51 protein-coding genes (1 of these 51 cut by a window edge) are annotated in these 57,671 nt (G+C 45.5%); 27 read left to right on the forward strand and 24 right to left on the reverse strand.

Translation table 11 applies throughout. The features are described 5' to 3' along the window. Positions 1-85: 85 nt before the first annotated feature. Positions 86-610: an NADPH-dependent FMN reductase gene (locus ITG12_RS15855; RefSeq protein WP_104026971.1), complete on the forward strand. Its 525-nt coding sequence runs from the start codon at positions 86-88 to the stop codon at positions 608-610. Between the two features lie 651 nt (positions 611-1,261). Here ITG12_RS15855 and mnmC read toward each other — a convergent pair. Continuing rightward, positions 1,262-3,280 (reverse strand): bifunctional tRNA (5-methylaminomethyl-2-thiouridine)(34)-methyltransferase MnmD/FAD-dependent 5-carboxymethylaminomethyl-2-thiouridine(34) oxidoreductase MnmC, encoded by a 2,019-nt coding sequence (gene mnmC / locus ITG12_RS15860; protein ID WP_248873225.1) that lies wholly within the window; start codon positions 3,278-3,280, stop codon positions 1,262-1,264. Positions 3,281-3,408: 128 nt separating this feature from the next. Between mnmC and fabB the strand changes: the two genes are divergently transcribed. The 10 genes from fabB to purF all read left to right on the forward strand — a co-directional run bounded on the left by fabB (position 3,409) and on the right by purF (position 17,673). Next, complete coding sequence (gene fabB / locus ITG12_RS15865) at positions 3,409-4,620, forward strand: beta-ketoacyl-ACP synthase I (RefSeq protein WP_104028531.1); 1,212 nt, start codon at positions 3,409-3,411, stop codon at positions 4,618-4,620. A gap of 317 nt (positions 4,621-4,937) precedes the next feature. After that, complete coding sequence (locus tag ITG12_RS15870; RefSeq protein ID WP_038878786.1) at positions 4,938-6,071, forward strand: 4-phosphoerythronate dehydrogenase; 1,134 nt, start codon at positions 4,938-4,940, stop codon at positions 6,069-6,071. After that, a complete protein-coding gene (locus tag ITG12_RS15875; protein WP_038878778.1) occupies positions 6,068-7,081 on the forward strand; it encodes an aspartate-semialdehyde dehydrogenase in 1,014 nt (337 codons plus the stop codon). The genes ITG12_RS15870 and ITG12_RS15875 overlap by 4 nt, the downstream gene beginning before the upstream one ends. Before the next feature lie 199 nt (positions 7,082-7,280). Then, complete coding sequence (locus ITG12_RS15880) at positions 7,281-11,645, forward strand: FimV/HubP family polar landmark protein (protein WP_248873226.1); 4,365 nt, start codon at positions 7,281-7,283, stop codon at positions 11,643-11,645. 90 nt (positions 11,646-11,735) lie between these two features. Further along, the gene (gene truA, locus ITG12_RS15885; protein ID WP_038871331.1) at positions 11,736-12,530 is read left to right on the forward strand and encodes a tRNA pseudouridine(38-40) synthase TruA; all 795 of its coding nucleotides are present in this window, start codon (positions 11,736-11,738) and stop codon (positions 12,528-12,530) included. 195 nt (positions 12,531-12,725) lie between these two features. Further along, positions 12,726-13,652 (forward strand): acetyl-CoA carboxylase, carboxyltransferase subunit beta, encoded by a 927-nt coding sequence (accD, locus tag ITG12_RS15890; RefSeq protein WP_038871328.1) that lies wholly within the window; start codon positions 12,726-12,728, stop codon positions 13,650-13,652. Between the two features lie 46 nt (positions 13,653-13,698). Beyond that, positions 13,699-14,961 carry a bifunctional tetrahydrofolate synthase/dihydrofolate synthase gene (gene folC / locus ITG12_RS15895; protein ID WP_038871327.1) on the forward strand — a complete coding sequence of 421 codons (1,263 nt, stop codon included), beginning with the start codon at positions 13,699-13,701 and terminating at the stop codon, positions 14,959-14,961. A gap of 14 nt (positions 14,962-14,975) precedes the next feature. Next, on the forward strand, positions 14,976-15,569 hold the full coding sequence (locus ITG12_RS15900; RefSeq protein ID WP_038871324.1) for an SPOR domain-containing protein: 594 nt from the start codon (positions 14,976-14,978) through the stop codon (positions 15,567-15,569). A gap of 61 nt (positions 15,570-15,630) precedes the next feature. After that, on the forward strand, positions 15,631-16,122 hold the full coding sequence (locus tag ITG12_RS15905; RefSeq protein WP_005432921.1) for a CvpA family protein: 492 nt from the start codon (positions 15,631-15,633) through the stop codon (positions 16,120-16,122). 36 nt (positions 16,123-16,158) lie between these two features. Beyond that, entirely contained in the window at positions 16,159-17,673 is a 1,515-nt protein-coding gene (purF, locus tag ITG12_RS15910; RefSeq protein WP_038871321.1) for an amidophosphoribosyltransferase, read from the forward strand. Between the two features lie 69 nt (positions 17,674-17,742). Here the strand turns inward: purF and ITG12_RS15915 are convergent, their stop codons facing one another. Further along, positions 17,743-18,618 carry a LysR family transcriptional regulator gene (locus ITG12_RS15915; RefSeq protein ID WP_038871318.1) on the reverse strand — a complete coding sequence of 292 codons (876 nt, stop codon included), beginning with the start codon at positions 18,616-18,618 and terminating at the stop codon, positions 17,743-17,745. Between the two features lie 285 nt (positions 18,619-18,903). Here ITG12_RS15915 and ITG12_RS15920 point away from each other — a divergent pair, with 285 nt between their 5' ends. The 7 genes from ITG12_RS15920 (at position 18,904) to recR (ending at position 24,745) form a co-directional block, all read left to right on the forward strand. Beyond that, entirely contained in the window at positions 18,904-20,010 is a 1,107-nt protein-coding gene (locus ITG12_RS15920) for a response regulator (protein ID WP_038871316.1), read from the forward strand. 249 nt (positions 20,011-20,259) lie between these two features. Then, positions 20,260-20,391 (forward strand): hypothetical protein, encoded by a 132-nt coding sequence (locus ITG12_RS27725; protein WP_005380608.1) that lies wholly within the window; start codon positions 20,260-20,262, stop codon positions 20,389-20,391. 15 nt (positions 20,392-20,406) lie between these two features. After that, positions 20,407-20,811 (forward strand): YbaN family protein, encoded by a 405-nt coding sequence (locus ITG12_RS15925; protein WP_038871313.1) that lies wholly within the window; start codon positions 20,407-20,409, stop codon positions 20,809-20,811. A 166-nt stretch (positions 20,812-20,977) separates the two neighbouring features. Continuing rightward, positions 20,978-21,523, forward strand: coding sequence for an adenine phosphoribosyltransferase (gene apt, locus ITG12_RS15930; protein ID WP_038871311.1), 546 nt, complete (start codon positions 20,978-20,980; stop codon positions 21,521-21,523). 8 nt (positions 21,524-21,531) lie between these two features. After that, on the forward strand, positions 21,532-23,703 hold the full coding sequence (dnaX, locus tag ITG12_RS15935) for a DNA polymerase III subunit gamma/tau (protein ID WP_061035795.1): 2,172 nt from the start codon (positions 21,532-21,534) through the stop codon (positions 23,701-23,703). Between the two features lie 82 nt (positions 23,704-23,785). After that, a complete protein-coding gene (locus ITG12_RS15940) occupies positions 23,786-24,115 on the forward strand; it encodes a YbaB/EbfC family nucleoid-associated protein (RefSeq protein ID WP_005380618.1) in 330 nt (109 codons plus the stop codon). A 30-nt stretch (positions 24,116-24,145) separates the two neighbouring features. After that, the gene (gene recR / locus ITG12_RS15945; RefSeq protein ID WP_038871307.1) at positions 24,146-24,745 is read left to right on the forward strand and encodes a recombination mediator RecR; all 600 of its coding nucleotides are present in this window, start codon (positions 24,146-24,148) and stop codon (positions 24,743-24,745) included. 53 nt (positions 24,746-24,798) lie between these two features. Here the strand turns inward: recR and aqpZ are convergent, their stop codons facing one another. Together aqpZ and ITG12_RS15955 are read right to left on the reverse strand one after the other, a co-directional pair. Continuing rightward, complete coding sequence (gene aqpZ, locus ITG12_RS15950) at positions 24,799-25,497, reverse strand: aquaporin Z (RefSeq protein ID WP_248873227.1); 699 nt, start codon at positions 25,495-25,497, stop codon at positions 24,799-24,801. Positions 25,498-25,712: 215 nt separating this feature from the next. Further along, entirely contained in the window at positions 25,713-26,972 is a 1,260-nt protein-coding gene (locus ITG12_RS15955) for an amino acid permease (RefSeq protein ID WP_038871389.1), read from the reverse strand. Between the two features lie 314 nt (positions 26,973-27,286). Between ITG12_RS15955 and ITG12_RS15960 the strand changes: the two genes are divergently transcribed. Genes ITG12_RS15960 through ITG12_RS15970 form a run of 3 tightly spaced genes read left to right on the forward strand, consistent with a single transcriptional unit; the run spans position 27,287 to position 29,647 of the window. Continuing rightward, entirely contained in the window at positions 27,287-27,667 is a 381-nt protein-coding gene (locus tag ITG12_RS15960; RefSeq protein WP_038881906.1) for a RidA family protein, read from the forward strand. A gap of 14 nt (positions 27,668-27,681) precedes the next feature. Continuing rightward, positions 27,682-28,959 (forward strand): L-serine ammonia-lyase, iron-sulfur-dependent, subunit alpha, encoded by a 1,278-nt coding sequence (locus ITG12_RS15965; protein WP_248873228.1) that lies wholly within the window; start codon positions 27,682-27,684, stop codon positions 28,957-28,959. A 28-nt stretch (positions 28,960-28,987) separates the two neighbouring features. Further along, on the forward strand, positions 28,988-29,647 hold the full coding sequence (locus ITG12_RS15970; protein WP_045405696.1) for a PAS domain-containing protein: 660 nt from the start codon (positions 28,988-28,990) through the stop codon (positions 29,645-29,647). Here ITG12_RS15970 and ITG12_RS15975 read toward each other — a convergent pair. Beyond that, a complete protein-coding gene (locus ITG12_RS15975) occupies positions 29,644-29,892 on the reverse strand; it encodes a YkgJ family cysteine cluster protein (RefSeq protein ID WP_038871300.1) in 249 nt (82 codons plus the stop codon). The two genes, ITG12_RS15970 and ITG12_RS15975, sit on opposite strands and share 4 nt — an antisense overlap. A gap of 96 nt (positions 29,893-29,988) precedes the next feature. Further along, on the reverse strand, positions 29,989-30,246 hold the full coding sequence (locus ITG12_RS15980; protein WP_038881903.1) for a hypothetical protein: 258 nt from the start codon (positions 30,244-30,246) through the stop codon (positions 29,989-29,991). Positions 30,247-30,464: 218 nt separating this feature from the next. On the opposite strand from ITG12_RS15980, the gene ITG12_RS15985 reads away from it, so the two are divergent. Next, a complete protein-coding gene (locus ITG12_RS15985; RefSeq protein ID WP_038871294.1) occupies positions 30,465-30,905 on the forward strand; it encodes a YcgN family cysteine cluster protein in 441 nt (146 codons plus the stop codon). Positions 30,906-30,966: 61 nt separating this feature from the next. On the opposite strand, the gene ITG12_RS15990 is transcribed toward ITG12_RS15985, so the two are convergent. The 3 genes from ITG12_RS15990 to ITG12_RS16000 all read right to left on the reverse strand — a co-directional run bounded on the left by ITG12_RS15990 (position 30,967) and on the right by ITG12_RS16000 (position 34,511). Further along, positions 30,967-31,218: a GlsB/YeaQ/YmgE family stress response membrane protein gene (locus ITG12_RS15990; RefSeq protein WP_005439775.1), complete on the reverse strand. Its 252-nt coding sequence runs from the start codon at positions 31,216-31,218 to the stop codon at positions 30,967-30,969. A 96-nt stretch (positions 31,219-31,314) separates the two neighbouring features. Next, complete coding sequence (locus ITG12_RS15995) at positions 31,315-33,042, reverse strand: transporter (RefSeq protein WP_248873229.1); 1,728 nt, start codon at positions 33,040-33,042, stop codon at positions 31,315-31,317. A 74-nt stretch (positions 33,043-33,116) separates the two neighbouring features. Then, on the reverse strand, positions 33,117-34,511 hold the full coding sequence (locus tag ITG12_RS16000) for a glutamate decarboxylase (RefSeq protein WP_038881900.1): 1,395 nt from the start codon (positions 34,509-34,511) through the stop codon (positions 33,117-33,119). 360 nt (positions 34,512-34,871) lie between these two features. Here ITG12_RS16000 and ITG12_RS16005 point away from each other — a divergent pair, with 360 nt between their 5' ends. Beyond that, positions 34,872-36,563, forward strand: a complete 1,692-nt coding sequence (locus ITG12_RS16005) for a mechanosensitive ion channel domain-containing protein (RefSeq protein ID WP_038871288.1) — start codon at positions 34,872-34,874, stop codon at positions 36,561-36,563. A gap of 77 nt (positions 36,564-36,640) precedes the next feature. Here the strand turns inward: ITG12_RS16005 and ITG12_RS16010 are convergent, their stop codons facing one another. The 9 genes from ITG12_RS16010 to ITG12_RS16050 all read right to left on the reverse strand — a co-directional run bounded on the left by ITG12_RS16010 (position 36,641) and on the right by ITG12_RS16050 (position 46,539). Next, complete coding sequence (locus ITG12_RS16010) at positions 36,641-36,925, reverse strand: putative quinol monooxygenase (RefSeq protein WP_038871285.1); 285 nt, start codon at positions 36,923-36,925, stop codon at positions 36,641-36,643. Positions 36,926-36,993: 68 nt separating this feature from the next. Further along, positions 36,994-37,389: a VOC family protein gene (locus tag ITG12_RS16015; protein ID WP_038871282.1), complete on the reverse strand. Its 396-nt coding sequence runs from the start codon at positions 37,387-37,389 to the stop codon at positions 36,994-36,996. A gap of 82 nt (positions 37,390-37,471) precedes the next feature. Then, the gene (locus ITG12_RS16020; RefSeq protein ID WP_038871280.1) at positions 37,472-37,768 is read right to left on the reverse strand and encodes a ribbon-helix-helix domain-containing protein; all 297 of its coding nucleotides are present in this window, start codon (positions 37,766-37,768) and stop codon (positions 37,472-37,474) included. A 146-nt stretch (positions 37,769-37,914) separates the two neighbouring features. Then, complete coding sequence (locus ITG12_RS16025) at positions 37,915-39,492, reverse strand: alkaline phosphatase (protein ID WP_248873230.1); 1,578 nt, start codon at positions 39,490-39,492, stop codon at positions 37,915-37,917. 172 nt (positions 39,493-39,664) lie between these two features. After that, positions 39,665-41,563, reverse strand: a complete 1,899-nt coding sequence (locus ITG12_RS16030) for a BCCT family transporter (RefSeq protein WP_038871275.1) — start codon at positions 41,561-41,563, stop codon at positions 39,665-39,667. A 120-nt stretch (positions 41,564-41,683) separates the two neighbouring features. Further along, positions 41,684-42,058 (reverse strand): hypothetical protein, encoded by a 375-nt coding sequence (locus ITG12_RS16035; RefSeq protein ID WP_038871272.1) that lies wholly within the window; start codon positions 42,056-42,058, stop codon positions 41,684-41,686. Positions 42,059-42,518: 460 nt separating this feature from the next. Continuing rightward, on the reverse strand, positions 42,519-43,466 hold the full coding sequence (locus ITG12_RS16040) for a ChaN family lipoprotein (RefSeq protein ID WP_248873231.1): 948 nt from the start codon (positions 43,464-43,466) through the stop codon (positions 42,519-42,521). An 84-nt stretch (positions 43,467-43,550) separates the two neighbouring features. Beyond that, complete coding sequence (gene rlmA, locus ITG12_RS16045) at positions 43,551-44,393, reverse strand: 23S rRNA (guanine(745)-N(1))-methyltransferase (RefSeq protein ID WP_248873232.1); 843 nt, start codon at positions 44,391-44,393, stop codon at positions 43,551-43,553. Between the two features lie 109 nt (positions 44,394-44,502). Next, a complete protein-coding gene (locus tag ITG12_RS16050) occupies positions 44,503-46,539 on the reverse strand; it encodes a Cache 3/Cache 2 fusion domain-containing protein (protein ID WP_248873233.1) in 2,037 nt (678 codons plus the stop codon). 364 nt (positions 46,540-46,903) lie between these two features. On the opposite strand from ITG12_RS16050, the gene ITG12_RS16055 reads away from it, so the two are divergent. After that, on the forward strand, positions 46,904-47,872 hold the full coding sequence (locus ITG12_RS16055) for a nucleoside hydrolase (RefSeq protein ID WP_105068638.1): 969 nt from the start codon (positions 46,904-46,906) through the stop codon (positions 47,870-47,872). Between the two features lie 10 nt (positions 47,873-47,882). Here ITG12_RS16055 and ITG12_RS16060 read toward each other — a convergent pair whose 3' ends face one another. From ITG12_RS16060 to gap, 3 genes are all read right to left on the reverse strand, one after another. Beyond that, a complete protein-coding gene (locus tag ITG12_RS16060) occupies positions 47,883-48,230 on the reverse strand; it encodes a hypothetical protein (RefSeq protein ID WP_038871262.1) in 348 nt (115 codons plus the stop codon). 112 nt (positions 48,231-48,342) lie between these two features. Next, positions 48,343-49,227 (reverse strand): D-hexose-6-phosphate mutarotase, encoded by an 885-nt coding sequence (locus ITG12_RS16065; RefSeq protein WP_248873234.1) that lies wholly within the window; start codon positions 49,225-49,227, stop codon positions 48,343-48,345. Positions 49,228-49,407: 180 nt separating this feature from the next. Beyond that, positions 49,408-50,403: a type I glyceraldehyde-3-phosphate dehydrogenase gene (gene gap / locus ITG12_RS16070; protein WP_038871258.1), complete on the reverse strand. Its 996-nt coding sequence runs from the start codon at positions 50,401-50,403 to the stop codon at positions 49,408-49,410. Positions 50,404-50,737: 334 nt separating this feature from the next. Here gap and msrB point away from each other — a divergent pair, with 334 nt between their 5' ends. Next, positions 50,738-51,151, forward strand: a complete 414-nt coding sequence (msrB, locus tag ITG12_RS16075) for a peptide-methionine (R)-S-oxide reductase MsrB (protein WP_181027900.1) — start codon at positions 50,738-50,740, stop codon at positions 51,149-51,151. Positions 51,152-51,268: 117 nt separating this feature from the next. Here msrB and ITG12_RS16080 read toward each other — a convergent pair whose 3' ends face one another. Next, on the reverse strand, positions 51,269-52,090 hold the full coding sequence (locus tag ITG12_RS16080; RefSeq protein WP_248873235.1) for a DUF2989 domain-containing protein: 822 nt from the start codon (positions 52,088-52,090) through the stop codon (positions 51,269-51,271). 101 nt (positions 52,091-52,191) lie between these two features. On the opposite strand from ITG12_RS16080, the gene ITG12_RS16085 reads away from it, so the two are divergent. Further along, entirely contained in the window at positions 52,192-52,476 is a 285-nt protein-coding gene (locus tag ITG12_RS16085; RefSeq protein WP_038871251.1) for a DUF1315 family protein, read from the forward strand. A 107-nt stretch (positions 52,477-52,583) separates the two neighbouring features. Here the strand turns inward: ITG12_RS16085 and ansA are convergent, their stop codons facing one another. Together ansA and sppA are read right to left on the reverse strand one after the other, a co-directional pair. Next, the gene (gene ansA / locus ITG12_RS16090) at positions 52,584-53,597 is read right to left on the reverse strand and encodes an asparaginase (protein ID WP_038881890.1); all 1,014 of its coding nucleotides are present in this window, start codon (positions 53,595-53,597) and stop codon (positions 52,584-52,586) included. Between the two features lie 113 nt (positions 53,598-53,710). After that, the gene (sppA, locus tag ITG12_RS16095; protein ID WP_038871246.1) at positions 53,711-55,561 is read right to left on the reverse strand and encodes a signal peptide peptidase SppA; all 1,851 of its coding nucleotides are present in this window, start codon (positions 55,559-55,561) and stop codon (positions 53,711-53,713) included. Between the two features lie 225 nt (positions 55,562-55,786). Between sppA and ITG12_RS16100 the strand changes: the two genes are divergently transcribed. Next, positions 55,787-57,671, forward strand: the 5' portion of a protein-coding gene (locus tag ITG12_RS16100) for an NADPH-dependent 2,4-dienoyl-CoA reductase (RefSeq protein WP_042601262.1). Its footprint extends 128 nt past the window's final position; 1,885 of the gene's 2,013 nt are visible here — the first part of the coding sequence; the start codon lies at positions 55,787-55,789; its stop codon lies off the right edge, out of view.

A 57,671-nucleotide genomic window follows, 5' to 3' on the forward strand; every position in this document is an offset into this window, starting at 1 on the left:
TCTCTCCTTAAAATTTTTGTGGTTGTAGCACACTCGTTCACCTTTTACTCTTGTTAGTACAAAACGTGAACAAAGGACTACAACCATGAAAATTATCGCATTCGGCGCTTCTACTAGCTCTACCTCTATCAATAAAACCCTTGCGACTTACGCTGCTAACCTTGTCGAAGGTGCAGATGTGCAAGTGTTAGACCTCAATAGCTACGATGTTCCTTTGTTCAGTGAAGACAAAGAGAAAGAAATCGGTCAGGCGGAAGGCGCAAAAGCATTTCTTGCAGATATCGCAACCGCGGACGCTTTGGTGATTTCTTTTGCTGAGCACAACGGCTCTTACCCAGCAGCGTATAAGAATCTATTCGATTGGGCGACACGTATCGATCGCAACGTATTCCAAAATAAACCGGCGGTGTACTTAGCAACTTCACCTGGCCCTGGTGGTGCACAAACGGTACTCGCAGCGGCGACAGGCTCTGCGCCTTACTTTGGTGCTGAAGTGAAAGCATCGCAATCTATTCCAAGCTTCTACGATAACTTTGATTTGGAAACGGGAGAATTCCGTAATGCTGAAATTGCAGAACAGGTGAAAGTGGCCGTGGCGGCATTGAATTAAAAAACTTGTAACCCCCTCTAACTCCTTCTTGGAAAGGTGGATGGACTAAAGCGGGTTAAGAACTTGTTCCTCCCCTTTTTTAAAATGAGGCAAGGAGTGGCTGTTTGTTTTCGGAGCAGCCCCTGACTCCTTCTTGGAAAGATGGATGGACTAAAGCGGGTTAAGAACTTGTTCCTCCCCTTTTTAAGGGGAGGCTAGGAGGGGTTGTTTGTTTTCAGAGCAACCCCCTCTTACTCCTTCTTGGAAAGATAGATGGACTAAAGCGGGTTAAGAACTTGTTCCTCCCCTTTTTAAGGGGAGGCTAGGAGGGGTTCTTTGTTTTCAGAGCAACCCCCTCTTACTCCTTCTTGGAAAGATAGATGGACTAAAGCGGGTTAAGAACTTGTTCCTCCCCTTTTTAAGGGGAGGCTAGGAGGGGTTCTTTGTTTTCAGAGCAACCCCCTCTAACTCCCCCTTAGAAAGGGGGAGGACGAATGCGGAGTTCGCAACTTGCTCCTCACTTTTTTAAAATGAGGCTAGGAGTGGTAGTTTGTTTTCGGAGCAGCCTCTGACTCCTTCTTGGAAAGATGGATGGACTAAAGCGGGTTAAGAACTTGTTCCTCCCCTTTTTAAGGGGAGGCTAGGAGGGGTTCTTTACGCATTCGAAACTGGTTACAACTCAGTAATCGCTTTACCTTTACGTAGCTTTCTTACCCACATACGGCTTGGGTGCAGTTCAGTCAGTACATCAACAGGCAATGGTAATGGGTCGCCACAAATTTGTGATGCCAACACTTCGGCCATTAGAGGCGCAGAACTCAAACCACGAGAACCTAAACCAAGGAAACAGAATAGGTTAGGGAACTGGTGAATCGCTTCAACGTCTTGTTCTTGTTGATTTTGCAGATCCGCATATTGCGCTTTGATGGTTTCAAAGTCGCCTACGTTACCGACAAATGGAAGGTGGTCACGGCTAACACAGCGAATGCCTTGGCGTGATAAATTACCAGAGGTATCCACTTCTTTCGTCCAAGCTTGGTTTGGCAAACACTTCACCAATTTCTCTGCATTGTCTTTTTGTGCTTCCTCGTCAAACTCGTAATCGAGGTGGCTGCGGTCGTAGCTTGCACCGATGCATAAGTGCTGATTATTCGGGTTAACAGGTGTCATGTAACCGTCGTAACACAGTACCGTTTTCAGCTTAGACAAGGTTTCTGTCGCTGGTGCGTGGCTAACTTGACCTTTTACCTGACCCATCGGTAGATCCGCGGTTTGGCTGAGTGTTTGGAATTCACTGCCGTTAGCAACCACTACAGTGGAGTGTTCAAAGCTTTGACCGTTTGCTTTCAATGTCCATAGTTGGCGCGCTTCATCCCAAGTTAGTGACTCGACTTGATGCTCGAACTTCACTTCAAAAAGTTCTGTTTTCTCCAGTTGAGCAATCAAACCACGGGTCAGTTCTGCAGGGCATAACCAACCGCCAAGAGGGTAATGAACCGATGCCATATCGATCGGCAAGCCAATCTTCTCTGCGGTCTCTTCAGCAGATAGTTTATGAATTAACTCTGGCGTGAAATTACCAGCAAGCATTTTTTCCAACTTGTCTGCAGATTTGTCATCCCACATTAACTGAGTGATGCCGCACCAATCGTGATCGAATTGGATATTTTGCGCAGCCTGGTCAACAAACTGACGGGCAAACAAAAAGCCCGGAGCAAACACACGAGAAACGCCTTTGTGGGGGCCATTTAATAATGGGTACACTGCGCCTTGGCGGTTGCCTGATGCGCCTTCTGCGGGTTGAGCGTCTTTGCAGTAAAGCGTGACATTTTGACCGCGACGAATCAGCGTTTTAGCCAAAGCCGCGCTAGCGATGCCGCCACCAATAATCGCAATGGAATCATGATTGGCCGACGCAGTGCGGTTAAACCAAGGTTGGTGGTTTGAATGCGCTTCACGCTGCTCCATCGAACCCGCGATCATTTCGCGTTTGGTACCGAAGCCTTTGACTTTCTTCATTGAAAAGCCTGCTTCGTTTAAGCCGCGACGCACAAAGCCCGCTGCCGTAAAGGTTGCGACCGTACAATCCTGCTTCGCCAATTTTGCCATGCCGTTGAATAGGTTTTGGTTCCACATCTCTGGGTTTTTGCTTGGTGCAAACCCATCCAAGAACCAAGCATCAATCAAGCCTTGCTCTGCATAAGGAACAAGCGGCATGCAGTCTTTGATATCGCCAAACCAAAGGTCGAGCGTGATAGCGCCGTCTTCTAAAACAATGCGATGACACTCAGGCACTGCGGCTGGGTAGTGCTGTTGCAGCTTTTCGGCAAATTCTGCCAACTCTGGCCAAGATTGATGTGCTTTTTCTAGATCAGCTTTGCTGAGTGGGTACTTCTCAAAACTAACGAAATGCAATTCTTTTAACGCTGCCTCTGGATATTCGCGACGAAATTCGGTAAACCATTGCCACACGGCTAAGAAGTTCAACCCCGTGCCAAATCCGGTTTCGCCAATAACAAAGCGTCTTTGGTCAAATTCCTGCCATCTTTCTGGTAGATGATTTTGTTTGAGGAACACGTAACGCGTCTCTTCGAGACCGTTTACGTTGGAGAAATAAACATCATCAAATTGGTCAGAAACCGGTGTACCAGCTTCGTTCCAACCAAGTTCTGCGTTTTTAATCGAAGTCATAATGGTGCAAATATGTGATTTGGCGCGGTTAGAATTCGGCAATTGTACGAATTTCTGGGAAAGCTGACCACTTTTGTTGACTATCTTAGTTATTATCTAGCGGATTTTTGAATTATAGGAATGTCATAATGAAACGAGTCGTAATCACCGGTATGGGTATTGTTTCAAGTATCGGTAACAACGTCGAAGAAGTTCTAGCGTCTCTTAAAGCGGGCAAATCTGGCATCACTGCGTCTGAGCAGTTTAAAGAAAACGGTCTGCGTTCGCAGGTATGGGGTGATCTGAAAATCAACCCAGCAGAATTTATTGACCGTAAGCAGATGCGCTTTATGGGTGATGCGGCTGCTTATGCATACCTATCAATGCAGCAGGCGATTGAAGACGCTGGTCTATCTGAAGAACAAGTTTCAAACGATCGTACAGGTATCGTTGCTGGTTCTGGTGGTGCTTCTGCATTAAACCAAACAGTGGCAACTGATACGATGCGTGCAAAAGGCGTAAAACGCGTAGGTCCATACATGGTGCCGCGTACTATGTCTTCAACAGTATCAGCGTGTCTTGCAACACCATTTAAGATTCGTGGTGTGAACTACTCAATGAGCTCAGCTTGTGCAACATCTGCACACTGTATCGGTCACGCGATGGAGCTTATTCAACTTGGCAAACAAGACATCGTATTTGCAGGTGGTGGTGAAGAGCTAGATTGGTCTCAAACGATGATGTTTGATGCAATGGGCGCACTATCTACCAAGTACAACGAAACACCAGAAAAAGCATCTCGTACTTACGATGCTGATCGTGATGGTTTCGTTATCTCCGGTGGCGGCGGCATGCTAGTTATCGAAGAACTAGAGCACGCACTAGCTCGTGGCGCGAAAATCTACGGTGAGATCGTAGGTTACGGTGCGACTTCTGATGGCTACGACATGGTAGCACCATCAGGCGAAGGCGCAATCCGTTGTATGAAGATGGCAATGCAAGACGTTGATAGCATCGATTACATCAACACGCACGGTACTTCTACTCCAGTCGGTGACGTGAAAGAACTAGGCGCTATCCAAGAGCTATTCGGCAGCAACAGCCCAGCAATCTCTGCGACAAAAGCGATGACTGGCCACGCACTAGGTGCAGCTGGTGTTCACGAAGCAATTTACTCAACGCTAATGCTAGACAATGGCTTCATTGCTCCAAGTGTGAATATCTCTAACTTGGATGAAGCAGCACAAGGTCTAGACATCGTGATGGAAGCTCGTGACGCTGAACTGACGACAGTTATGTCAAACAGCTTTGGTTTTGGTGGTACAAACGCGACATTGGTAATCAAAAAGTACCAAGCATAAGCGACCCAAAGCTAACTGAATTTGTTGGGCTGTGACTCTCTTCGTGGAGTGAACCGACCAACAAACCAGTTTCCAGAGCTTGATCAGGTTAACTGATCGAACAGACGCAGACTTTATCCCAAGGAGAGCGGGATAGGATCCTTTTGTTCTGGAACTTTGCCCGGCTAATTTAGCCGGGCTTTTTCTTTTCTGAAACCTGCTTTTGAAAGTCACTTAGGTATAGTTGTTGAGATTTTTCAAGAAAAGGGCACAATCGCTTTAGCTTCGCATCTTGCGAATAAACGAACTCATACAAATGGATGTTAAACGCTGGCGCTATGAAAATTATTGTTGATGAAAATATGCCGTACGCTGAAGAGCTATTCAGCCAACTCGGTGAAGTGATTCTAAAACCCGGTCGTACACTGACAGCCGATGATTTAGTGGATGTAGATGCGCTAATGATTCGCTCAGTCACCAAAGTAAACGCAGAACTGATCAGCAAAGCAAATAAGCTGAAGTTCGTTGGCACGGCGACGGCGGGCATGGATCATGTTGACCAAGCGCTTCTAAAAGAGAAAGGTATTTTCTTCACCGCAGCACCAGGCTGTAACAAAGTCGGCGTTGCTGAGTATGCGTTCAGCGTCATGATGGTACTTTCCCAACAGCAAGGCTTCTCTGTTTTCGATAAAACTGTTGGCATCATCGGTGCGGGTCAAGTGGGTAGCTACCTTGAGAAATGTTTGAAAGGCATGGGCATTAACGTGCTCATCAACGACCCATTCAAGCAAGAAGAGGGAGATTCTCGCAGTTTTACTCCGCTAGCAGAGTTGATCGAACGTTCTGACGTCATCACGCTGCACACACCTATTACCAAAGATGGCCTACACCCAACGCATCATTTGATTGATGATAAGGTGTTAAATGGTCTTCGTTGCGATCAAATTCTTATCAATGCGGCACGCGGTCCTGTTGTGGACAACCAAGCATTGAAGCAACGTTTAATGAAAAACGATGGCTTCACGGCGGCATTAGATGTATTTGAATTTGAACCAGAGGTTGATATGGAGCTTCTGCCTCTGCTAGCATTCGCAACCCCTCACGTTGCAGGCTATGGTCTGGAGGGGAAAGCTCGCGGTACGACGATGATTTTCAACAGCTACTGTGAGTTCTTAAATAACGAATTACGTGCGCATGCCAGCGATTTACTGCCGACCGCGCCTGTTCCTACAATGGTATTGGACAGAGCATGGGATGAAGCAACGCTGCACAACATCACGCAGTTAATCTATGATGTGCGTAAAGATGACGCTCTTTTCCGCCGCGAAATCAGTAAGCCAGGCTCTTTTGACCTGATGCGTAAAAACTACTGGGATCGCCGCGAATACAGCGCTGTCACGCTAGTGGGTAACGAAACATGCAATCTCGCACCATTAGCAGAACTAGGTTTTCAGGTTGAGGTAAGTCAATGAGCCAGCAATACAATGTTGCCGTATTAGGTGCGACCGGCGCGGTCGGTGAAACAATTTTGGAAGTGCTTCAAGAGCGCAAATTCCCAGTAGGCGAAATCTTCCTGTTGGCAAGTGAACGCAGTGAAGGTAAGACTTACCGCTTCAACGGTAAAACAATCCGCGTTCAAAACGTAGAAGAGTTTGATTGGTCTCAAGCGCATATTGCGTTGTTTTCAGCTGGTGGCGAGTTGTCTGCCAAATGGGCGCCAGTTGCCGCAGACGAAGGCGTTATCGTGATCGACAACACGTCTCATTTCCGCTACGAATACGACATTCCTTTGGTGGTGCCAGAAGTTAACCCAGAAGCAATTGCTGAGTTCCGTAACCGTAACATCATTGCGAACCCGAACTGTTCAACCATCCAGATGCTAGTGGCACTAAAGCCTATTCACGATGCTGTTGGTATTGAGCGTATCAACGTTTCAACTTACCAATCAGTGTCTGGTGCGGGTAAAGCTGGTATTGATGAGCTTGCAGGTCAGACTGCGAAACTACTGAATGGTCTTCCTGCGGACAAGAAAGAATTTTCTCAACAGATCGCGTTTAACTGTATTCCACAAATCGACCAGATGATGGAAAACGGCTACACCAAAGAAGAAATGAAAATGGTGTGGGAGACGCAAAAGATCTTTAACGACCCATCAATCACTGTAAACCCAACGTGTGTACGCGTTCCTGTATTTTACGGTCATGCAGAAGCATTACATGTTGAAACTCGTTCACCAATCGATGCACAAGAAGTGGTTAACCTGCTTGAGCAAACGGATGGCATCGAAGTGTTCCACGGTGAAGATTTCCCAACACAAGTGCGTGATGCAGGCGGCAAAGACCACGTAATGGTTGGTCGTATTCGCAATGATATTAGTCATCACAGTGGTGTAAACCTATGGGTAGTTGCTGATAACGTACGCAAAGGTGCAGCGACAAACGCCGTACAAATTGCTGAAGTTTTGATTCGCGATTACTACTAAGCCACGCTGACGAATGAATCCAAAGCCTCGCACACTGCGAGGCTTTTTTGTTCGAACGGCGTAAATTTGTGTGAGATTAGTACGAATATGGTGAGAGCCACACATTTTTTGCCCTCAAAGCTATAGTTTTGCGTGTGTTATCCGATATATTTAACCGATCACCATTTCAAATTGTTTCTAGCACCAAACTGAGCCTTCTATGCGTCAAAATTATAAGCGTTTGTTAGCAGCCCTTGTGTTGATGAGCGCGACTCAGACATCGTCAGTGGTTCAAGCCGAAGGAATTCGACTTGTAGGACCCTCTGGTGAAGTGCAAACGTCTCCTAGCTACGCTGAGGAGATTGAGCGAGCGTTACCTGCTCCGCCTGAAAATAACCAACCGTCGCGCTTTTATGGTCCGACGAATAAAAACGAGACTTTGTGGTCGATTGCTTCTCAATTGCGACCTTCTCGTAATGTTTCTGTTCAACAGACGCTTCTCGCCATTTACCGAATCAACCCTCAAGCGTTTGATAACCAGAATATTCATGAATTGATCCCAGGCAGCCGACTTCGCGTGCCTTCATTAGAGCAAGTTCAGAGTGCTACCACGCCTCAGGCGATTGCCGTGATGAATGCTCATGAAGTTCGATTAGCTCAACAAAAACCAGCAAAAACATCGCCTGTTAAGCCAAAACCGGAAACACCAAAGCCTACGGCTGAAGTTACGAAACCTCAACCTAAGCCAGAAGTTGCTCAAATTGAGCCGTCTAAACCGGAATTGGCAAAGCCAGAACCAATCAAGCCGGTTGAGTCTACGACCCCCGTACCTGAAGTCGTGACTTCACCGGAAGGTGAGAAACAAGTAACAGCACTTAAAGATAAACTGCAAGGCTCACAAAGTGAGTTGGACTCTCTCGAAGAGAAGAACCATCGTTTACGTTTGATGCTGTCTGAAGTGCAGAGCGAGGTCGCAACGCTTAAAACTTCGCTCAACGATGAAGAACGAATTCGCTCTGAAGTTGAAAAACTGCTAGCGGAAGAACGTCAGCGTCTTGCAGAGCAGCAACGAATGCAGCCAAGTACGATGGACAAGGTTCTGTCGAACGGTTGGCTAGTAGGCCTTGCAGCACTTATTCCAGGTGCATTGATTGCCATGTTAATTGTCATGTTGCTTGGTCGTCGCTCTAAAGAGAAAGAGGAAGAAGCTGCTGCGCAAGAACAGCAAAGTGTTGATCCACTTGCTGCGCCAATCGGATTGGCAGCGGCAGATGAGTTGGATGAAGAATTAAGTCTAGACGACGATTTGTTTGGTGACGATGACGACACGGAGCAACTATTCGGCCAAGAAGAAGCGCAGCCAGAAGAAGAGGATGTCTTTGCTAATCTGGATGACGACGATCTCGATTTCAACCTCGAAGGGGATGATGGCGAAGACCCATTCGCGGGGATTGGGGATGATGGCGATCTTGACGTTGGCTTCGATGAATTTGACTCTTCAAGCAATGGCATAAAAGTAAACGGCGAAGAAAAAGCGCTCGGTCTTGAAGAGATGGAGCGTGCACTTGATGAAGTCTCTCCAGAGCTTGAAGTTTTGGATGATGAGGATGAAGTCGGTTTCGATCTTTCAGATGAAGATAACGCTGATGTGATGTCGGATGATGCATTTGCCGAGTTACTCTCTGCTGACGACCCATCTGAAGAGTTACAAAGTGACGCGGTTGATCAAGCCATGCTTGATGACTTATTTGCTGACCTTGATGGTGACGACCTCAATCTTGATGTTGAGGACGAGAAGCCATCTCAAGTGTCAGAGAGTGCTTTCTCTGCTGGTGAAGCAACCGACGATGACATAGATAAACTGCTTGCTCAGTATGAACAGCCAGTAAGTGCGGATGCCGATGACCCACTACTTGATGAACTAGAATCATTGTCTGGTCTGTCTGATTCAGACTTAGAGCAGGATGATGCATCAGCACTCCTCGATGAGTTGATGGGTGACGACGAAGGTGAATCAATCAATGAGCGAGATCCTCTTGACGATCTAGAAGACATTGCAGGCTTGAGTGAAGAACCTTCGATTGATGAAGACAGCACAGATTTGCTTGACGAGTTGATTGGTTTTGATGATGAGGATGCATCTGACGATGATTTTGATCCACTTGATGAACTAGAGAAACTGTCTGGTTTTGAGGGCGATGACGCATTAGAAGATCTTGATGAAAACAGCGTCGATTTGTTGGATGAGCTACTTGATGACAGCGGCGATGAAACAATAGACGAACAAGAGCCTACGGACGTTGACCCATTCGATGATTTGATTCGTGAAGATGATGAGCCAGAAATCGCGAGTGCGCAGCAGAGTGACGATGACTTATTGGCCTCGTTAGGTTTTGATGATCTTGAGCCAGAAGCGACTCAACCTGCTGAAACTCAACAACAGGTTAAATCTGCTTCTGAATTGGAAGACGAAAAGGCGCTTGGTCTGGATTCAGGCTTAGATATCGATGCATTACTGAACGAGAACCAACCAGAGGTTGAGCCGAAAGTAGACGCGTTGAGCCGCGAATCAGAGGCTGAATCAGCACTAGAACAAACCGTTGAAGATTTTGACAAAGAGGATTTCTTTGGTGATTTAGAAGATTCAATCCCAGAGCACGATCCTTTGATGTCGGAATTGGATGAGTTGTTTGAATCTAATGAAGACGATCTAAAACAAGCAGAGCAAGAGCGCGCCGATTTCGCTGCGGAACTGGATGCGCTTATTAGTGAGCAAGCGACAGAAGAAGATGAGTTAGATTTTGAACCTGAGTTGATTCAAGAACCTTCTATCGAATCAGAACCGCAAGATGCGATCTTAGAAAAAGCGGACTCAGACGTTGAAACATCACTCAGCAAAACAGAAGAAGAGCCCGCGTTCACTCCGACGCCAAACACCGTCGAAAATGAATTTGGTATTCCGCAAGAAGAAGACTGGCTTGTTGATGACATAGAGCCCGAGACGAAGACGGAACAAGAACCCGTAGCGGCAAGTTCAACTGAGACAGCTGCCGAAGACGAAGAGTTCAACTTCGATGAACTGGATCTTCCGGAGTTCAACGAAGAAGATGCACTAACATCAATGGCACAAGAGCCAGAGTTAGCTGAATCTGAAACCGCTGATCCAGAAACTGCGGCGAATGAGTCAACGGCTGAAGAAGAATTCAACTTTGATGATTTAGAGCTTCCGGAGTTCAGTGAAGAAGATGCACTAACGTCAATGGCGCAAGAGCCAGAGTTAGCTGAACCTGAAACCGCTGAACCAGAAACTGCGGCGATTGAGCCGACGGCCGAAGACGAAGAATTCAACTTCGATGAGCTAGACCTTCCGGAGTTCAACGAAGAAGATGCTCTAGCGTCAATGGCGCAAGAGCCAGAGTTAGCTGAGTCTGAAATTGCTGAACCAGAAACTGCGGCGATTGAGCCGACGGCCGAAGACGAAGAATTCAACTTCGATGAGCTAGACCTTCCGGAGTTCAACGAAGAAGATGCACTAACGTCAATGGTGCAAGAGCTAGAGTTAGCTGAATCTGAAACCGCTGAACCAGAAACTGCGGCGATTGAACCAACGGCTAAAGAGGAAGAGTTCAATTTTGATGATCTAGAGCTTCCTGAGTTCAGCGAAGAAGATGCTCTTGCATCAATGGCTGACGAGCCAAGATTGTCAGAAGCAGAAACTTCACAGCCAGCCGCCGGCATGGCGAGCGATGAGGAGTTCAACTTTGATGATCTGGACTTGCCAGAGTTCAATGAAGAAGATGCATTGGCTTCAATGGGCGATGCAGAACTAGAAACGCCGGTAAAGCACCCTGAAGCGTCTCAAACTGTTATTCAATCAGACAATGACCATGATGCTTTGTTTGATGTATTCGCGCAGCCAGAGGCTTTCAGTGTCGAGCCTGATCCCGTTCCCGAAGCACAAGCAGACTTAGAGTCTGAACTCAATGATTTTGAAGAATCTGCAATGGCGAACCTGTTGTCAGAAAACGCAGACTCAGAAGTGTTTGATGGAAAATTGGACAATGACACCATCGCAAGTGCGGGTATGGATTTCGAAACCATGCTGGATGTGGGCGATGACTGGGATGGTTTTAAACTGTCATCAGACAGCGCGGCGTCAACAACGGAAGTCCCAGAAGATCAAAGAGACGTTTGGAGCTCGACAGAAGCACTTGCGCAACCAGAAATCGCTCAGGAAAACTGGGGTGAGCAGGATGATCTTACCGACTTCGACCCGAAGAAAAATCAATTCATGACGATTGATGAGTTGATGGCTCAAGTGGATAAAAATGGCGGTGACTTCGAAGAGCAAGAATTAAAGCTCGATGTTGGTTTGAATGAGTTCCCTGATGTGATTGGTGACATCGGTGATGTGGATGTAGACACCAACGCAGAAGCCGCAGGTAAGCTTGATTTAGCAAAAATCTATCTAGAAATGAACGATCCTCAAGGGGCGATCAAATTGCTAGAAGAGGCCATCGTCTACGGTGAAGATGATATTCGCCGTGAAGCGAAAGGGCTTATCGACGCCATTAACGGTCGATAAAGAAAAATGGGTAGCAAATGCTGCCCATTTTTGTATCTGGAAGGACTTACGTATATACTTCCCGCCCCATTTTAGAGTTCGAAGGTTAAAATGAGAATCGCATTAGGTATCGAGTATAACGGTACAAATTACTTTGGTTGGCAACGCCAAAGAGAAGTAAAAAGTGTCCAAGAAGCGCTGGAAAAAGCACTTTCTGTAGTAGCAAATCACCCTGTAGAAGTTCAGTGCGCTGGTCGTACCGATGCAGGTGTACACGGCACAGGACAAGTTGTTCACTTCGACACCAACGTAAATCGAAAAATGGTTGCTTGGACAATGGGCGCAAATGCGAACATGCCAAGTGATATCGCTGTCCGCTGGGCGGTAGAAGTACCTGATGACTTCCATGCACGATTCTCAGCGACGGCGCGTCGTTACCGCTACATCATCTTCAATCACGCATTGCGTCCTGGCATCTTAAATTCTGGAGTGAGCCATTATCACGGTGACTTGGATGAAAAGAAAATGCACGAAGCAGGACAATACTTGCTTGGTGAGAATGACTTCAGTTCATTTCGTGCAGCACACTGCCAATCGTTAAGCCCTTGTCGAAATATGATGCACTTGAACGTGACTCGACATGGTGACTACGTCATTATCGATATTAAAGCGAACGCTTTTGTTCACCACATGGTGCGTAACATTACAGGCAGTTTGATTAAAGTGGGTCGTGGCGAAGAAAAGCCTGAATGGATCAAGTCACTTTTAGAAGCAAAAGACCGCAAATTAGCGGGTGCAACGGCCAAGGCTGAAGGTTTGTATTTGGTTGATGTGGACTACCCAGAAGCGTTTGGATTACCACAAGTGCCGATCGGTCCGCTATTTTTACCGGATAATTTGAACTAAATTTGCGAATTTGTTTCAAATTATCGGTAGTTTAGACTGGAAATGCGCAGAAACTATGCGTTATTAATGATATCAAAAATAGGTACAACCAGTTTTTTATCTACAGTCGCGGCAAGATATGTTTTAATCCATCCGCAATATTCCGAATTTATATCTTTCGCAATGAAGCGGAAGAATTGAGAGAAAAGGTCTTCCATGAGTTGGCTTGAAAAGATTTTAGAAAAAAGCAACCTAGTAAGTTCACGCAAAGCTTCTATCCCTGAAGGCGTGTGGACGAAATGTACCTCTTGTGAGCAGGTTCTTTACCATGCTGAACTTGAGCGTAACCTAGAAGTTTGTCCTAAGTGTAATCACCACATGCGCATGAAAGCGCGTCGTCGTCTAGAAACATTCTTAGATGAAGGTGAGCGTGTAGAGCTAGGCACAGAGCTTGAGCCACAGGACAAACTGAAATTTAAAGATTCTAAGCGCTACAAAGAGCGTATCTCTGCTGCTCAAAAGAACAGTGGCGAGAAAGACGCATTGGTGGTTATGCAGGGTGAACTGCTTGGTATGCCATTGGTAGCGTGTGCGTTTGAATTCTCTTTCATGGGTGGTTCAATGGGTTCCGTTGTTGGTGCTCGTTTCGTGAAAGCAGTTGACGCCGCAATTGAAAACAATTGTGCACTGGTGTGTTTCTCTGCAAGTGGTGGTGCGCGTATGCAAGAGGCGTTAATGTCTCTAATGCAAATGGCGAAAACCAGTGCAGCGCTTGAGCGTTTGTCAGAAAAAGGCCTACCATTCATTTCGGTACTGACTGACCCAACAATGGGTGGTGTATCGGCAAGTTTGGCGATGCTAGGTGACATCAACATTGGTGAACCTAAAGCATTGATCGGTTTCGCTGGCCGTCGTGTAATCGAGCAAACAGTACGCGAAGATCTTCCTGAAGGCTTCCAGCGTAGTGAGTTCCTGCTAGAGCACGGTGCGATTGACATGATCGTTGACCGTCGTGAAATGCGTCAACGTGTGGGTGGTCTGATCGCTAAGATGACTAACCACAAGTCTCCGATGGTGGTTTCCGTTAACGAATCTCCAAATGAAGAGCCATATTCTGTACCAGAAGCGGACGAAAAAGGGTAAAGTATCAACTAACATAAAAACCAAAGAAATTAATGGTTAAAGTTAGATGACACAAAACGCAATTCCTCAAGCCACATCCACTCTAACGATGTGGCTTGATTATTTAACAAATCTCCACACATCAGCTATCGACCTCGGCTTAGACCGCGTTCAAGCGGTAGCGAAAAAAGCCAACCTCACCAAACCAGCCCCTACTGTGATTACTGTTGCCGGCACCAATGGCAAGGGTTCGACGTGCGCGTTGATGGAAGCGATTCTATTAGATGCCGGCTACTCAGTCGGAGTTTACAGTTCACCTCACCTTATTCGCTACAACGAGCGTGTTCGTATTAACGGTGTAGATGCAGAAGATCGTACACACTGCGAAGCATTCGATTATATCGAGCAACAACGTGGTGATATTAGCCTAAGCTTGTTTGAATTCGGTACGTTGGCTGCACTTCGTATTTTCCAAGTTGAAAAAGTGGACGTGGTGTTGTTAGAAGTTGGCCTTGGTGGTCGATTAGATGCAACAAATGTCGTAGATCATGATGTCTCTGTTATTACCAGCTTGGCTATCGACCATGTGGATTGGCTAGGTGATGACATCAATGTAATTGGCTTTGAGAAAGCGGGTATCTACCGTACTGGTAAACCTGCGATTTGTGGCCAACCGACGCCGCCAGCAACCGTTGCTGCGCACGCTGATGACATTCAAGCTGAGTTCTTCCAAGTTGGCATCCAGTTCGATTACCAATTGACTGAGAAAGGTTGGAAGTGGACCAGTGGAGCGTTTGGCTTAGACGACCTTCCATTGCCTTCTCTGCCCTTACCGAATGCAGCAACTGCTCTGATGGCACTTGGCGCTTCAGAATTGCAAATCACTGACATTAATATCGTTAATGGCTTGAATAATGCTCGCCTAGCTGGCCGAATGCAGGTTTTGCAAACGGAACCAGACATTGTGCTTGATGTGGCGCACAATCCTCACTCTGCAGAATACTTGGTAGAGAAGGTGAAGCACCAATACGTGAATAAAAACATCCATGTCGTGGTGGCAATGCTGCACGATAAAGACATCAAGGCAACAATTGAAGTATTAGCGCCAATTGCAACCCAATGGTACCCAGCATCACTGACTGGCCCTCGCGCGGCAACTGCCGACGAGTTATGTCAATATTTACCCGAAGGGCAGATTCAGTTCCAAACTCCAGTAGAGGCATTTGAGAGCGCGAAAACTCATGCGGCTCATGATGATGTCATTTTGGTGGTGGGTTCATTCCACACAGTGGGTGAAGTGTTGGAGTATTGGCAATCAAATAATGAGTAATCAAAGGTAATTTGATGGCAAGTAAATTTCAAAGTCGTTTAGTCGGCACCATCATTCTAGTGGCGGTGGGGGTCATCGTACTTCCAGACGTACTGGATGGTAAGAAACTGCACTATAAAGAAGAGTTTGCCAGTATTCCTATCAAACCTGAACTTGATAGCGATGTGGAGAACTTCGAAATACTAGAGCCTGTTGAAGACGACGTTTCATTACCGGAATCTCCAGTAACTGCAACAGTGAATGAATCTCAAGAGCCTCAAGTCGCGGTTTCTCAGCCAGAACCAGAGTCAGTTTCTCAGCCAGAAGAAGTCAAACAACCTGAACAGGTTGAAGTTGCCGTTCGTCCGGTTGAAGAAAAAAATCAATATGAAGATTCAGCCTGGATCATTCAGTTGATGGCACTAAAAAATCATGAAAATGCGGTTGCACTTGTAGAGGATCTTCAGAAGCGTGGCTACCAAGCTCATGTAAAAAAAGAGACAGCCTTTACTCGAGTGATTGTTGGTCCTGATGTGTCAAAAAGTAAACTTGAACGACAGGTCAAGGAATTACAAAAAATTACAGGCTCAAAAGGTCAATTGCTTAAATTTAAGCCATTAAATCCATAAGAAAACGTTTGCGTCAGCATTTTTTCTGTTAAAATGCGCGCCAACTTAAGATGAAGAAAACATGAATTGGTTAGATTTTGTCATTTTAGGTGTGATCGGATTTTCAGCTCTGATCAGTTTAGTTCGCGGTTTTGCTAAAGAAGCTTTGTCTTTGGTGATTTGGTTTGGAGCATTTTTTATCTCCAGTAATTACTACGCCAAATTGGCGGTGTATTTCACCAACATCGAAGATGAAATGTTTCGTAACGGAGCCGCAATAGCGGCGTTATTCGTCGCTACCTTAGTGGTTGGTGCAGTGGTGAATTACGTCATTGGTCAACTGGTACAAAAAACAGGGCTATCAGGAACCGACCGAATTCTCGGTGTGGTGTTTGGTGGTTTACGCGGAGTACTGATTGTTTCTGCGGTGCTGTTTTTTATGGATGCGTTTACTGCATTCCCAAGCTCGGATTGGTGGAAAGAGTCACAGTTGGTCCCAGAGTTCAGCCGTATCATCGCCCCATTCTTCGAGCACTTAAAAGCAACATCAAGTTTTCTGTCTGGCACTATCTAGTAGTGCCAGCTACTGTCGCAAATCGAGGATTAGGACATGTGTGGTATTGTTGGAATCGTGGGCACAACGCCTGTAAACCAGTCTATTTATGACGCGTTAACGGTGTTACAGCATCGTGGCCAAGATGCCGCTGGTATTTGTACCATAGAAAGCAATCGTTTTCGTCTGCGTAAGGCGAACGGTTTAGTGAAGGATGTGTTCGAAGCAAGACACATGCAACGCTTACAAGGTGAGGTTGGTATCGGTCATGTTCGTTACCCAACCGCAGGCAGTTCAAGTGCCTCTGAAGCTCAACCTTTCTACGTAAACTCTCCTTTCGGTATTACACTTGCCCACAATGGTAATTTGACTAACGCTCATGAAGTTCGTCAAAAACTGTTTGAAAAAGACCGCCGTCATATCAATACGACTTCAGATTCTGAAGTGCTTCTGAATGTACTCGCTCACGAAATCGATACAGTAAAAGGCAATGTGACAGCTGACGATGTCTTCCGTGCGGTTACGAATGTTCACCGTACAATCCGTGGTGCTTATGCTGTTGCTGCGATGATTATTGGCCACGGTATGATTGCGTTTCGCGACCCACATGGTATCCGCCCTTTATGCTTAGGTAAGCGTGAAGTGAACGGAAGAACAGAATACATGGTGGCGTCAGAGTCAGTGGCGTTAGATGCTGTTGGTTTTGATTTTGTTCGCGATGTCGCTCCTGGTGAAGCGATTTACGCAACGTTTGATGGTGAACTATTTACGAAACAATGTGGCGACAATCCAAAACTGAATCCGTGTATCTTTGAATTCGTTTACTTTGCACGTCCGGACTCTTTCATCGACAAGATTTCTGTTTACAGTGCTCGTGTTGAGATGGGTAAAAAGCTTGGTGAGCGTATTCGTGAAGATTACGCAGAATTGGATATCGACGTGGTTATTCCTATTCCTGAAACGTCTTGCGATATTGCTCTACAAATTGCCCAAGCTATTGATAAACCTTACCGTCAAGGCTTTGTGAAAAACCGTTACGTAGGTCGTACTTTCATTATGCCGGGTCAACAACAGCGTAAGAAATCGGTGCGCCGCAAACTAAACGCGATTCGTTCTGAATTTAAAGGTAAGAATGTCCTGCTTGTGGATGACTCTATTGTTCGCGGTACAACATCAGAGCAGATCATTGAGATGGCTCGTGACTCTGGCGCAAACAAGGTGTTTATGGTCTCGGCGGCACCAGAAGTACGTTTCCCGAATGTTTACGGTATCGATATGCCAAGTGCAACAGAGTTGATTGCTCATGGCCGCGATAACGAAACCATTTGTAAGCAAATTGGTGCTGACGCGCTTATTTACCAACGCTTGGATGATTTGGTTGAAGCAGTTGGTTTAGGCAATCAAGACATCACTCAGTTCGATACATCAGTATTTAACGGTGAATATGTGACGGGTGATATTGACCAACAATACCTCGACTTCCTTGATGGTTTGCGCAACGATGATGCAAAGACACAAGCAGAAATTCAGCAAGATCTTGCTAATCTAGAACTGCATAACGAAGGCGCTTAATCTGCCCGGAAATCCAAGACATAAAAAAACCAGAGCTCGCGCTCTGGTTTTTTGTATCTGCTATCGAGTTTAGTGAATGTTGTAAGCGATCACGAAGTCGATAAAAAGACGCACTTTCTCAGGAAGATGGTCTTTGTGATTGTACAGCATGTAGATGTCGCGCGGGTTAGCGCTCCAATCTGGTAATACACGCAGTAGATCGCCACTTTCAATATACTCTTTGATCATCACGTCAGGCATTAATGTAATCCCCAACCCTTCAGAGCAAGAGCTACGCACGACATTCAGTGCATTGGCTTGAAAACGACCACGTTCTGCATTCACCACAGACTCTCCCTTGCTGTTGATTAGTGTCCACTTGATCAGTGGGTAGCCTTTCAGCAAAGAATGGTTAGAGAGCTCTTCAGCGTGGTTTGGTGCCGGATTTGCGGCGAGATAGTCAGGACTTGCGACCAGAATATCCTTCACTTCACCAATTTTACGGGCGATCAAGCTTGAGTCACGCTGTGGTCCAACGCGGAAAATCACGTCCCACTCAGTAGGATCAAGTTGATCGGCGTTGTTTTCTGTCGTCAGCTCGATGTTGATGTCAGGATACTGCTTCATGAACCCATTAAACATAGGCATCATCATGCGCTTAGTCAGGTTGTACGGTGCAGAAATCTTAATCTTGCCCGATGCGCCACGACAGTCATCCGTAATCTCCTCAGCTGTCGATGTTAGGCGTTGTAGCAGAGGTGAGCATTCATGGTAAAAGCGTTCTCCGGCCTCGGTCAGAGAAAGCTTACGCGCATGACGGTTCAGCAATCGAAGATTGACAGAGTCTTCTAGCGCTTGAATGCGTCGGGTGATGGTTGCCACCGGAATCATGGTTTTTCGCGAAGTTGCGGTATAGCTCCCATTTTCGACAACCAATCGAAACAGGTTTAGATCATCTAATTTCATATTTCCAGACACATTAAACTACCGTTTATGGCTAATTTATAATTAACTTTGTGATCAAAGTTTGCTTTAAGTCAACATGTTGCGTCATTTGAACACAGCAAGGCTCCCTGAGTAAATACTGATAGACCATGGAATATTTGTATAAACGTCAATTTCAGGCTACGGTTTATAACAAGGTGAAAGGGCCTGATGTCTTGCTGCATAACGTTTTGTAAGATGTGAATACAACAAAAATAACGACATATAAATTTGTTTTTTTGACTGAGCTTTGTGAGGTGCAAAGGTATGTTTAAGACTCACAGTCAAACGGCAATGGTCTCGGCGCAGGAAGTGGTCAATCATAAACTCATCATGTTAGTGGACGATGATCCGATATTTCGTAGCGTGACTAATGCCTATTTGGAAAGTCAGGGTTTTAAGGTGGTCGAAGCAGAAAACGGCCTAGAGGCGCTTCAACAGCTAAGGGAATGCCAACCTGATTTGGTCTTATGTGATTTATCCATGCCCGTGTTGGACGGGATAGAATTTGTCGAGGAAGTTAGCTTAGAGTATCCGTCTATGCCACTGATTGTTGTGTCTGGAACGGATGAGATGTCTGACGTCGCGAAAGCGCTTCGTTTTGGTATTAAAGATTTCTTACCTAAACCAATAGGAAACTATCAACATCTATCTCAGGCGATCGACAACACGCTTGAGGAATCAGACTGTCACTACTCTGACCATCGAGATTTTTCGAGCCAATGGTTTAGGGTTGATGACGGTGGGGAAATGCCAGACGATCAAGAATTGCACTGGCACCTAGAATATCTACAACAACACCCAAATGCAGCAAGAGACTTGCTACACGCTTTATTGCCAGAAAAAGACGCATCACAAGGCGATTGGAAATGCTCTTATCGTTTATTGCAATCAACCGACGTTATGCCTTTAGTGTTTGATTACCGTTGGCTGATGAACGGGCAATTTGCCTTTTATCTCGTTGATTCAGCGTCATCAGCGCACGATGGTGTGGCAACAACGCTGCTGGTGCGTGCTTTGTTTGATGACTACTTACGTAACTTAAAGAGTTTTAGTGCAGACCTGAAAGACATGGTCGACATTATTGAAAAAGGTATTCAGTGCTCTGATAGTACCGGTGCCGTAAATGCCGTTTTCGGTGTCGCAGATCTTGCTTCGTCTTCTGTCTCTATACTACCAGCGGGTTTGGATAGTCAGTGGTCAGACGGCCATTCAAATCAGCACATAGCCGCTGGTAATCAATTAGGTGACGGCAGTATGAAAAACTTCATCACCCGAGATTTACCAATCAGCACTAACGGGCAGCTTTCAATTGGTTGTCTTGGGACATCCAGCTTTAGCCTCAATATGGTTCGTCTGAATCGATTGATATAACGAGCAGCAGGTAAAAACATAGATACATCAATAAAAGCAGCGTCCATTACGCTGCTTTTTTATTTCTAGCTGCTTGGCTTCGAACTAATGATACTTCGCTTTATAACCCTACTTTTTGTTGGTGTTTAGCGTTAATTGTTTAAGGTATAGTCATCGCTTAAAACAATAATGACCCATTTATGCAACGATAATTTAACGATGTAAGGTGGGGGAAGCGAAGTCAACTCAACTCTAGTGAGAAGAAACATCATGGCAGACAAAGATTTTAAAGAGCCTTATAATATTTTTTACTTTTTAGGTTTCATTGCAGTCCTTTTGATCCCAACTTTACCTGCAACGTTAACCTGGCTTCGTGTAATGAATGGTTACGCGGGCTTTTAATTTAGCGTTAGTTTATTGGAGTCCACCATTCGTATTAAGCGTTACCTTTTCAATATAGCTGGTGGACTCTGCATGCTGCTTGGCATTGCCGGCATCGTTCTTCCTCTTCTTCCTACCACACCCTTTATTCTTTTAGCGAGTGCCTGTTTCATGCGAGGCAGCCCTGCGTTTCATCGTTGGCTGCATGAACATAAAACGTTTGGACCTTTACTCGAAAACTGGCATAAACACCGAGCAGTCACACGCAAAGTGAAACAACGTGGCGCGGTCTTCATCGTACTCAGTTTTACTTTCTCCATCATTGTCGCTCCAATGGTTTGGGTAAAAATTGCGCTTTTAGTGATGCTAATCGTTTTACTGAGTTGGTTTATGCGTCTCCCTGTGACTGAGTTGGTTGCTGACCGAGAAGAAAATCACTAAGATTGTAGAGAATAGTGTGCCCGCTCTTCGAGTGGGCGTTTGTATTTTCAGCGCTTGTGACTTTTACGAAAGTAAGCACATAGTGATGAAAACCTATTGTTTGTTGCCCTCATATATACTGCGATTAGAACAGAGGGTGATGAGCCAATCTAAGTAAATCGGTATTATGACTACAGAAACAATCTCACTGATCAAATCTAGCATCAAAAGCATCGAAGATTACCCGAAACCAGGCATTCTTTTCCGCGACGTAACCAGCCTTCTTGAGGACGCGAAAGCGTATCAAGCGACAATCAATCTTTTGGTTGAGCGCTACAAAGATATGGGTTTCACGAAAGTTGTGGGTACAGAAGCTCGTGGTTTCTTGTTTGGTGCACCACTAGCACTAGAACTGGGTGTTGGTTTTGTCCCTGTGCGTAAGCCAGGCAAACTACCTCGTCCTACTGTGGCTCAATCCTACGAGCTTGAATATGGTGTTGATACGCTAGAAATCCATACTGATGCGATCGTAGAAGGCGATAAAGTATTGGTTGTAGATGATCTACTTGCTACGGGCGGTACGATCGAAGCAACAACAAAGCTTATCCGTCAACTAGGCGGTGAAGTAGAGCACGCTGCATTCGTTATCAACCTGCCAGAAATTGGTGGTGATAAGCGCCTAGAAGGTCTAGGTCTGAACGTATACAGCATTTGCGAGTTTGAAGGACACTAATACATTCAATGAGTTATTTAGCTTTAGCGCGAAAATGGCGTCCGAATAAGTTTGACCAAGTCGTAGGGCAAAGCCATGTCCTTACGGCTCTGGAAAACGCGTTGGCGCAAAATCGCTTACACCATGCGTATCTCTTCAGCGGTACGCGAGGCGTTGGTAAAACATCGATTGGCCGACTGTTTGCTAAGGGCCTGAACTGTGAAACAGGTATTACCGCTAACCCTTGTGGTGAGTGTGATACTTGTCGTGAGATTGATGAAGGTCGCTTTGTTGACCTACTAGAGATCGACGCGGCTTCTCGTACTAAAGTTGAAGACACTCGTGAACTATTAGATAACGTTCAATACAAGCCCGCTCGCGGACGTTTTAAAGTGTACCTCATTGATGAGGTACACATGCTTTCGCGTCACTCTTTCAATGCGCTGTTAAAAACGTTGGAAGAGCCGCCAGAGTATGTGAAGTTCTTGTTGGCTACGACGGATCCACAAAAACTGCCGGTAACGATTCTGTCGCGCTGTTTACAGTTCCACCTTAAGCCAATCAGTGTTGATGACATTCATCAGCAACTTGACCATATTTTGGAAAAAGAACAAGTCTCTGCAGAAGCAAGAGCACTTGGCATGATCTCGCATGCTGCAGATGGCAGTATGCGTGATGCACTGAGCTTAACTGACCAAGCTATCGCCCTAGGTAACGGCACGATTCAGACCGATATCGTTAGCCACATGCTTGGTACGATTGATACTGACCAAGCGATTCATTTGCTGGAATCGGTCAGCAGTAAGCAGCCGCAACAGGCGATGGACAAAATCCAACAACTTGCATCAAACGGTGTCGAGTGGGATGGATTGCTACAACAATTGGCATCCCAGCTTCACCGCGTCGCGATGTACCAAGCTCTGCCATCGACCTTAGATCAGACTCAACCTGATGCTGAAAAAATCGAATTATTGAGTAAAGCGTTAACACCACAAGATGTTCAGCTTTACTACCAAATTGCTTTAAAAGGCCGTGAAGACCTAACGTTGTCACCGAATGGTCGCGTTGGGATGGAAATGATCGTTTTGCGCATGATGGCATTCCGTCCATCTGCAAGTAACAGCGCCACCGTCATCTCAACCTCATCGCAGACACAAGGCTTGCCTGCGCAAAGTGCAGTGCAAACACAAGCAGTATCGGTGGCAAAACCGCAAGCGCCAGTTCAGCAAGTACCTTTACAGCAAACGCAAAGTCAGCCTAGACCAAGCCAGTTAGCGCCGAATATGGCGTCACAACCGCTGTCTCAGGCAGCACAGCAGCCGACGAATGAAGCACCATCATACCAACCTGAATATCAAGGTGGTTATGATATGGCTCCGCCACAGTATGACATGGCACCACCAATGAGTGAGAATCCTGTGCCTACACAGCAGGTTCCTCAACAAGCTCAACCTATGCCAGAGAACGCGCCAGCGCCTGCTCGAGGTAATTTGAGTGGTCTTCGTCATCAATTGCGCTCGCAACGCCAGGGTCAGCAACAGGCGACGACGCAAAATGGTGGCCCAAAAAAGCCTAACGCGACATCTGCTCAAAAAGAGTCGGTCATTGACCGTCTAGCGCAATTGCATGGCAATTCCGCGCAGGTGTCGCTACCATCCTCTTCTCAAGCGGAACAACCTGTCATTGAGGATGAAGCATATCGTTGGCGTCCAACCAAGCAACCGGTTGAAACAAAAACGAATACGCAACTGACACCTACGCAGCTCAAGAAAGCTCTTGAGCACGAAAAGACGCCAGAAATGGCGCAAAAGCTTGTCGATGAATCATTGGAAAGCAGTGAGTGGGCAAAGCTGATCAGCTTAATGAATACACCCAAGCTGGTGGAGCAACTTGCACTAAACTCGCATTACAGCAAAGAAGGCTCGACAGTTTCGCTACAATTAAGAGACAGTCAGGCACACTTGAATACTGACAGAGCGCAAAGCGAGCTGTTGAACGCGTTAAATGGCGTGTTAGAACAAGAGTGCCATCTTAGTATTGATGTGGGCGAAAACGGTGAGACACCCCTTGAGCTTAGAGACAGGCTGTATCAAGAAAAATTGCAACAAGCTCTGAACAGTTTAGAAAACGATCCACATGTTCAGTTCATCGAACGTCGTTTCGCTGCAGAGCTCGATAAAGATAGTGTAAGACCTATCTAAATTTTGAACGGAATGGGGTTGAAAACGTTCAGTGAAAACCCCATTAACAGATGCAACACCTAATTAAACCAGAGAGATAAACATGTTTGGTAAAGGCGGTATGGGCAACCTAATGAAGCAAGCCCAGCAAATGCAAGATCGCATGCAAAAGCTTCAAGAAGAAATCGCGAATATGGAAGTAACTGGCGAGTCTGGTGCTGGTCTAGTTAAAGTTACAATCACTGGTAGTCACAGTGTGCGTCGTGTTGATATTGACGAGAGTCTAATGGAAGACGACAAAGAGATGCTAGAAGATCTTATCGCTGCGGCATTCAACGATGCAGCACGTCGTGTTGAAGAAACTCAAAAAGAGAAAATGGCTTCAGTAACTGGCGGTATGCAATTACCACCAGGTATGAAAATGCCATTCTAATCTGCTGAATTCTAACTAAGCGGATTTTTAATGCGTACCAGCCATATGCTGGAACAATTGATGGAGGCCTTACGTTGTCTACCTGGGGTTGGCCCCAAGTCGGCGCAGCGTATGGCCTTTCATTTGTTACAGCGTGATAGAAAAGGCGGTCTGCAACTGGCAGATGCGCTGAGTCAGTCAATGACAGAAATTGGTCATTGCACCGAGTGCCGTACCTTCACTGAAGAAGACGTTTGTCATATTTGTACGAACCCAAAGCGCCAAGAAAATGGCCAAATTTGTGTAGTAGAAAGTCCAGCAGACATCGCGGCAGTAGAAGCGACAGGTCAATACTCGGGTCGATACTTTGTACTAATGGGGCACTTATCACCACTGGACGGAATTGGTCCAAGTGATATTGGTCTTGATGTACTGGATTACCGTCTGCGTCGCGGTGATGTTTCTGAAGTGATTCTTGCAACCAATCCAACGGTTGAAGGGGAAGCAACAGCGCATTACATCGCGGAGCTGTGTAAAGAACACCAAGTGGATGCAAGCCGTATCGCGCACGGTGTACCAGTGGGGGGCGAGCTTGAGCTCGTGGACGGGACAACCTTGTCTCACTCTCTTTTAGGTCGACACAAGATTTAATAAAAAAGCCGCTGAATTCAGCGGCTTTTTTGATCTTGAGGTTCGAGAATCGATTAATCGTTTGATTCTGTACCAAGAAGGTTCTTGTAGATAAGTGCACCTAGAATACCACCAACGATTGGTGCTACCCAGAATAGCCAAAGCTGAGAAACCGCCCAGTCGCCAACGAATACGGCAACACCAGTACTACGTGCTGGGTTAACCGATGTGTTAGTCACTGGAATACTGATTAGGTGGATAAGAGTCAAACATAAACCGATCGCGATAGGTGCAAAACCTTGTGGTGCGCGTTTGTCTGTAGCACCCATGATCACGATTAGGAACATCATTGTCATCACAACTTCAGTCACTAAAGCAGCAACCATAGAGTATTGGCCTGGAGAATGCGCGCCGTAACCGTTCGCGGCAAAGCCAGAACTAACAACGTCAAACCCTGCTTGACCTGTTGCGATTACGTAAAGTACACCACCCGCAATCACACCACCAATCACTTGCGCGATGATGTAAGGCACAACGTCTTTAGTCTCGAAACGACCACCGGCCCATAGACCGATAGTTACTGCTGGGTTTAGGTGACAACCTGAGATATGGCCAATAGCAAATGCCATTGTGAGTACGGTAAGACCGAACGCCAAAGAAACGCCCAACAAGCCAATGCCGACATCAGGGAAGCCAGCCGCTAACACTGCACTACCACAGCCACCAAGCACTAACCAAAAAGTACCAAAAACCTCTGCCATGTATTTATTCATATTGTTTCCTATTGCGGATTTAGATTACCCGCTGAACATAGTAGAGAATTGTCAGAAAAGTGTGAGTTGAAGCACGGAAATTAACCAAAATGCCAGATATGCGCGTTTCTGTCTCATATATGAAACGGAATGGGTAGAAAGAGGGTAGGTGGATGAGTTCAAAGGAAAACCTCGGCTATCGTTATAGAGCTTGATAACCGAGGCGAGAGGAAGCGTTAGCTAAAAGCAATAAATGGTGAGATACACAACAAGATGCCCGTCGCGATGATTAGGTATAGTGAAGCACCTTTGTATTTATGTAGAGAAGGCACTTGATACACCAAGTAAGCAGGAATCAAACAGCCAATCAAACCAAAGATAGGGCTACAAACCGAAGTGAAGCTCAAAACCGGTAGGTTGAGTACGATAGCGCCCCATGCCATCAAAATCGCGAATAGAATGATGCCTTTCGTCACGAGATCTTTGTTGATTTGCTCTTCAGGCATCACTTTTTTCAATGCCAACATCGCAAGGCCTTGGCAGGAATCACGGAAGCCAAGGTAAACACCAAAGAAGGCTGTCATTACAGAAAAGATGTTCAACATCAGGCTAAGTAGTTTAAGCGTCGTGCCGTCCATGCCTTGTGCTACCATCGCAAGCGCAGAGATGTTCTCGTTTGCTGCGCGGACTGCTTGTTCATGAGACATCGCCAACGTGAAAGAAATCGCGTAGAAAAACACGGTCACAAACAAAATGCCAAAAGCGATATTCATGGCACGCATCGCTTTAAAACGGGCAACTTCAATAGACTTCTCTTTCGAACGGTAAGAGATCACCATCGGACTCAAGCTTTGAATAAACAAAATAGAAGTGAGGGTGAACGGCAGCAGCTCAATCGCATCTTTTAGGCCAGCACCCGCTGTTGGGACGCTACCTACATTCGCCAGATCCCATTTTTCAATCATCATGAAGCCTAGCAGTGCTACGGTACAAAGTTTTACCAATACTAATCCGGTGCTGACCTTAAATAGGACCTTCTCACCACGCGAAGCGATTGCCACCAAAGCGCAAACCAATGCTAGACCATACAGCGGGTTTTCCGACAACAGCCCCTCAGTGATACCAAAGCTGTGTAGGAAAGAGGCTGAGTCATTATTGATTGCTGTCGAGTATACGAATACCCAGATCACCAACATGATGAAGTAGAGCACGCCTAACAAGGCGCCCCATTTATTGCCAAGGTAGCCTGAGATAACCCCCGCATAGTCTTGACACTTCGGAGAGGTGGAAAGCGTGTTAATAAATAGACGTTGGAACAAGTACATCGCTGGATAACCAATCACCGCGGAGGCAAGAAATACCCATATGCCAAGTACGCCCACCTTTACTGGAAGAAAAACAATACCAGCACCGATTGCCATGCCGATGCTCATGATTACCCAGCCCCAGTCAGTGCTATCAAATTTAGTCGCCGCTTTCCATTCTGTGGCTGTCATTCCGGCTTTAACGTGAGGTGGTTCTTTAGTTATTGGAAGAGTTTGTGTAGGTACAGTAACGCTCATTGTCGTTTTCTCTTTGTTAGTATGAATTTTTCTCAAATCTATTTGAGAAAAAGATTAACAACAATTTTTTTGTGGAAAATTCAGATAAATTTGAGATCTCGACAAAATTACTCAATAAAATCTGAATTTAGATCGATTTGTGTGATCTATAGTGGTTGTTTTGCTCACATATAGTTGAAAGAATAGCTTTGAAACGAATGCTAAAGCTGAGTTTTACGACTAAAACTAAAAACTATGTGAGGATTAACATGAAAGAATTGATCACTTCAGAGCACGCTCCTGCCGCAATTGGCCCATATTCACACGGAACCACTTACGGGGATTTGATTTTTACGTCTGGCCAACTCCCAGTTGATAGCGCGACAGGTAAAGTAGTAGAGGGAGGGATTACTGCTCAAAGTCATCAATCTCTAACGAACTTAAAACATGTGCTTGAAGCGGGTAACGGCAGTTTAGATACGGTTCTAAAAACGACGTGTTACTTGGCAAACATCAGTGATTTTGCGGAATTCAACAAAGTGTATGCAGAGTTTTTCCAAAAAGATTGCCCAGCACGAAGCTGCTTTGCGGTGAAAGATCTTCCGCTAGGTGTTTTGATTGAAGTTGAAGCGATTGCTAGTAAAAAGTAATACGGAGAAGAAGCATGAATCAGCAATGGAACCAATATATCCAAATCATTAAGCAAGTTGTGAAACCTGCCCTCGGATGTACCGAACCCATTGCTGCTGCATATGCGGCAGCAGTTGCAAAGCGTGAGCTTGGATGCCAAACCCCGGACATGATTGAAGTACGTGTCTCAGATAACTTGTTTAAAAACTCCATGGGGGTTTACGTTCCCGGCACTGGGAAAATTGGCCTCAAGATTGCCGCGTCTGTTGGCGCATTAGCGGGAGACCCAAACGCAGAACTGGAAGTACTCGCTAAAATTAATCAAGACGATGTGACTGCAGCCCAGCAACTTATTGATGAAGAGCGAGTCAGTGTTGCTCGCATTGATACACAAGAATTTATCTTTTGCAGTGTCACCATGAGCGTTGGAGAAGACACCGTCTCGGTGACCATCAGCGGTGGACACACTAATATTATCCAGATCACTCGCAATGGAGCGGTGACGTTCGATGCCCCTTTGCAGCAGCGAGTCGCGACAGGATCAGTATGTGAAGGGGTTGAGATCTCTATTAAGCAGATTTATGACTTTTCCCTTCAAGCGCCATTTGATGACATCAAATTCATTCTGCAAGCGGCGGAACTCAACTCTTCCTTAGCGCAAGAGGGTATCGACCGAGGTTACGGCTTAGAAATTGGCCGAACATTAAAAGGCAATATCGAACAGGGGTTGCTTGGTAATGATCTGATGAGCAGAATCCAAATGATGACCTCTGCAGCATCCGATGCTCGAATGGGCGGTGCGACGCTGCCAGCGATGAGTAACTTTGGCAGCGGTAACCAAGGTATTGCCGCGACGATTCCGGTTGTTATCGCAGCAGAAGCGTTTCAAAGTAACGAAGAACAACTCGCTCGCGCACTAATCATGAGTCATTTAGGCGCGATCTACATTAAGTCATACTACCCACCTTTATCTGCATTCTGTGGTAACACCGTCACTAGTGCTGCCGCATCCATGGCACTAGTGTATCTAGCAGGCGGCTCGTTTGAGCAATCTTGCTCTGCAATTCAAAACGTCATTAGTGACAGTTCAGGCATGGTGTGTGATGGCGCGAAGTCATCTTGTGCAATGAAAGTTTGCACCTCATCAACGACGGCAGTTCGCTCATATTTGATGGCGATGGGTAACCACAGTGTGAAGAATCAAGGTATAGTAGGCGACGAAGTCGAACAAACTATAAGAAACGTAGGCTCTATGGTTAGACTTGGTATGCCGTATACTGACAAATCTATTATCGACATCATGTCGGCCTAGCCTCAAAGTTTTTGCTAAGGGAAGTAAATTGCAGCTTAAGAAACTCACCAAAAGTGATTTAGATATTTTGAATTCGATGAAGAACGTCGTCGATGGCATTGCTCGTATGTACGGTGAACATACTGAAGTCGTTCTTCACAGTCTTGATGCAGAAGCTCCGGAAATCATCAAAATTGCCAATGGCCATGTTACTGAGCGTGGAGAAGGTGCACCGATTACCAACTTAGCAAGAATGAAGCTGCTTGAAGGTAACGACGTTTCAGATTCGTATGTGACGAAAACCGTAAGCGGTAAAACCTTGCATTCCATCACGACCATTGTCCGTAACCCAAAGAACAAACCTATTGGGTTATTGTGTATCAACGTCGACATGGATGTACCGATGCAGGATTTTTTGAGATCGATTATGCCAACTCAACAAAATGACTGCTGTGCGGGCGCACGTTCACCAGAAACCTTCGCTCGTAACATCGATGAAACCATTATTAGTACCATTGAGACCGTACAAGCAGAAGTGTGGTCGAACGAAGCGATTTCCCCTTCAAAACGCAACCGCGAACTGGTCACGCGTTTACAAGGTTTGGGGATTTTTAAATACAAAGATGCGGTATTGATGGTGGCAAATCATCTCGGTATTTCACGCGATACTATTTACCTTTACTTGAGAGAATTGGGTAGTAACGACTAGGTCAGTTGTTCAAGTTCGGTGATATTATTTATCGCTTCTTGATTCGTTTTGCCGCACACAACTGGGCAAGGTTTGAAGTCGTGGCAAACTTTTGGGCGTTCAGGCATTCCGAAAAGCTTACATAAGTTGTCGTCATTTAATTGAATGCAGCGCTCTCCAGCAGGTTTGCCTTTTGGCATGCCCGGAATCGGAGAAGAGATACTTGGTGAGATACAACACGCCCCACAACCTAATCGACAATCCATCTAAAAGCCCTCGTAAAAATGAAGGGGGCATTATGGCCATTTCTCGTCAGATTGGAAGAGGCGTGCGTGAATTCACGCCAACAAAGTTAGCCCTTTCTACTCGTCATTAAGTAAAGCAGCGACTTCAAAATTCTGATCGCGTTTAGCCTGTTGGATATAACGGTTGCACTCTTGCATGCTTAAACCCCAGGTTCCAGCCTCGGTGCGAGAGGACATTTCCGTTAGGAACGTTGCTTGACCTTCTTGAACATTAGACGCTAGATCCTTGCCGTATTGTTGACAAAGTTCTGCATCGGTACTTGCCGCAGCTCCGAACGAAACAAGAGAGATAATGGTGATCATTGCGAGCTTCATAATATTGATTCCTTTATTCACACTATGAGCTAAAACCATAGGATAGGAATCACTATTAGTAAAAATATCAATGTTGATCGCCCTTGCTAGTGAAATAGAACAAACGTTGATAATAGTTCGTATTACGGGGCGGAATTCGGCAAAACTTGAACTTTTGTTGTCAGAGGGGTATAAAACGCACCCAATTCATTCCCATTCGAGAAATAAGTAGTAAGCGTATGAGCACTCCATTTTGGCAAAGTAAATCGTTAGAGAACATGACAGAAGAAGAATGGGAATCTCTCTGTGATGGGTGTGGCAAATGTTGTCTGCACAAGCTAATGGATGAAGATACGGACGAAATCTACTACACCAACGTGGCGTGTAGTTGGCTGAACAGCAAAACTTGTTCGTGCAAAGACTACCCGAACCGTTTCACTTCAGGCGAAGAGTGCACCAAGCTGACGCGTGAAGATATTGATGATTTTACGTGGCTGCCACACACTTGTGCATACCGCTTGTTGGCAGAAAGCCAGCCACTGCCAGAATGGCACCCATTAATCACTGGCTCTAAGTCTGCAATGCACGCAGCTGGGGAAAGTGTACGAAATAAAGTGGTGTATGAAATCGATGTGGTGGACTGGGAAGATCACATTTTAAATCACCCAAATCGCCCATAGCCGAATGTAAAACAAGCCTTTCATTGAAAGGCTTGTTTATTTTGGGGTGAGGCAAAAGTACCTAACCTTTTAAGAAACGGTTATAGACAAACAATATAACGAAAGCACCTAAAGTCGCAGTGACGATACTGCCGATGTTTACACCGTCTGCACCGCCTAGGCCAACAAAGCTGCCTAAAAAACCGCCAACGAAAGCACCAACGATACCTAGCACCATAGTGGCAATCCAGCCACCGCCATCGTTACCAGGCATCAGCCACTTAGCCAATGCTCCTGCAATCAAACCTAGAATAATCCAAGATAGAAAGCCCATAATTTCTCCTTACTCATTATTGTGTTAGGTACGTGTCGTTACGCATTCATGGTTACGTTTCAATCATAGACCATTCATCCAAAAGCGTAGATTTAACTAACTGATGACCATCGCGATGTAACCTAATATCAGGACTAAAACTGAAGTTAATGCGTATGGCACGGGGTAGCCAATCGCTGGCATGTCACTGTGGCTTGCATCTTGGGCTCCTTTCATTGCAGGGGTACTGTTTCTCCCTCCGGCACAGGCTCCCGCTAAAATAGCAGGGTTCATTTTGCGGAAGTACAATCCGTATAACCAAGCTAGCAGAGGTGGTACGAGTGCTGCAGTCACACCCAGTAAAGCTATCTTGATGACAATGATGCCTTGGAATGACGCTAAGATTTTCGGCCCCACGGTTGCCGCTAATACCGCGACAAATAGGTTTAGGCCGATGTCTTGTAGAAAGCTTCTTGCCCCTTCACTCATGGGGCCGCCAAAGCTAGGGTTACGAGTTCGTAGGAATGAGAAAACGATCCCGGTTAACATGCAACCCGCCGATGTGCCAAGGGCAAAAGGGATACCTGCAACGGTGACACTCAAATGTCCAAAGACATAGCCAATAAGAAGGGAGAGGGCGAGGTAGAAGGTTTCGGTGACCGTACTCTCTACAATCGGAACACTATTGAGTTTGGATGCGGTTTGCTCTACGCACCATTGGGAGCCTGCAATACGCACAACATCGCCTACTTCGACCTTAGTTTGTGGCAATAAAGGTTGCTGGTGGCCTTGTCGAAATATCGCTTTGAAATAAACACCAAAGCCGACTTCAGCATGCAATTGCGCCATGGTTTTCCCTGCATACTCAGATTTACCAACGTGAATATCAGCCACTTCAATGTCGACATTTCTTGCGCGTGGCTCATCGACTTCATTTCCGATATCGGCTTCACCTTCCGCAATCAAGACGCGATATTCTCCGCGAATGCCAATAACATCATTTAACTCAAGCATTGGATTATCAGAAGCATCAATGACTTGCTCACCTCGAACCACTTTAAGCACGGCCGCATCAGGGAATTTCTGATACAACTCTTGCACTGAACGGCCAACTAACTCTTGGTGTGTGACTTTATAGGCACGAACATCAATCGGTAGGACGCCCACGTCTGAAAACCCAAAGGTGCTTGGGAGTTTCTCGTTGTTATCGCCAGTTGAGAATTCCGCTTCTGCCTCTTTGCCTGCTTTGACGGGGTCAATACCAAAGAGAGAAGGGAGGTACTTAATGAACAAGATGATGAGGACGGTCGAAAGGACATAACTTATCGCGTAGCCCGCCGCAATATTGGCACTGACGTGATCAATGCTCATCCCTTCAGGTGGCGTAAATGCGCCTGAACTAATTGCTGATTGCGCTACGCCCATTACGGCGGTCACTGTGTAACTGCCAGAAATGATGCCAGCGGCGTAGCCGGGCTCCAGACCCATTAGCTTGGCGCCGATGACAACAATCGCAAAATTGCTGAACACGACAATCAAACCAATGACGACGAAGTCGATCCCTCCTCTAGCAAGACCGGAGAAAAATTGTGGCCCCACTTTCATCCCAATCGCGTACATGAACATCATTAAGAAGATATCTGAGACCAGACCCGGCTCTTCAATTTTTAGCCCATAAACCGAAAAGGAGGTAAGAGCTAAAGCAACACCAACAACTAAAGTGCCAGCTGTTGTTCCTAGGCTCACTCCTTTGAATGTAAGTCGACCAAGTGGGTATCCAATAGCGAGAGATAGAAAGAGAAAAACGAACGGATTTTCTGACAAGTAACTAAATAGAAAGGACATAGTGTCACCTGTGAATTTGTTGATATAAGAGCAAGGAACCATGAGAGTTCCTTGCTTTAAGTGGAAGGGGACAATTAGCCGTGGTTAAAGTTACTCGACTCATCAGCGTCGCTACCGTTGACGACAGGATGCTTGTCGAAGAAGTCCACGCAGTGTTGTAAATCGGAAATCAAAAGATCCGCCATGTCTCGGCTAAATCCATGTCGAACCAAAATACGCATGATCACTAGATCTTCGCGTTCGGCAGGCATAGCGTAAGCCGCAATTTGCCAGCCACGAGATCGAATGCGATCAGAAAGATCGTAAAGATTGAAGCCCGGGTTTGCGCCATCTTTTATTGACCAACTCAGTGCAGGGATACCACCATGTCCATCATAGATGATGTGGAACATACCCATTTTTTCGACTTCTTTGGCAAGGTAACGAGCTGTGTCATAACAAGCATCGTGGATCTTACGATAGCCCTCTTTGCCAAGACGCAAGAAGTTATAATATTGAGCAACGATTTGACCACCAGGGCGAGAGAAATTGAGTGCAAAGGTGGGCATGTTGCCACCGAGGTAGTTGACGTTAAAGATCAAGTCTTCATGTAGAGCATCGGCATCTCGCCAAACAACCCAACCAACGCCGAGTGGGGAAAGGCCAAACTTATGTCCAGAGGCATTGATGGACTTTACTCTTGGTAAACGGAAGTCCCACACTAAATCTGGATCGCAGAATGGGGCAAGAAAGGCACCACTCGCACCATCAACGTGAATCGGAATATCTAGCCCGGTATCTTCTTGTAGCTTATCTAACGCTTCGTGCACCGCTTGTACTGGCTCGTATTGGCAAGTAAAGGTCACGCCTAACGTTGGGACAACACCAATCGTATTTTCGTCACAACGTTTGATTACTTCCTCTGGGGTCATGATAAGACGGTCGCCTTGCATTGGGATTTCGCGAAGTTCAATGTCCCAGTAGCGCGCAAACTTATGCCAACAAACTTGAACTGGGCCACAGATAAGATTCGGGCGATCAGTTGGTTTGCCTTGCTTCTTCATTTTTTCGCGCCAAGCCCATTTTAGCGCCATGCCGCCTAGCATTGCCGCTTCACTTGAGCCTGTTGTTGAACATCCCATAGGGTTTTCAGCATCCGGTGCATGCCAAAGGTCGGCAAGCATATGCACACATCGAGATTCGATTTCCGCCGTTTGAGGGTATTCATCTTTGTCGATCATGTTTTTGTCGATGCACTCGTCCATCAATTTGTGGACTTCGTCTTCGACCCATGTTTGACAGAATGTCGCAAGGTTCTGACGCGAATTGCCATCAAGCATGAGCTCATCATGGACAACTTGGTAAGCATGATCGGGAGCATGCTCATGCTCTGGAATACGGTACTTAGGCATAACAATGGAAAGATCTTTAGACGAATACACATCGTCTAGGATTGAGCCACGAACGGTTGATTTTTTATGAAGAGGCATGGTGAATCCCTTATCTTATTGAATTAATTCCACTTATTGCTATTTTTTGTAGGGTTAATAGCAATGACGGCAGCAAAAATAAACATAGCAGGGTTTTCTATAATGTCAGGAAAAATAAGCATTTTGTTGCTTATTTCACGTTGTTTTATTTTATTTTGTGCTCGATTAGGCAAATATCAGAGACGTACACCATGTGGCACATGAATTGAGTTGTCATAAGAGGAGAATTGTGAATTTAGTACGCACTTTTTATTAGTGCTCGTTTTCTATTTCGTGGTGTAAACTTACAGCATCTACTTTCAAGGATTTATATCCTGGCGCTTGACCATCCCGTTCAAGTTCGTCTCTTACGAGGTAAAAATGACGTTACTATCCCCCCTAACAGTGCGTTTTACACCATTCAAGGTGTTGTTTATGGCGTTTGCTTTGACGATGAGTTCCTTCATTGTTAATGCAACAGAAAGCACAGAAAAGGTCGTAGAAGTGCCAGAGGTTTCTGCCGCTGAAAAGGCCATCGATAATATCAATCAAGATATCATTGATTTGTCGGAAAGCTTAAAGCAGGCCCGTGGTGATGAACGCGATGCTTTGCAATTGCAACTGTTCCAGAAAAATGAAGAACTGAGAAGCCGCCTTTCAACAGCGATCAGCAATAAATCGATCCCTCACGAGACGTTGATTGAGCTGGTAAAAACTCAAGAGATGTACTCCGAAGGCGCTGTCGCTTATCTGGATGATAAAATCATAGCGCTAAATGAAGAACTCAATAAAGCCAAAGATGAAGACAAACTGTCGCTCGTTAATCAATATCGCGAATTGCAACAATATTTAGATGTAAGCTACGAGTCGAGTTGGCAAAACCTAAAATGGTTAAAGAGCCTTGATATTCAAGACAAGGATGCTGACTCAGAATTTAAAGATAGTGTCGATAAGCGCATGCGCTTATTGTCTGCTTCGATTGAGTACTTGAACCAGCAGAGTGAGATCATTGGTTCGCAAGTCTCTTCTAGCCCAGAGTCGGAAAAAGCATCACTTCAGTTGAACCAATTGATTCTCAAGCAGCGATTGAACGTGGCGACAGAGAGTTTGCGTACTCTGATTACGATTGGTGACAACCTTGGTTTAGAAACCTCTGAATATAAACGTCAGATTTTTGAAGTAACAGGCAGCATTACTCACGACTTGCTGAACACCAAAGTAATTCTGTCTATCTTGAGCCATTGGTCGAACTCAATGGTGGATTGGTTTGCTGAGAACGCACCACAGCACATCTTCCAGTTGTTTGTGTTTGCTCTGATCCTGCTGATTGCCCGCGCACTGGCGAAGCTAACGCGTAAAGTGGTTAGCAAGACGGTGGCATCGAAGAACTTGAAGCTGTCACACTTGATGCAAGACTTCTTTATCTCGATGTCAGGCAAAGCCGTGTGGATCATCGGTATCATGGTTGGTCTATCTCAAATCGGCCTTAACCTTGCTCCAATCCTGACCGGTTTCGGTATTGCTGGTGTGATCATCGGTTTCGCATTACAAGATACGCTCTCAAACTTCGCTGCGGGTATGATGCTACTGATCTACCGTCCGTTCGATGTTGGTGACTTTGTTTACGCAGGTGGTGTAGACGGTAAGGTAAGCCACATGAGCTTGGTGAACACAACAATCCGTACTTTCGATAACCAAATCATCATCGTGCCAAACAGCAAGATTTGGGGTGACGTGATTAAGAACGTGACACATGAGCGCATTCGCCGTGTCGATATGGTTTTTGGTATCGGTTACTCAGATGACGTACTAAAAGCAGAAGAAGTATTGGCAGATATCGTGACGTCTCACCCTTCAGTACTTCGTTCTCCAGAGCCAATGATCAAGCTTCATACACTGAACACTTCTTCAGTTGACTTCATTGTTCGTCCTTGGGTTAAAACGGATGACTACTGGGATGTTTACTGGGATGTAACCCGAGAAGTGAAACTGCGCTTCGACCGTGAAGGCATTTCGATTCCATTCCCACAACAAGATGTGCATTTGCACATGGTGGAAAAGAAAGAAGCATAAATTTCTTTTACTTGAATCCAAAATCAACAAAAAGGCGCTCAATTAGAGCGCCTTTTTTATCGGTTTAGCAGTAAAGATTACAGCTCATCCAAGAACGTGATTTTTGGCTCACTGGCAAGTAAACCATCAATCTCACTCAATAGAGTCTGGAAATGCGTTGTTTTGCAGTGTTCGTCAAACGCGGCTTGGTCTGCAAACTGCTCTTGGAATAAGAATTGGCTTGGGTCATTTTTGTCTTGGAACAAGTGATAACGCACGCAGCCCGTCTCATTTCGAGTCGGCTCTAGCATCGCTTCTAATGCTTGTTTTAGTTGATATACGCAGTCAGGTTTTGCGTGAAATGCAGCAGTTAAATGAATCATAGTTGTGTTTGCTTCTTTGTTTTTATTAAAGGGGATAGTGGCAGTTTCTGTTAGGACAGAACTTACTATCAGAGATAGCGACCTTGACGCTGCAAGAACTCAATTTTGTAGCCGTCTGGGTCGGTAATGAAGAAAAATGTCGCTAAGTGTTTTTCCTGATGGTCAAAGACTTTGATGTCGCTCGCTTCGATATCTAGCGAGTTCAAGCGTCGATAAGTCGCCGCAATGTCTTCTACGCTTACCGCAAGGTGCCCGTAAGCCGTACCATGTGTGTATGGCTCACTTTGGTCGTGATTGTGAGTGAGTTCTAACTCGAATCCCGTTTCAGGGTTTGCTAAGTAGGTAAGAGAAAAGCCGTCGAATACGTATTGGTCTTTGATTTCTAGCTCAAGTGCGTCGCGATAAAACTTAAGAGAACGCTCCAGATCGCTTACGCGAATCATGGTATGAATCATTTTTGTCATGAGTACTCCTTAATACTGCGCCTAGACTAGTCAGTTTTAGCGCGAGTTTGGTAGTACTCAGGTACGACAATAATGTGAGTGGTTAGTTTTGCTCACTTAGTGCTTGATCTAGCGTCGCTTGTGGTTGTCGAGCGTAGGTAAGGCAGGCGCAGCGAAGCAGAGAGGCGAAGTTATTGACCTCCCCGTTGTGTTCTAACGCTTCTTGGTAAACGGTCGTGATGAACTTAGGTACGGTCATGTCTTGGGCAGAGGCAATTTCTTCTAGAATCAACCAAAAACTCGATTCCAACTTTACGCTGGTGGCATGGCCATCAATGCGGATGGAGCGGGTAACAAACTGATAGTTTTCTTGTGGTTGTTTAGCAAATATTTCGCACATAAGGTTATTCGTTTTTATAAAAGAGCCGCAATTATTGAAGGGTGGGAGTAAGCCGTCAACCGTTTCTATCACAAAAAAACGCTCCCAGAAGAGAGCGTTTGAGTATCACCACGAAAGTGGCGTGAGTGTGGTTATGCGTTGACGAGTTAGTTAATTTGCTTGATGAGGTATTGACCTAACTCAGAGTGATGCATGATCTTGGAGATAGGTAAAATCGTGCCAGCTGGCCCCCAAGCAAATACGTTTACAGGGGTGTGCGTATGTGTGCCAGTTCCCCAGACTGTATTCTGTTTCGTCCCTTGTTCGCGAGCGAGTAGGTTACCTCTATCGTTGTAAGGAAAAAACGCATCAAAATCGTTAATTGCTGGGACGTTTTCTTCACTTAAATATTTGTGGCTTGCTAAGCGATAAGGGTTTGGTTTACTTGCTAAGACGCGCTCTGCCTGTTCTGGTGTGATAGAAAAGTCACTATTTTCGTTTACGATTTCGGCCAATTTGGCTGGTGTTTGTTTTGTTTTATCAAGCTTTTGAAACTCGCTGATCATGCCGTAGTAGCTTTGTTTTTGATTATAAAGTCCATCAAGAATATCGAACTTGCCGAAGTTAAAGTTGGGAGCATAATCGCGGTTCGTAAAAGCCTCACCATTGCGCTTTTGTGGTTTGGGTAAATCAGCGGAAGAATAACTGAAGCCAAATGAACCGGTTTCATGATCGGCAGTGACTATCACCAACGTGTCTTCACGGCCTTTTGCCCATTCGTATACAGAGTTCACTGTTTCATCAAACTTAATCAGTTCGTGCAACATGGTTCCGGCGTCATTGCTGTGACCCGCCCAGTCAATTTGACCTCCTTCGACCATTAAGAAGAAGCCATCTTTATCCTTAGATAGGATATCGAGCGCTTTTACGGTCATTTCTTCTAGTGACGGTTGAGTCCGTTTCGGATCATTTTTGTTTTTGCTGTAAGCGATGCCATCATCCATGCCTGAATAGGCAAATAACCCCAGTAGCTTATCGCCGTTGGAGGTTTCAAGCATATTGCGGTTAAACGCCAAACTGTAACCTTGCTGCTGCGCTTCCGTCAGAAGGTTTCGCTCGTCTTTGCGTTTCGATTTTAGGTAAACGTCACCCTGGGTCAGCTTCTCAAGTTGTTTGTATGTGTCGCCTTTCTCGTTGGTTGATTTAGGAATCCAATGACGAAGGCCGCCAGAAAGCATCACATCCACGCCGGTCTCTAGCATATCAACTGCGATACTATTTTCGAGAGAACGATGCGGTTGATGAGAAGCAAAAGCCGCTGGTGTAGCGTGTGTCATTCGTGTATCCGACACCAAGCCCGTTGCTTTGCCTTTCGCTTTGGCTTTTTCCAGAATGGTTTCCACGTGATTACCTTGGCTATCAATACCGATCACTTCTGATGCCGTCGGGGTGCCAGTAGCGAGCATTGTGGCCGAGCAAGCAGAATCGACGACAATCGCATCCTCAGGGTTGGTCAAGGATGAACCAATTACCCCTTCCTGTGCGAGCTTGTAAATGGCGGTCGTTTCGCCTTTGTAAATCGAGTTTGGTGCGTGATTCGCGTAAGTCTCTAACAAGCCTACTTGCTGAGGGCCCATGCCATCACCAATCATTAGGATAACGTTTTTGATTTCTGCTGATAGAGCATTGAAAGAGAGCGTGGATGCCGCTACTGCGGTCACAATTGGGGTCACTAAGTGCTTCATTGTATATTCCTTATTTATAAAAGCGTGCAAATTAAAACAAGGATTTATGACAAAATTGCTACCGTCACAAAAGGTTCATGTGTACTTCATTTCTTTTTACTATGGCAGAAATAAGAAAGCCCACAGAAGTGGGCTTGAATTAGGTTTAGGAGTGGAAAGTCATGAGCTAAAGCTACACCGCGTAAGCAGGGCTTTGGGCCACGATTTGATTAAACTCGACTCTTGATTGCTGGGCCGCATCAGATAGCTCGAGTTTTCTCTCTTTTGCTTTCATGACATTATCCAATAGGGTCTGCAGCTCATCCTGCATCTCCTGAGGTAAGTGATGATCAGCAAAATCATTGTCGTCGCTATGCTCCAGAGCAAAAGCGCGAATTCGTTTACGTAGTTTCATGAGCTCGGCTAACGCTTCACGCTCTTCTTCTGCCGCATCTTGAGCTGCATCACGCGCACGTTCAAACTTCGCCATTGCCATGCCTTCTGTTGACCACGGATCAAATTCTGGTAGCTCTTCAATGTTGATGGTTGGTTCGATGTAATCTTCTTGATGACGAATATCCAGCGTGGTTGCACGTACCGCAGAAACCATCAGCATGATTGAGATACCCAACAAAGGTAAACCACCCACGATAGCCGCGGTCTGTAGTGTGCTTAACCCACCCATAAACATCAGAACTGTTGGAAGAAAGGATAAGGTGAATGCCCAGAACATTCGGTTCCAACGCATTGGTTCTTCCGTGACGTTGTTTTGTACAACAGACGCAAGAATGTAGGAAATCGAGTCAAAGGTCGTGGCAGTGAAAATAATGCAAAGCACAGTAAACACGGCGATGACTAACGTACTCATTGGCAGTGCATCTAACATCGAGAAGATCGCCGCGGTTGCGCCTTCTGCATTTAGGATAGCAACAACGTCTAGTTCTCCTGATAACTGTAGCGACAAGCCATAGTTACCTAGAATCATAAAGAATAAGAAACAGCCTAGAGAACCAAAGAAAATCGAGCCAGATACCATTTGTTTGATAGTGCGACCGCGAGAGATACGCGCCACAAACAGGCCCATGCTAGGTGCAAATACTAGCCACCATGCCCAATAGAAAATGGTCCAATCTTGTGGGAAGTGGGTGTTGTCAAACGTACCGTAACCGCCGAACGGTTCCGCCCATGTTGCCATCACAAAGAAATTAGACAGCATTCGGCCAATCGAGTCTAAACCCGTTTCCAGCATGAAGATGGTAGGTCCAACCGCTAAGATGAACGCCAGTAAGCCCATCGCGCCCCAGAAGTTAATGTTGCTTAAAACTTTAATGCCTTTCTCCATACCTGCGTAAGAGGAGTAAGCAAAAATGGCCGTACAGATCAGCAGTACTAACACTTGGCTATATGTGTTTTTAGGCATACCGAAAAGATAATGCAGACCTTCGCCGATCAATGGAGCGGCTAAACCTAAGCTCGTTGCGGCACCGCCAAGCAGGCCGAAGATAAACAGTACATCAACGATTTTACCGGCGGCGCCTTTACTACGTTCTTCGCCAAGCACTGGCATCAATGCACTGGATACTTTCAAAACGGGTTGTTTACGTACGTAGAAGAAGTACGCAATTGGCAGAGCAGGGATAAGGTAGATAGACCATGCGATTGGGCCCCAGTGGAAGAGGCCATAGGTCGCCGCCCAACGCACCGCTTCTTCACTGCCTGGTTCTAGTTGAAAAGGTGGTGATTGGTAGTAATACGCCCATTCGATGCAGCCCCAGTAAAGAATGCTGGCACCGATGCCGCCACAGAACAGCATCGCCGCCCATGACGCAGTAGTAAATTCTGGTTTCTCGTCAGGGTCACCGAGTTTGATTTGTCCCATGTCGCTGAAGACAACGTAAATCATGAAAATAAAGGCAGCAAGGCCGAGTGCAAGGTACAAGAACCCCAATTTATCCGTCATGAAGGTTTTTGCGATCGCAATCCATTCTGCACCCTCAGTCGGGAACATAATTAATGGAAAGACAATAGAAAGTAACAGCGCGATAGCGCCAAAGAAGGTTGGTTTGTCTATGAGAGAAAATGCATTTTTCACAGTTCATCGTCCGTTAATGAATAGTTATCCATTATGGACTTGGGTAAAAACAGTGTTCAAATGAGGATGGTTGTCGTAACGGAAAAAACTCTTTTTTAACCAATAATTTAAGGCGATATTTTAAACAAGAGCGAGAATAATACCACCAACGGTCAATGCCGCAGACAAATATTGACCAGCAGAGTATGAGCCATCATCCTCTTCTTCAATCGTATCTGGGTGATCCATCCCGAGTGCGCCATGAGCGAAAGATTCGACTTTGTCACCAACGGTCTTATTTTCGGCTTCCAGCTTTTTGCTCTCGTGATCAATCTGTTGTAATGCGACGAGTAAGGCTTTCCCTTCAGAGGACAGCGTGACCGTATTTTGGTCGACCTTTAATGGTGCGGCATTGGCACTTTGTTCAGCCACTTTCGCTTGGTCTCGGTTATTTTGCTGTGCTGCATTACTATAAACCGATTGACGGTTGACTGAATTGCTTCCTACTGGATTCATCTGTTACCCCTTCGAACAACGACACTCTTTCATGAGTGCAGGTATACCCAAGTGACTTCAAGATGCAGGATTCAGAGCGTTGTCATTGATTCGAGGTCAAGGAAAACAACGCAGCGTAATAGCTGGCTCTTTCCAAGTTGTTTGACGCAGAAATTGGGTCAATGACACGCTCCCGAAGGGCGAGTTGACTTGGCTTGTATACTTTGTTGTCGATTCTTGATTTGGATCCACCAAACCTTTAAATCGCCGCCGCGTCTACAAACCAAGTCATTCTCGCTGAACCTAGCATCTCGAGGTTACTTGGGTATAAAAAGCAGTTATCCCTATATCGACGGCAAAGGCTATTTCTTGAATCAATCAAATACAAAAATAGGTCTGTTTTTGCCGCTTTCTATGTATATCTAGAATAGCTAGCAAAAAGCAGACCTATTTATCTTAAGTCGTGGTCGGATTTTTCCGATTACTTACATTGAAGATCGCTGTTGCGCTTAGTTAGATGCTTGTACGCGGCCATGCGGTTTGCGTCTTGTACGTAACGTACCGGTGGCGCAAGGACTTCTAGTTGGTAATCCGAACCGTCTGCAGTAATGTCCGCAGTAGGGGTAATGACGACAACGTTTAAATCTGGGTTACGATTCAAGATAGAAGCCGCTGTCCCTAAACCGCCTTCAGTATGGAATTTGCCCGCGACGTGAACCACTTGAGTACCTGGGTGTTGCTCTAGGTATTTGACGATGGATTCTGCCATGGTTTCATCCCATGTTACCTGAGCTGCATATTGCTTCTCAGTTTGTTCTGGCTTGCCGTGGTGCATGGATGCCATGAACTTCTCTTTGTATGGGCTGTTTGCGGTGTTGACTTCGTCCGCGACAAAACTGCGCTCATCACTGTCGAGCTTCTCTAAGTAATCGATGCCTTGGCGGCCAATGCAACGCACAATATTTTTCGGCGCATTTGCGGCAATCACGGGAATATCAGCTTGCTTGGCAAACTCAACCAGCGGGCGGTAATCACTTTCGTAGTTTGGCCAAGCATTACTTTGCTTCATAAAGTATTGCTCACCAATTTCGCCGTTTAAGTATGAATCTAAGATTGCTTGCTTGTCGCGTGTGACTTGCTCCATTGAAAGCGCAAGAGGACGACTAGTAGAAGACAACTGCTTTAGCATGTCAGTCTGGAAACGGTGAATACCTGCGTGTGTGTGCCATTCGCCAATCAAAATTACATCGGCTTGTTGTAGGGCTGGGGTTAGCTGACTGACTGAGATGGCTTCACCGGAAGGTGCATGAAGCTGGTAGTCGTAGAAACTGGTTACGTCGTCAGTTGCGGCGTTGGGAACGGTCGGTGCATTTGAAGCACAACCAGTAAGCAAGCCTGCAAAAATCAGACTTAGTGTAGAAAAGCGCATTAAAAAGCCTCCAAAAATGTCCGAATGATATTAATGGAGGCTGATAAATGAATCAATGGTAATGAGAATAATTAGCGTTACATTTTATGCTTCATTCTCAGATTGATTCGATTTCTTACGGTAAACGCGCAACATAAAGTCAGCCTCACATTGGAAAAGTGTAGATGACTTTAGCTCTTCGCGAAGCTCGTCGCTGGCTTTCCATGCGAATGGTGTCATTTGCAGTAGGTCGAATGCGACGCCGTCTTTTAAGTCCATGGTGTAGTTGAGCTTTTGTTGATGCTCAAGTTCGAACCCTTCAATGTTCTCGGGCTCTTCGTTGTGCAAGCGTATCTCTTGGTAGATACGTTCACGGAACTGGTACAAATGACGGCCTGCTGGCGTGACTGTGATAACAACACCGTTATCTTTAATCACACGTTGTAGCTCTTCTGCTTTACACGGAGCGTAGATACGTAAAATCGCGTCTAGAGATTGCTCTGCAAACGGCAAGCGATGGCTTGATGCCACGCTGAAATCGCAATTTGGGTAGCGCTTAGAGGCGAAACGAATGGCGACTTTAGAAATATCTAGACCATACACCGTCGCTTCTTCATTTTGTGAATGCAGAGACTGCTGAACTTGTTCTGTGTAGTAGCCTTCGCCGCAACCAATATCCAACAATTGATGGCTTGTGCCTTCGGTGTATTTGGCACATAGGCTTGCTACTTCTTGGCGCATCGGATCGTAATGATTGCCTTCTAAAAAGCGACGACGTGCTTGCATCATCTCTTTGTTATCACCTGGATCTTTTGAGCGTTTGTGGTGCGCTGGCATCAAGTTGACGTAGCCTTCTTTTGCTAAATCAAACTGATGGTTGTTTTCACACTTAAACGTCTTTGCTGTTAGCTCAAGAGGTTGGTGACATAGAGGACATTGATAGTTCATGACGATCTCTGGACAGGAAGTAGGGCGGCAAATTCTATCAAAAAGGGATGCTGCAAGCGAAACAAAAAAGAGCCGAATTATCGGCTCTTTCATCGGTTTTATTGGAGGGTTAGTGGAAGAAATCCACTTGCTGTTTTAAGTTTTGTGCTTGGTGCTGTAGCTCGGTTGCGCTTTGCGATGTTTTAGCGCTGGTATCACGGCTTTCGCGGTTCAATTCGCTAATAGAGTGCGCGTTTGCGGCAATCTCTTGAGAAACTTGAGCTTGTTCTTCTGAGGTTGCAGCAATAGCATCGGCTTGAGAAGCAATGGACTGAACTTGTCCTGCAATAGCTTCCAGCGCGGTGCCTGCTTCTTGTGCTTTATCCAATACTTTATTCGCGTTTTGCTGGCTTTCCGTCATCATGCTTACGGCATTGCTGGTGGAGCCTTTAAGTTTCTCGATGATCTCTACGACATCTTTCACTGAGGTCTGAGTTCGATGAGCAAGCGTTCGTACTTCGTCTGCCACTACGGCAAAGCCACGGCCTTGTTCACCGGCACGTGCAGCCTCAATTGCTGCGTTAAGCGCAAGTAGGTTGGTTTGCTCTGCGATCTCATCAATCATTTTCGTCACGGTTTGGATGCTTTCGCTGTCACGGTTCACTTGCTCGATAGCTGCCGCAGATTGGTCGATTTGGTCGTTTAGCTGAGCCACATCAATACAAACGCCTTCAACGACTTCGAGACCTGATTGGCTATCAGTGTTTGCAGAGCGCACATTTTCGGCAATTTGCTCAACTTGCTGAGCGACAGATTGAGCAGACGAAGCCATCTCTTCAATTGCAGTCACCACTTGCTCTACCTGTTCTTGTTGAAGATCCGATTGCATGAGGTTGCGGTTTGCATCATCCACAACGCTGGTCGAGTTACTTTCAACTTGGTCGCTAGTCGAGCGAATTTGACCAACCAACTCGTTCAGTTGTCCCGCCATATTGGCAACGCCGTTGTTCAAGTTAACGATTTCGTTTTTCGATGCTTTACCTGAAGCCGGAATATCAATACTCACTTCACCTTTTGCTAAACGGTTCATGTAGCCATTCAAAACGGTGAGTGGATTTAGCGCTCGGTTAAGAACAAGCGTAAGCACCACAAAAGTTGCCGCTGCCACAATTAGAGAAATCGTCGCAATCAGTTGAAGTAAAGCTTGGCTGCCTTTGGTGACTTCATTGATGAAAGTGCCACCCAAGAGTTTCCAGTTCCAACCTGGTACTTGAGTGTAAACTAAGTACTTTTCACCCACGGTGCCTTGGTACTCAAATGGGTAGCGAATTAAGCCACTTTCTTGTTCGAAAAGTTGGTAGAAAGGCTTGTTGCCGTTGTAGTCAGACACTTCTTGAATCGGTGGATCGCTCTCTTCGTGTTTTGGGTGAAGAAGGTAGTGACCTTGGTTGTCTTTTTCGTTATCCAGAATAATGGTGTAACCAGTGTCACCCCATTTTACGCTTTGTAGCGAGCTGAATAGATCTTGGGTTGCGCGCTCAACAGGTAAACCAATGAATGAGATACCGTTGACCTTACCATTCGCGTCTTTTAAAGGTGCGTAGTAGGTGATGTAGCGCTCACCATAAAGTTTGATTTGCGCATAGTAAGGTTGGCCGTTTTTAAGCTTTTGGTAACCTGGGTGGTTAAGTCCCAATGTGGTACCAAGTGCTCTTTTACCTTCAGGATTTTTTAGTGAAGTAGCAACGCGAATGAAGTCGTTGCCCATTGGAGCAAACAGGGTTGCAACAGCGCCAGTGTCACGAGTGAAGCTATCAACTAACTTAGTGTCACCAATCAAGCTTTCACTGTATTGGGTGATGTTTGGTACTTGGTGACCTTGAAAGTCGACGTTGTAACTCTCGACATAGACGCCCGCCAAATAACCATTACGGAAGGTTGATTCCAAAACTTCTGCCGTGTGCAGATAAGCATTGAACTGGCCTGCAATGGTTTTTGCCATCGATTCCACTTTAGATTGATGTTCTTTCAGCGTGTTTTCTAAAAGTACGTTTGAAGCGTTTTGATAAACAAGCGCAGCAATGCTTGAAAATGCAATAAGCAGACACAGTGTGATGACCAGCTTGAGCTGAAAACCGACACTTTGATTCCGATATTTGTCTAGCATGTAGTGTCTTTCCTGATTATTGATAGATGTTATAAATGTTGTATCGGCATGCTAGCGATTTATATGACGAGTTTTTTTGATATTTATTAAGTTAATTGTCAAAAAATAAGAGCAACCAATAGCTTAGATAACAAATGACCGCTGGCTGGGTGATTTTATTGCAGAAATGGAATGACCAAATAAGGTTGAGTAAGTTGAGCCACCAATGAATTTGATACTAGTGGGCGAAAATTTCATCTGTTTGGTTGAAGCAATAGTAAGGAGCAGCGACTAAAAGAAAGCTCATACCTTCGGCTTTGGTCACGTTTATCCTTGTTTTTTATAGGTATTGTTGGGGCTTTCCAAGCGTTTAATAGAAGCTGATATGACAAAGAAAATCATCCTAGACACAGATCCTGGCATCGATGATGCGATGGCCATTCTTTTTGCTGAAGCCCATCCTGATATCGACCTTATGGCCATTACAACCGTTTATGGCAATGCAACGATAGACAACGCGACGCAAAACGCCCTTTACCTAAAACAGAAGTTTGGTATGAAAGCCTTGGTTGCGAAAGGTGCGGATAAGCCTTTAGTAAAAGCGCCGGTTGGAGCAACGGTTGTCGTGCACGGTGAAGCAGGTTTTGGTGATGTAAAAGCGCCGAGCGCACTGGATGTAAGTGCCATTGATACGCCTGCCTATCAGTTCATCATCGACAGCATTAGAGCAGAACCGGGAGAAATCACCTTGGTGGCCGTGGGCCCTTTAACTAACCTTGCGCTCGCTTTGGAAGCAGATCCAGAAATCGTTAACTTGGTTAAGGAAGTGGTTGTAATGGGCGGTGCTTTTGGTGAGAACGATCATCGAGGCAATGTTACGCCATTTGCGGAAGCAAACATTCATGACGACCCTCATGCCGCCGATAAGGTATTCACGGCTTCATGGCCAGTCGTTATCATCGGTTTGGATGTTACGGAAGAGAGCTTCTTTACGGGGCAATACCTAGACCAACTGCGAGAGGATGCGGGAGAAGTAGGGCAGTTCATTTGGGATGTGAGCCGCTACTATTTGAAGTTTTACTCCGAGAAGGTTGGAATGGATGGTTGCCATGTCCATGATCCTTCTGCGATTGCGTATGTCATTGATCCTGAGCTGTTTACTTTGCGCAGTGGTGCCGTCCGAGTGGTGACTGATGGGCCTGCCGAAGGGATGACGATTCAGAAAACGGATCAACGCAAATACATGCACGATGAGTGGAGTGCTTTCTCCGCGCAAAACGTTGGGGTCGGTGTGAAAAGCGATACACTGCTTTCACTTTATCGAGAATCGATTATTCGTTATTCAAAGCGATAACGGAGTGGGGTTATCTGTAATAGTCGATGACTTGCACAGATATTCTCTCGTTGTCTGATTTTACGGGAAGAGTAAAAACATTCGACGCCGGATATTGATTTTGATTGTCGTAGGTCAGCCCCTCAATCTTCTTGAACGGTTTATTTTCGGCATAGAACATCTCAATGCTTATTGCCGTTTTCTGGTTCGCGGAAACTTGGAAGCGGCAGATTCCGGTGGGGCAATAGACTTGATATCGTGTTGGAGACAATTGCTTGTATTCGGCGACGTTCTTTTCGGCTTGTAACGAGACCTCAGTGTTGGCACAGCCAAACAATAAGCCCGTAAGAAGCGATATTGAATAAATGCGGTATTTCATCGTTACACCATTATCTCGACTCGTTGTGGTTGGCCTTAGTATGGCATGAGTGATTCTTGTGTTGTGCTTTGGAAATGTAAAAAAGGCCGGGAGAACCGGCCTTTAAACTGTATTACTGCGCTGAAATCACAGTGATAAGTTCATGTGTCTCACCTGGCTGTAACGTCTTGCCTTGCTCGATACTTGGCGCATGCACTGTCGATTCCACACATATCATGGTTTCGTAGCCGTTGTCTGCCATGTCACCCATGCCTTGTGCGCCTTCTGCCCAAGGATTCCACAACACTGCTGAGTTATGGCCTTGGTTTTCAACGCTCAATGTGCGATCTAACACAGGGTCTTTCACCAAAATTTGCGCTTCTGGTTGGGTGTAAACACGGTCGATAGTATCGGTCAGCTGAAGAACTTCGCCACCCTGACAGACGTCCCCTGCTTTTAGACTGTCGATGTATTCAGGGCCCATACCTGTTGTTTGTGCTTGTTTGATATCACCAACGTTTAGATATGTGTGTAGTGCACCTGAGAATGTCCACTCTGCATCATCAATGTTGGTGACTTTCAGTGTCACCTTTAGCTCGTCGCTGATTTCAACAACAAGACGAGCATCAAACATATGTGGCCAGATATCGTGAGTTTCTTCGGTTGGGAAGAGAGCAAGTTCAACGATCACGCCGTTGTCGTTCTCACGGTGTTCAACCAATTCCCATTCTGCTGTGCGCGCAAAACCATGAGCTGGTGCTGCAATGCGGCCAAACCAAGGCCAACAAACAGGAATACCACCGCGAAGTGCCGCTTTGCCATCAAAGATTGCTTTTTCGCTCATCCAGATTAGGTCTTCTTGGCCTGCTGGTGTGAACGACACGACATGACCACCGTGTAGTGCGATACCTGCCGTTGCTTTCTCATGAATAACGCGAACGACTTTAACCTGATCAACTTCAACGATAGTGACGTTATCAGATAGCACGGTTAGAGCTGGGAGAGTTTTTAAATCCATGTGTTGCTTCCTATCGCTGGGAGGGAGAGCTTTTTAGACGCACTTCGCACATTGAGTGCAACGTCGAGTCTTCATTCTCTCAAATTCCAGATACAAAAAAGGCGACTCTAGAGCCGCCTTTTATTCAAATCTTATGTTTCAAACACAAGCTTCGCTAATTGCTTTTCAGCTAAGTAATAATTACTTAGAGATGTGAGCGATTAGGTCTAGAACTTTGTTTGAGTAACCGATTTCGTTGTCGTACCAAGATACAACTTTAACGAAGTTATCAGTTAGAGCGATACCAGCTTTAGCATCGAATACTGAAGTTTGAACTTCACCGATGAAGTCTTGAGAAACAACTTGGTCTTCAGTGTAGCCTAGAACGCCTTTTAGTTCGCCTTCAGAAGCTTCTTTCATTGCTGCACAGATAGCTTCGTAAGATGCGCCTTTCTCTAGGTTAACTGTTAGGTCAACTACAGAAACGTTAGCTGTTGGTACGCGGAAAGCCATACCAGTTAGTTTGCCGTTTAGTTCTGGAAGAACAACGCCTACAGCTTTAGCAGCACCAGTTGAAGATGGGATGATGTTCTGAGAAGCACCACGACCACCGCGCCAGTCTTTAGCAGAAGGACCGTCTACAGTTTTTTGAGTAGCTGTAGTAGCGTGAACTGTAGTCATAAGACCAGATACGATACCGAACTTGTCGTTAAGAACTTTAGCGATAGGCGCTAGACAGTTAGTAGTACAAGAAGCGTTAGAAACGATGTCTTGACCTGCGTAAGTTGAATCGTTTACGCCCATAACGAACATTGGAGTTGCGTCTTTAGAAGGACCAGTTAGAACAACTTTCTTCGCACCAGCAGTGATGTGCTTACGTGCAGTCTCGTCAGTTAGGAAAAGACCAGTTGCTTCAGCTACTACGTCAACGTCGATAGCATCCCATTTTAGATCTTCAGGGTTGCGCTCTGCAGTTACACGTACAGTTTTACCGTTAACGATTAGGTTACCGCCTTCAACTTCAACAGTACCGTTGAAACGGCCGTGAGTTGAGTCGTACTTAAGCATGTATGCCATGTAATCTACGTCGATAAGGTCGTTAATACCTACAACTTCGATGTCGTTGCGCTCTTGCGCTGCACGGAATACGAAACGACCGATACGGCCAAAACCGTTAATACCTACTTTGATAGTCATTATAGTTGCTCCACAACTTAATTTCTGATTAAAGATAACTGGTAGTAAAATTACAGAATCCAGTAAACATCTGCAACAGATAATCGGACTTAACTTGTTTAAAGTCAAAAAAAAGCGACGCTTTTTTTAACAATTCTTCGCAAATGCTCGTTTTTTAAACTTTTAACTGGTTATTCTACATCCCAGTTGGCGTAATATAACTTCCGAGATAAGTACTCGTATCAAATTAATTACACATGGTGTTCTGGTGAGAAAGTATGTGCTACAACTGTTACGAGAAGCAAGTTTTTTGCTAAAAAAGTCATTGCCAAAAATAAGAAATAAGGAACAGGAATTGGTGGAACAAAGCGGAAGAAAAGTAACGAAGTCCGATGAACAGTGGCGTGAGCAGCTCTCTGAGGAAGAGTTTCGCGTCTGTCGCGAGCAAGGAACAGAAGCTCCGTTCTCCGGTAAACTGCTTCACAACAAAGAGACAGGCGTCTATGCCTGTACGTGTTGTGATGCCCCTCTATTTGTCTCTGATAATAAGTACGACTCAGGGTGTGGCTGGCCAAGTTTTGATGCGCCAATTAATGACACCGCGGTCCGTTATTTAGAAGATCTGAGTCACGGAATGATTCGTACAGAGATTCGATGTGGCGCTTGTGACAGTCATTTAGGTCATGTTTTTGAAGATGGGCCGCAAACAACAGGCGAACGCTATTGTGTAAACTCGGTGTCGTTAATTTTCAACAAATCTGACCAATAAGCCCGATAATGGTTGAAAGAATGTTTCATCCTTTCAATTAATAAAATAGTAATTGCCCACTCAAGATAAGCCGAGAGACAAATAAAAAACTCCCAATATGAATGGGAGTTTTTTATTTTATAAATTGCTTGGGATCATCCTTGGCGAATAATTCCCTTTCTCTATCGACTTCGAAATAGATTTAGCCAAATCGTCTAGTTGTTCATATTTCTCTGTCTTTGAAAAATTGAACATACGCTTTAATTGTTGCTCATTGGCGAGCGGAACATCAAAGCGTTTGGCTACCATCGCCCATAAATAGGCCTGCTCTTTGTTACCTAACCCTTGATTGATGCTCGCGAGCGACTTGAGGATGGCTGGATTGAGGTTGTTCTCGTCAGACATTGAAAGCGAATTATGAAGTAATGTTAACGTTTTTTGCTGGTCTCTATTGGTATAGAAGGTTGCTAAGGCATATTGCATCTCAGCATTGTTAAGTTGAGGGGAGCCTTCCATTTGCAAGAATTGACGCCTCGCTTGATCGTCTCCCGTCTGAGACCATAAAAAGTATAGGGTCGCAGGATCGTCAGAACCTTTTAGTGTTGCGACGATACGTTCTAATTCGTCAATGCTATGCACTAATGCATCGAAACGTTTTCTTTTTAACGCGCTTTGATCGATAGGGGTAATTTGAGAGGCAAGCTCAAGGCATTTCCTGTACTCAGTAACCAAAGCGTATTCGGTGATCTGGTTCGCTTCTGTTGGGATTTTGAGTAACTCAAATCGATGCCAGACTAAATTCGTTCTAGGAATCCGGCACTGTCCATCGTCCATGTTGAGTTGCTCGCAACGCAGTTTGGGATTGTTTTGGCACAATTCTTCCGTTGTAACGTTGCCTTCAAAGCAGCCTGTTAAAGTCAAAGAGGTAAGGCTTGCTAGTAGCCAGTATGTTCGTTTCATGGTTTTGCTTGTGATCCGTTACACCAATTCATTTTTGGATTCTTGACTCTGTTTACTAACCCGTTATGTTCTGTGAATAGAATGTAATAAGAAGGTACATTATGGACGCAGAACAATTATTAAATGCGATAACGCCAGAAGTCTATGATCGATTGGTTTACGCAGTAGAAACAGGAAGATGGCCTGAGGGTACAACACTTTCGAAAGAGCAGCGAGACTCATGTATGCAAGCTGTGATGTTGTATCAATCAAAACACAACACTGATGCGCAGCACATGACCGTGGCTGCTGGTGGAGAAATCAGTTTTAAATCGAAGCAAGAATTGAAGAAACAGTTCAACGAAGAAGAGCAAGATATTGTTCGAGTAAACCCGAATCACAGCTGATAGTCCTTATTCTTACTCTCCTTGCAGTAGGCAGAACAGTAAATATTGAAAAGCCCAATTTTGAATTGGGCTTTGTTGTTTAAGATACGAACAGTAGGTTTACCGAACTACAGGCTCATTTCACCACGCAGTACTTCTTGCATCTTCGTTTTGATCTCTTCATAAGACAGGTTCTGGCTTAGAAGGTAGTGCAGTTTTGCTAGCGCTGCTTCTGGAGTCATATCAAAACCACTGATTACGCCAGAATCTGCAAGTGCACAACCAGTTGCGTAGCCGCCCATGTTGACTTTACCCGCCAAACATTGCGTTAAGTTCACGACAATGACGCCACGCTCAGATGCTTCTTTTAGATGACCTAGTAACTCAGGATTTTGCGGGGCATTGCCCACACCAAATGTCAGCAAGATCATCGCATTGACTGGTTGACGAAGTGTATTGCGGATTACTTCGTGTGAAATGCCAGGGTACATGGTGATCACGCCGATAGGTTGTGGCGTGATGTTGTGTACTTTGAAGTCACCCTCTGGCTTTGTGCCTACTGAAACATTGTTGCTGATCTGGATATTGATACCTGCCTCCAACAGAGGTGGCAAGTTTGGCGATGTAAACGCGTTAAAGCCATCAGCATGAGACTTGGTGCTGCGGTTGCCGCGCATCAACTGATTGTTGAAGAACAATGTTACTTCGTTGATAGGGTAGTTTGCCGCAATATGCAGAGCATTCAGTAGGTTTGCTTGGCCGTCTGAGCGTAGTTCTGCCAGAGGAATTTGTGAGCCGGTCACGATGACAGGTTTACCTAGGTTCTCCAACATGAAAGACAATGCAGAAGCGGTGTACGCCATGGTGTCGGTACCATGCAAAATCACAAATCCATCGTATTTATCGTAGTTGTCACGGATATCGTCAGCGATTTGTTGCCAGTCAGCAGGAGTCATATCCGAAGAATCGATCAGTGGCTCGTATTCGTGGATAGTGTATTCCGGCATTTCTGGACGGTGAAACTCGGGCATGCTGGCGAGTTGTTTTTCCATAAAGCCAGCGACAGGGACGTAGCCGTGATCGGATTTTTGCATACCGATGGTGCCACCGGTGTAAGCGATGTAGATGTGTTTTCTAGTCATCGTTCTACTTTACTTTCATGTAGGGGAACAGTGGCGGGGATTATAGCGAAATGAAACCTAATAAAAAGGGGCATCTCGCACAGAGACGCCCCTTTTTGGCTAAGCTAGGATAGCTATTGCACTTGGCAATTTAAGCAGAACGCGTATTGACCTTTTGGATCGTTAAAACTTTGTAGCATGCTAGCGTCTTGTTCAAATTGCTGAGCCACTGGTTGAAGGCTCTTAGGTAAGAAGCTCGTTGCGTCAATACCGAGTGATACTTTGACTTGGTTCATGAACTCTTGAACAAATTGCTCTGTCGGTGAAAGTGGTTCTTCAACCCAGTAGATTTCGTAGTTCTCTACCTCAGCCAGTTTCGCTGCCAGTTTAACGGCATCATCGAAATCACCCATTTGATCGACTAGACCGAATGACAACGCGTCTTGACCCGTCCACACGCGACCTTGCGCTACTTTGTCCACTTCTTCAAGTGACATATCTCGGTTTGAGCCAACCAAAGAAATAAAACGTTTGTAACCGTGCTCAATACCCAATTGGAACGCCTCAGAAGCGCCGGCAGAAAGACCCGTCGTGATGCCATCACCAGAGAATGGAGAAGTCCCCACACCATCAGTGCTAATACCAAGTTTGTTAAAGCCCTTTTCAAAGGTCGTAATTACGCTGAAGATACCGATTGAGCCTGTCAGTGTCGTCGGCTGAGCAACGATTTTGTCTGCGCTCATTGAAATCCAGTAACCACCTGAAGCCGCAAGGCTAGACATCGAAACCACAACGGGTTTACCTACTTCTTTTAAGGCTTCTACTTCATTACGAATCACTTCAGAGGCAAAAGCACTGCCGCCAGGGCTATCAACACGAAGTACAACAGCTTTCACTTTATCGTCGTTGCGAGCTTGACGAAGTAGGCTTGCGACTGTGTCACCACCGACCGTACCACGTGGTTGTTGACCATCCATAATGGCACCGCTTGCAACAACAACAGCAATGTCGTTTTCAGCAAGGTTTAGTTTAGGACGCATGGTAGCAAGGTAGTCGTAATATCCAATTGCGTTGTAGCTGTCTTTGCCGTCACTGCCAAACTCTTTAGCAAACAGCTTACGTACGTCTTGGCGAGTAGCCAGTTCATCAACCAATCCCATTTTTACTGCAAGCTGAGCGATATCGCCATCAACCGATTTCATCTCTGCTAGCAACTCTTCCATGGTTGGATTTAATGCTTTTGCATCAATGTTACGGTTCGTTGCTACGTCATCAACAAACGCGCTCCATAGTTGTGTGATCCAACGAGTCGCTGATTCTTTTGCTGCGTCTGACATGTCATCGCGGATGAATGGTTCAATCGCGGATTTGTAAGTACCTACTCGGAATACGTGCGTTGAAACATCGAGTTTCTCTAACAAGGTTTTGTAGTACATGGAGTAAGAGCTATAACCCTTAATCAATACGCCACCATCGGGTGCTAGAAAAACTTTATCAGCGTAACTTGCAAGGTAGTATTGGCTTTGATTATAGAAATCACCCACCGCGTATACTGGTTTGCCTGATGCTTTAAACTCGTTCAGTGCTTTTGCAATGTAACGAAGCTTAGTTAGGTTAGTTTCTGGCATATCACGCAGAGCAAGTACAAGGCCCGAGACTTTAGGGTCGTCTTTTGCGTATCGGATGGTATCGACAATGTCGAATAACACGTTTTCTTTCGGAATTTCGTTACCTAAAACCGAACCAGCAATGGAATCCATTGGGTTAACGTAACGACGTTGCTCAACGATCGGTCCCGATAAGTTCATAACCAAAGCCGATTCTTTATCAATGACAGGTTGACCTTCTCCAGTGTAGGTAAAGGCAAAGTAGAAGACAGCAATCATCACTAAAAAGATCAGGTTCACTAGCGCAAGTCTGACGAAGGTGATGGCTTTCCATATCCCCTTGAATATCAGACCAATAAATTTGAAGAGTTTTTTCATCTTGTCTCCATAACGAGATAGTCTTTCCCTAATCTTACAAAGTATGGGTTCTTATCTCTAAGATCTCAAAAGATAACAATTTTTTTAGCTTATCACGCTCATTCACAATTGGCATAGTTTAACGTGAGATTGACGCGTGTTGCAAAATTGTAAACGCTTGTTTGATTTTTTGGTTTTTGCGGCGTAATGTGGTCAGACCACAACAATAAAAATGGATGTTTAGTGATGTCTGCCATGTACCCAAATTTGTTAAAGCCATTGGACTTAGGTTTTACACAGCTACGAAACCGCGTCCTGATGGGATCAATGCATACTGGTTTAGAAGAGCACAAAGAAGGTCTTCAAAAGCTGGCTGCGTTTTATGAAGAGCGTGCCAAAGGCGGTGTTGGCTTAATCGTAACTGGTGGTTTTTCTCCAAATTTACGTGGCCGATTGCATCCGTTAAGCGCTGAATTTAGTAAGCCTAAGCACGCCAAAGCACATAAGGTTGTGACGGAAGCGGTTCACAAGCACGGCAGTAAAATTGCCCTACAAATTCTCCATGCAGGGCGTTATGCGATGCATCCATTCGCGCAAAGTGCATCGGGTATGAAAGCGCCTATCGCCAAATTTGCACCAAGCGAAATGAGCGAGCGACAAATCAAAAAGACCATCGAAGCTTTTGCTAATAGTGCAGAGCTGGCTCAGCTAGCGGGCTATGATGGTGTCGAGCTAATGGGCTCTGAAGGTTATTTGATTAACCAATTCTTATGTAAGCGCACCAACATGCGCTACGACGAGTGGGGCGGCAGCTACAAAAAACGTATGCGTTTCCCTATCGAAATCGTTAAAGCAGTGCGTAAAGCCGTGGGCGAAAAGTTTATTATAATCTTCCGTCTCTCGATGTTGGACTTGGTCGAGCAAGGCAGCACGTTTGAAGATGTTATTGAATTGGCAAAAGCACTTGAAGAAGCCGGTGTGACAATAATTAATACGGGTATCGGCTGGCACGAAGCGCGTATTCCTACCATTGCCACTCAAGTACCCCGCGGAGCATTTACGTGGGTGACTGAAAAGGTGAAGCCGCACGTTTCTGTTCCAATCATCACCTGTAACCGAATAAATACCCCAGATGAGGCCGAGCGAATTCTTTCTTCTGGACATGCTGACATGGTTTCTATGGCGCGTCCTTTCCTAGCTGATCCTTACTTTGTTGCTAAAGCCGAGCAAGAAAAGTCACAGCTCATCAATACGTGTATTGGTTGTAACCAAGCGTGCTTAGACAATGTATTTAAAGGCAAGCGAGCAAGTTGTTTGGTTAACCCATTAGCTTGCTACGAAACTGAAATCGTGGTCGAGGATGCGTTTAAGAAGAAAAATATTGCAGTCGTCGGCGCGGGACCTGCTGGCCTCGCTTGTGCGACAACGCTAGCAGAACGTGGCCACAAAGTAGATTTGTTTGAGAAGAACGATCGCATTGGTGGTCAGTTCCGTTTAGCCATGCAGATTCCAGGTAAAGAAGAGTTTCGTGAGACCATCCGTTACTTTGCGAACCGCATTGAAGAAACTGGCGTTAACTTACATCTAGAAACTGAGGCGAATTACGATCTGCTGACTGAATATGATGAAGTGGTCATGGCATCTGGCGTTGAGCCGCGTAAAGTGAAAATTGATGGGATAGAAAACCCAGAAAAAGTGATCGACTATCAAACGCTGATCCGTGATAAAACGCCAGTAGGTGAAAAGGTAGCCATTGTTGGCGCAGGCGGGATTGGTGTTGATGTGGCAACGATGCTTACTGAGCCCGCGGGACAAACACTTGATGATTGGCTGCATGAATGGGGAATCGACAAAGAAATGTCTCAACCGGGGGGATTGTACCCTTATCCTGACGCCGTTGCTGATAAAGAAGTGTGGGTACTTCAACGTCGTAAAGGTCGCGTTGGAAAAGGACCGGGTAAAACCACAGGTTGGATTCATAAACGTACGCTTGAAAAGCGCGGTGTTCACTTAGTCGGTGGTGTGTCATACGACAAGATTGATGATGGTGGCCTACATATTCAAGTGAGCGGCAAGGCGCAATTGTTAGAAGCTGACAAAGTGGTTATTTGTGCGGGGCAAGAGTCGGTTC

The organism is Vibrio sp. ED002 (assembly GCF_023277445.1).
GTDB classification, from domain to species: Bacteria; Pseudomonadota; Gammaproteobacteria; order Enterobacterales; family Vibrionaceae; genus Vibrio; species Vibrio jasicida.

Coding starts and splice junctions, on each gene's coding strand:
- ITG12_RS15855 (WP_104026971.1), top strand. CDS start 86: ATGAAAATTATCGCATTCGGCGCTTCTACTAGCTCTACCTCTATCAAT.
- mnmC (WP_248873225.1), bottom strand. CDS start 3,280: ATGACTTCGATTAAAAACGCAGAACTTGGTTGGAACGAAGCTGGTACA.
- fabB (WP_104028531.1), top strand. CDS start 3,409: ATGAAACGAGTCGTAATCACCGGTATGGGTATTGTTTCAAGTATCGGT.
- ITG12_RS15870 (WP_038878786.1), top strand. CDS start 4,938: ATGAAAATTATTGTTGATGAAAATATGCCGTACGCTGAAGAGCTATTC.
- ITG12_RS15875 (WP_038878778.1), top strand. CDS start 6,068: ATGAGCCAGCAATACAATGTTGCCGTATTAGGTGCGACCGGCGCGGTC.
- ITG12_RS15880 (WP_248873226.1), top strand. CDS start 7,281: ATGCGTCAAAATTATAAGCGTTTGTTAGCAGCCCTTGTGTTGATGAGC.
- truA (WP_038871331.1), top strand. CDS start 11,736: ATGAGAATCGCATTAGGTATCGAGTATAACGGTACAAATTACTTTGGT.
- accD (WP_038871328.1), top strand. CDS start 12,726: ATGAGTTGGCTTGAAAAGATTTTAGAAAAAAGCAACCTAGTAAGTTCA.
- folC (WP_038871327.1), top strand. CDS start 13,699: ATGACACAAAACGCAATTCCTCAAGCCACATCCACTCTAACGATGTGG.
- ITG12_RS15900 (WP_038871324.1), top strand. CDS start 14,976: ATGGCAAGTAAATTTCAAAGTCGTTTAGTCGGCACCATCATTCTAGTG.
- ITG12_RS15905 (WP_005432921.1), top strand. CDS start 15,631: ATGAATTGGTTAGATTTTGTCATTTTAGGTGTGATCGGATTTTCAGCT.
- purF (WP_038871321.1), top strand. CDS start 16,159: ATGTGTGGTATTGTTGGAATCGTGGGCACAACGCCTGTAAACCAGTCT.
- ITG12_RS15915 (WP_038871318.1), bottom strand. CDS start 18,618: ATGAAATTAGATGATCTAAACCTGTTTCGATTGGTTGTCGAAAATGGG.
- ITG12_RS15920 (WP_038871316.1), top strand. CDS start 18,904: ATGTTTAAGACTCACAGTCAAACGGCAATGGTCTCGGCGCAGGAAGTG.
- ITG12_RS27725 (WP_005380608.1), top strand. CDS start 20,260: ATGGCAGACAAAGATTTTAAAGAGCCTTATAATATTTTTTACTTTTTA.
- apt (WP_038871311.1), top strand. CDS start 20,978: ATGACTACAGAAACAATCTCACTGATCAAATCTAGCATCAAAAGCATC.
- dnaX (WP_061035795.1), top strand. CDS start 21,532: ATGAGTTATTTAGCTTTAGCGCGAAAATGGCGTCCGAATAAGTTTGAC.
- ITG12_RS15940 (WP_005380618.1), top strand. CDS start 23,786: ATGTTTGGTAAAGGCGGTATGGGCAACCTAATGAAGCAAGCCCAGCAA.
- recR (WP_038871307.1), top strand. CDS start 24,146: ATGCGTACCAGCCATATGCTGGAACAATTGATGGAGGCCTTACGTTGT.
- aqpZ (WP_248873227.1), bottom strand. CDS start 25,497: ATGAATAAATACATGGCAGAGGTTTTTGGTACTTTTTGGTTAGTGCTT.
- ITG12_RS15955 (WP_038871389.1), bottom strand. CDS start 26,972: ATGACAGCCACAGAATGGAAAGCGGCGACTAAATTTGATAGCACTGAC.
- ITG12_RS15960 (WP_038881906.1), top strand. CDS start 27,287: ATGAAAGAATTGATCACTTCAGAGCACGCTCCTGCCGCAATTGGCCCA.
- ITG12_RS15965 (WP_248873228.1), top strand. CDS start 27,682: ATGAATCAGCAATGGAACCAATATATCCAAATCATTAAGCAAGTTGTG.
- ITG12_RS15975 (WP_038871300.1), bottom strand. CDS start 29,892: ATGGATTGTCGATTAGGTTGTGGGGCGTGTTGTATCTCACCAAGTATC.
- ITG12_RS15980 (WP_038881903.1), bottom strand. CDS start 30,246: ATGAAGCTCGCAATGATCACCATTATCTCTCTTGTTTCGTTCGGAGCT.
- ITG12_RS15985 (WP_038871294.1), top strand. CDS start 30,465: ATGAGCACTCCATTTTGGCAAAGTAAATCGTTAGAGAACATGACAGAA.
- ITG12_RS15990 (WP_005439775.1), bottom strand. CDS start 31,218: ATGGGCTTTCTATCTTGGATTATTCTAGGTTTGATTGCAGGAGCATTG.
- ITG12_RS15995 (WP_248873229.1), bottom strand. CDS start 33,042: ATGTCCTTTCTATTTAGTTACTTGTCAGAAAATCCGTTCGTTTTTCTC.
- ITG12_RS16000 (WP_038881900.1), bottom strand. CDS start 34,511: ATGCCTCTTCATAAAAAATCAACCGTTCGTGGCTCAATCCTAGACGAT.
- ITG12_RS16005 (WP_038871288.1), top strand. CDS start 34,872: ATGACGTTACTATCCCCCCTAACAGTGCGTTTTACACCATTCAAGGTG.
- ITG12_RS16010 (WP_038871285.1), bottom strand. CDS start 36,925: ATGATTCATTTAACTGCTGCATTTCACGCAAAACCTGACTGCGTATAT.
- ITG12_RS16015 (WP_038871282.1), bottom strand. CDS start 37,389: ATGACAAAAATGATTCATACCATGATTCGCGTAAGCGATCTGGAGCGT.
- ITG12_RS16020 (WP_038871280.1), bottom strand. CDS start 37,768: ATGTGCGAAATATTTGCTAAACAACCACAAGAAAACTATCAGTTTGTT.
- ITG12_RS16025 (WP_248873230.1), bottom strand. CDS start 39,492: ATGAAGCACTTAGTGACCCCAATTGTGACCGCAGTAGCGGCATCCACG.
- ITG12_RS16035 (WP_038871272.1), bottom strand. CDS start 42,058: ATGAATCCAGTAGGAAGCAATTCAGTCAACCGTCAATCGGTTTATAGT.
- ITG12_RS16040 (WP_248873231.1), bottom strand. CDS start 43,466: ATGCGCTTTTCTACACTAAGTCTGATTTTTGCAGGCTTGCTTACTGGT.
- rlmA (WP_248873232.1), bottom strand. CDS start 44,393: ATGAACTATCAATGTCCTCTATGTCACCAACCTCTTGAGCTAACAGCA.
- ITG12_RS16050 (WP_248873233.1), bottom strand. CDS start 46,539: ATGCTAGACAAATATCGGAATCAAAGTGTCGGTTTTCAGCTCAAGCTG.
- ITG12_RS16055 (WP_105068638.1), top strand. CDS start 46,904: ATGACAAAGAAAATCATCCTAGACACAGATCCTGGCATCGATGATGCG.
- ITG12_RS16060 (WP_038871262.1), bottom strand. CDS start 48,230: ATGAAATACCGCATTTATTCAATATCGCTTCTTACGGGCTTATTGTTT.
- ITG12_RS16065 (WP_248873234.1), bottom strand. CDS start 49,227: ATGGATTTAAAAACTCTCCCAGCTCTAACCGTGCTATCTGATAACGTC.
- gap (WP_038871258.1), bottom strand. CDS start 50,403: ATGACTATCAAAGTAGGTATTAACGGTTTTGGCCGTATCGGTCGTTTC.
- ITG12_RS16080 (WP_248873235.1), bottom strand. CDS start 52,090: ATGAAACGAACATACTGGCTACTAGCAAGCCTTACCTCTTTGACTTTA.
- ITG12_RS16085 (WP_038871251.1), top strand. CDS start 52,192: ATGGACGCAGAACAATTATTAAATGCGATAACGCCAGAAGTCTATGAT.
- ansA (WP_038881890.1), bottom strand. CDS start 53,597: ATGACTAGAAAACACATCTACATCGCTTACACCGGTGGCACCATCGGT.
- sppA (WP_038871246.1), bottom strand. CDS start 55,561: ATGAAAAAACTCTTCAAATTTATTGGTCTGATATTCAAGGGGATATGG.